This is a genomic window from Candidatus Dependentiae bacterium (genome assembly GCA_016871815.1).
In the GTDB taxonomy this organism is placed as follows: domain Bacteria; phylum Babelota; class Babeliae; order Babelales.
In genome coordinates this window covers 1-57,671 of sequence record VHBT01000003.1, presented here as the reverse complement: position 1 = coordinate 57,671, position 57,671 = coordinate 1, and the positions used below count along the sequence as shown (strand labels likewise).

Below are 57,671 nucleotides of genomic sequence, written 5' to 3'. Positions count from 1 at the left end.
GCGTAGTTGCCAAAAATGAGGCCCGATTTGTTCGATTGCTGATCGCACGCCGTTGTGGCCGCGAGCGCTTCCGGCAAAGCGAATCATGCTTTTGCCAAAGGGTTTTTCCATCTCATCGTAACACAAGGCAATTTGTTCAGGCTTTATACCGTTTTTTAAAAAAGGTTTAATGTGAATGCCAGAAACATTCATGCCAGAAAGGGGTTTTAAAAGAGTAATTGTGTGTAGTTGCCCGCTGGGGAGCGAGAGGGTGATTTGGCACGAGCTTGCTTTGTCGGCTTCTTTCCAGGCGGTTGCATGATATTTATGTGCAAGCTCATCTAACACCATAAACCCAACGTTGTGTCTGGTATCTTTGTATCGTGGGCCTGGATTTCCAAGGCCCACGATAAGTTTTAGATCAGCAATGTTTGAAAATTTGTGATCCACAAAAAATTACGCTTTCAAAAGAGCGGTGGTTTTTTCTTGTGAGTCGGATCTTAAAACTTCTTTTGCTGCAGCAAGTTTGCTGTCTTTGTTGAATGCTTCAAGAACAGTTGCAGTTGCATCAAGTTTTGGCGAATAGAAGAGAGCTGTTGCTTCTGATTTATTTACAACTTCGAGCCATCCCTTTTCTGTCGCAAGATTGCTGATTGTTTTTTTGATGTCCGCTTCTGCTGTTTTCATCTTGTTTGAAAGTTCAACTTCGAGTTGTGTTTTCATTCGCTCAATATCCAAGGTTGCTTGGCGTTGCAAATGTTCTAGTTCAAGTTTTTTAAGTGGAACTTGATCAGGTGTGATATTTGAAGCCATTATTTCTTGTTCTCTTTTTTTGAGTTCAGCTTGCTTTTTGTTTGCAAATTCGTTCAGTTCTTTGTTTTTTGCATCTGACCATTGCGCAAGGGTGTTTCCTGCTGTAGAAAGTTGGAATACGCTTTGAGCATCAACATATACGCGAGATGCATTTGGTAAAATATCATCGAGTGCGTTTTTTTTAACTTCGATAGCGGCATTAAGTGAGAATACGGATACCATTCCAAGTAATAAAGACATTCTTTTCATCATACACAATACTCCTGTTTTTTGTGGCTTTAGCTGGTAATGTATCGCGATGTTTTGTGAAGGTCAACTTGGATTGTTATGCGGTTACTTCTGGTAGTATTTCAGTTGCTGCTGATTTTTCGTCTTCCCATGTTTCTTCTGACGATTCTGAAGGATCTGTGATATCAATGTGGCCCTTATGAAGTAAGTCGTTAACGATTTTTTCGGCGATATTATTTTCTGCGCGACCTCTTTGGAGCATAAATCGTCCTTCGATTGATCCGTCAGGTAGTAGTCTTTTTCCTACACAATAGTTAAGGATTCTTCCTTTTGATATTCTTTCAAGTTCAGTCAGAATTCGTAGATGTGTTGTGACAATACATGCAACGTGAGGGGTTGATACTGCGATTTCGATTAATTGAGCGACAGATGCGATAGATGCATGATCAGCTGTTCCACTTCCAAGTTCATCACCGATAAATAGAATTTTTTCGTATCCTTGTCGAGGTGATTGCATTGTGTGAATTGCCTGTCCCATGGCTTTAGCTTCAGCTATCCAGCATGATTCGCCTTCAGCTGCGTTGTCTGTGCTACTTAGATGAACAATCATTTTATCAATAAATGTCATGACGCCGTTTGTTAATGGCGCATACCCAAATGTTTTAGCCATCATAATTGCCCAGATGATTCCTTTAAGAACAATCGACTTACCACTTCCGTTAATTCCTGTAATCAAAGCGCTTGGTGGTAGCATTTCAGTAAGTTGATAGTATTCTGCAAGGCTTGCATCTTCAAGGGTTCCAAGGGTGAGAGAATTTGATTTTTGAAGATATGGATTGAGTAGTGGAAACCAAAAATTTTCAAGGTGAACAAAAGGTTTCTCTTGATCAACAAATCTTACTGGTGCGTAAGGATTTTGAATGTCTTTGTGTTCAACAACAAGGCGCGCCATTCCCGTATAACTATCAAGTTCTGCAATAATTGTTGCGCATGTTGCAACCCATTCTTTTACGTCAGGTCTTTTGAGGAGTTGGTATGCACGTCTCACAGAGCCAACGTCGCCAAATGTTCCCGGGTGAGTGTCTTTGAAGAAAAGGCTATTTTGGGCGATAAGGGAAAATTCTTGGCATTCTTTTGAGCTGGTATGAGCAATATGAGCAAATTTTTCTCTTAAAGAAGTTGGAAGAGGCAGGTCGTGTGAGTTGTTTTTGAAGATTCCACTGATTTGTCTGGTAAGTTCTGCAAACATAATCGACGGCTTTACGGATTCGAACATGTATTTATCAAGAACGTCGTACATTTCAACTTTCGTCTTTGCTCCAAAAACAAACGTTGACCAAAATTTACTACCGACAAAGATGGTGACTAATGCAAGAACTTCAAGTCCAAGGATGAATTTTTTCCAATTTAATTTTTTGTTTAGAATTGACTGATTATGTTTGAGAGCTTGCGCTAATTCATCTCCCGTAAGGCCTTGCGTATTACGAGTTTGGAATAATTGTTGAAGTTTTCCGGTATTTATTGCTTCAAGAAGGATTTCTGATGCTTGTTGTTTGCTAATATCTTCAGTTGAAATAGAGCCATCGGCGTTAACTGATTCGACGGTGAACAATTTAAAGGCATTTAAATCGCATCCATCAAAAAGAGAATCGCTCTTGTTCGCATCTTCAGCTATTCTCGCTTGAATAATTCTTTCCGCGTTATATGTATTTGACAGCCTGCTAGCAGGAGTCTCTGTTATATATGATTTATAGTATAGCCATCTTGCCCAATAAAAAGCGGGTCTGAGTAAGGACGCTAAATTAAATAAATTTGGCGCAAACGTTATTTTATAGGTATTTCCACCGTGTTCATGAGTCCTAGAAGTTTTTTCTTTGAATGCTGCTTGTACAAATGGATTTGAAAGAGCATACAAAAGTTCTCGCGTTCGTAGGCCAAGAAAACCCCAATTCCAGTGAGTTCTGCCTCCATATCCAAAAAGCAGTTTAAATAAGTTGGCACCTGGAGATATCATGATTGATCTAATCATGGTGAATGGATTAGAAAAAAGAGCAGGAACGCTTATTTGTCCCAGGTCTCCGGTTAAAAGGTTGTTTATGCCTGGTAAATTATTTAGCACAGTATTTAGCATTTTAAATGGATTTTTTTCTTCATCGGGAGCGCCTGTAAGTTTTTTTGCAGCATTGGTGATGCCATCAGCAGGAGTTGCGCTGTCTTGAAGCGCATCGGAATATCTGTAAAAACCAAAAGGATCTACCCATTTGAATAGTTGGTGGGCGATTGTTTGCTCTGAATTTGTTTGATCTGTTTTATCAATAATAAAAAGCTCTGCAAGATCTTTGTTTTCATTAATTTCTTTTAAGATGTACTCCTGGGTCATTTTTGGCAGACTATCAAGACCATTCATACGCCAAGACATGAAGCTTGATTCTCCAAAATTTTCACAAAATCTTTTTTTAAAATCCGCAACAGCACTTTTGTATGGAAGTGAGGTTAAGCTGCTTAACGGAGCATCTTTCCATTGAGCAGATGAAATTGGTCCTTTTAATGGATCTATAAGCGTTTTTGCAGCACTTGATGTAGCAGCGCCAAGACCGCTAAATAGTCCTGTAAGTGGACCAAACATAAAATCTGCAAGCATGCGAAGACCAGAGGTATCTGAGCACCCATCTTTGAGTCTTTCTAAACTGGCGGCTCGCTTGCTTGGAGACTCAAGTGTTCGGTTGTAGAATTTTTCAGAGATCCATAACATTCCGCTTGGGTTTCTTTCGAAATATTGTTGAACCATTACTCGAGGGAATGAGCGAATTTGTTGTGTGAAGGTATGTGGAGGGACTTGCGGCTGATCTTGGGGTGTTGTGGTTCCTGTTGACACAGAAGAGCTTGCAACTCCGGTTCCGGTTTGTGGAGATGTGTTTGTTCTTTTGATAAAATTTTTTAATGCTGAATAAAAATCATATACAAATGTTTGACTTTGTTTGCTTAAAACGAGCGATACAATCGTAAGGAATGCGCTAAAAAGATACATTGCTTTCTGGTGTTCGTATCCAAAAAACCAATTGGCTGTTTTTTGAGTAAAAAAGGCATGCCATCGCATGAAGCTTGCGTTTTCGCGATATTTCCCAAACCATTTAGATGGCGCAAGTTTTTCTATTTTATTTTCAAGATTGTGATTAAAAGAGGCTTTTGATTGACGTAAAAATTGTGCTTCAATCTTTTGAAGAGCTTTTATTCTCAGGCAAACTGCTTTTGTTAAGTCAGGATTTTTTAAAAAAGATGAAATAAGGTCTCTGCGTTCTGTTGCTTCTAGTTCTGAGCGTGCGCCTTGGTAAATTTGTGTAATTTGTAATGCTTGGCCAAGCGCTAATGATGTTCGATTAATATTTTTATAAAAGCCTTTTTCTCCAAAAACTTGTAAGTCTGTAACCGCTCGAGGGGTAGAGTTTAAAAGGTCAAATGCACTTGCAGGGCTTGCAAGATCAGAAAGATATTCAAGAGCTTCTGCAATTGGTTTTACTTCACTGTGTTTTTTTAGCGAGCCTTGTTGGGCAGAGATGAACGAAATCGCTTGTTCAGGCGTATCAAGATTACCAATTTTTTTACTTTTATTTTTTATATATGCAGCTGGTTGTAGTCCTTCCCAGCAACTTGCAATTTCTTGAAATGCTTTTCTTGATGGTAAATGCATGTTTGTTTTTTTAAAAACGTGTACAGCTCTTGGTTTTGAAAAAAGAAGCGCCGTTGGAGAAAGGGTGTGAACTACAAGAAGGACGCAGAGAAATATCTTTTTCGATTGTTTTTTATAGGTATTTTTCATTACTTCACCTTCATGTGCTTATAAGAGAAAAAGAGTTTTGATCTTGCTCTTCTTGCGCGGCAATTTCTTTTGCCAAAAGGGCTGCAAAACCATTTTCATCTGTACGGGTGTTACTAAATTTTTCAAAAATTGCTAATGCGATATTTGTCTTATTGATTCCGTCTTCAAGTTTTCGCTGTTGATTGATTCGACAATTTTTTAGTCGAGTGATTGTTTTTTCGAGTTCTGTTAATGGTTGGAGGTGAGATGAAATGATAGAAAGAACGTGTTTTTGACTAGAAAAAGCTTTTAATAATTTTGTCATAACATTAATAGATGCTTGTGCAGCGGTTCCGTCTCCGAGCTCATCGCCCGAGGCAAAGATAAAATATTGTGCAGATCGTTGAGTTAGAGCTGCTTTGATCATGTCTACGATTGCTTCAGCTTCTGCAACCCAACGAGATTTTCCTTCTGCTGCATTATCAAGAGAATTTAAGTGAAGAATAAGTTGAGAAAAAGGAGTGATCGTGCATGAAGTTGCAAATGCCCAGCCAAACGCATGAGCAAACATTAAATTGAAGACAATGTTTTTGAGTAGAATAGATTTTCCGCCACCATTAAGACCGGTGAGAAGAATGTTTTCTGAGTGCCCATTTCCCATAAGTAAATCGGTTCCGATTGACTTGGTTCCAAACAGAGGAAACCATCCATTTTTTATGTTGATAAATGGTGATTGAGCATTAATGAATTCAACTGGTGAAACTTTGTTTTCTGTTGAGCTAAATTCTTCTGATAATTTTTCAACACTGAGATAGCAATCAACTTCTGCGATAATATGAATACACAGAGCCAGTAGTTTTTTTGCATCCGGTGTTTGGATTAAGTCGTATGCTGTGCGAACTTTTCCAATATGATCAAAAATGGTATGACCTGTTTTTTGAGTAAATGTTTTATCTTTTGAGTAGGAGATAAGATCTGCATGTTGAGATGAGGTTGTTTTGAAGAGAGCGAGCTTAGAAGCTAAGCTTGGTGGAAAAATAAAATGATGTGCGTTTGTTGTAAGTGCATCAAAAATTTCTGAAGTTGCAGATAATAAAACCATCGCAGGTTTTGTTGCGCTAAAAATAATTTTGTCGATTGCATCAACACGTTCTTTAGGATTTAAGTGTCTATCGAGCCAACGCCCAAATAAAATACTGATGACAAACCATGCAGTCATTTGGGTGATTGCATGACCACGGCTGGGACTGGTTCTTTCTGGCGGAGAGTTTTTATAATGAGAAAGAATCCCAAGAAGTGAGCTTGAAATTTCCTTTAAATCATCTTTGCGTGGAATTAATTGAGCATATTCATCGATTGTTGAGAGTTGATTTGGCGCAATAAAGGTATTCCATAGGCTTTTAATTGTTTGTGTTCCAACGTTTTTCCACCAAGAAAGATAGTCAATATAGGTATCAGTTGGTTTTGTAATGAGGCTGAGTCTGTCCAATAGGTTTTGAGCTGTTGTATTCCCAGGATTTTCCTTTTTGACTTTTTCGATATGGTTAATCGCAATTTGTTTTAGTTTTTCTTTTGTAGATTGATCGGTTACAAAGTCGGCTTTTGATGTTGGATCTTCATGAAAAAAAGATTTGTGTGTAAGTCTGAGTAATGAGTGAGCAGCGTATATAAATGGGCTTGTGTGAGTGTGTTCGTTTAAAGACCATGATAAATAAGGCCCATCAAATACTCCGGGATTTTCCCAGGAGCGTTTTTCTGCTGCGCTTGCGCTTGTTGATGGCGGAGTAGGCTTACTGTCACAGATAGCTTGTCTGAGCTCATTTGTGTTCCAAAAGAATAAATCGTTTACAAGGCAAAGAAGAGACTTGAAACCTTTTAACGGAGAGAGGGGAAAAACATTTGTGTTGGTAAAATTTCCAAGCCACATTTTTTTTGCAATGTACCACGCTATGGTAAAAATTGGTTTTGTTATGATCATTCCTTGTTTAGCGCGATATGGAATTGAATGAATAAATTGTGCCACTGGATCGTTTGCGGGCCCAGTGTATGGTGGGATTTGGTTTTCGGGAGAGTTTAATTGTAACGGAATGTTTTTAAACATTGTGCTTACAAGGGTTTGCGTGTCTTTATCTTTGTCAAAAGATACAATAGCGTTTCTGAAGTTATTCCTGAGTAGGGCGAATGCAATTCCGTTATTCATTCGTAATGGATTTATAATAAAATAACAGCCAACTAATAATTGATTTATTAGTGGGTTCCAAAAATAGTGAGCTGTTTTTTGGGTGATAATTGCATGCCATCGTATGAATTCTGGATTATTAATAATTTTATCCATTGAGCCTGTTTTTTTAAAAAGATATTCAAGGCCGCAGAGCTCTAAGGCCGCAACGGGTTGTCCTAAAAATAATAAAAATTTTAAGAGGCCAGGAATTTCTAGTTTTGGTTTTAGATCGTCGATTGAAGCCCGAATGACAGGATCTTCGGGTTGCATTGTGAGGCTAAAAAAGGTTTCTTCAACTAATGAGAAGCGGTTAACTTGTTTTCGGAGAATATCTCTGGTGTCTTGTTTTGCGCTGAGAGCAGAAATAAAATCGCGTCTATCTAGACTTGTTTGAATCGATGGGCGATGCGTGATAAGTCCTGCCATGAGAACTTCACCAGAGGTTGTCGCTGTTCTGCAGCACGAATCTAGTAACGTTGTTTTTGCATTAAAAAGCTGAAGATCTTCCCAGTCTCGTTCCTTGGAAAAATGTACTAATGATTTGTTTTTAGAGCTTGTTTCTATGAAAAAATTGAGTACGTTATTGCGGTGTTTTGGAAGAGAGCTTTTACCGCCGGAAATAACTTTTTCAATATCAGTTGGCGCTGAATCAAATGAAACGACTTTCTTTTTTGAGGAGACATCTACCCTGATCCATTGTCGTTGAATTTGTTTGAATTTGTTTGCGCTTGGGAGATCTGTTTCCATGATTTCTGGGGCATCAACAATAACTTCACCCCCACAGAAGAGACCCCCTGTGAGTTGTAAAAATTGTAAAACGAGTAAAAAATAAGCGATTTTGTGCGTTTTTACCATTTATTGATTCCAAAAATCTTGTACATATCTTTTAATGTGTGAGCAAACCTTATTCTTTGAGGATACAGATTCTGCGGAGGAATGGTTTTTTTTAGAAGAGAGCTAAAAAAAAGCTCTTTTTTTGATAAAAATGGTTATTCGATTTGGATTATTGGTTAAAAAATTGTATCGATTTTTTCCTTGGTTGAGAGAATGGTTCCCCCCGGAAGGCTTATCTCAGAGACATCTTTGTAAAAAGTTTCATCAAATTTTCGCGTTTTTAAGACTATCGGCATGGTAAGAGCGTGTCCGAGAGCTAATATTTGTTGTTTTGAGTCAAGGGTTGCCAGCACGGATTTTAAGCTTACGCTGTCGGGTGCTCCGGTAAGAACAGCTTGGATATCTCGTTCATCATTAAGTTGTGCAATAAGTTTTGTTCCCACCTGGGATAAGACTTCAGAATCAATGCTAGATGGTCGCTGATCAACGATTAAGAGCGATACGTAGTATTTTCGCAATTCTCGGGCGATTGTGCCAAAAATAGTTTGTTTTGCTGCCTGAGGATTTAAAAATTTGTGTGCTTCTTCGATGGTTATCATTAATTTATGGGGTTCTGGTTGGTTTGCAGGGTCTGCTAAGTATTGTTCTGTTTTTTTTACATAATGATGGTGAATATGCCTGGTAATTACCCCGGTTACCAACAGATAACTGAGCATAGATGTTTGGTGTCCGAATTCTAAAATAACACTGATGCCGCGATCCAGATATGAAAGAAGGCTTTTAATAACCGATTTTTCGGTAGTTTCTTGAGTTAGAAAGGGCAGGTATTCAAGTCGTTTAAGTTTTCTTAAAAGAGCAGCCATCGATTCAGGATGGGCTCCTAGGTCGTTAGAAAGTTCTTTGATCGAAGATTCGTTTTTTAAAAGCATAGAGAGCCAGTTTTTTTTGAATCGAGTATGCAAAAGGTATGCTGCTTCTAGAGCGGTAGTATGAAGGGAGAGCTCTTCAGAGAGAAGCATGATGTCATCGACCGTGATTTCATCAAAACCGATAACAACTTCTTGGTCTGGAGCGCATCCACGTCGTCTTGTGGAGGCTGGGTCTAGAGAAAAAATAGCAACTTGTGATGGGAAAAGGGTTTTAAGACCTTTCACAAATTTTTTGTTATTGCCCTCTTGGCGAGCTTGTAGTCCATATTCAGAATGCATGTCAAAAATAAGGTTTACGCCAGCTTTTTTCGCTAAAATTCCTGCGAGCAAAATGCGGGTGATAAATGTTTTACCCGTTCCTGTTTTTCCAAAAACAGCATTACTTCGTTCGGTTAGTTTGTTGAGATCCAGGCAAACTGGGGTGTTCATATCAAGAGGAGTGCCAATATTGAAAAAAAGATTATCCGGGCGCTCGGTGCCAAAAATAAGTGCAATTTCCGAGTCATGCGCTTCATAGACCGGTGCGCAGTGAGGAGGAATGGTTTTTACCGGCATTAAATTGTTTTTTGCATCAAGCATGATAAGTGGTTTAATGAACAAGGTCGCAAAAAAATTGTTTTTTCGCAGAATTTGTGCGGTAAATGAGTTTTCTGTGGCTAATGTTGTTTTTGTAAAATTATCACCGATTGAGTCGAGGGCAATATTGGAAATAAGCGAAAAAAAACGATACGTTCCGCCATCAATGCAGACAAATCGGCCCGCTTTGGCATTTTCGATGTCTGCGCCAGACGTCATACGCATGAGTAGTCCGTCAATCAAGGATCCGCCAATAATGTGGCCAAGTTTTTTTCTGTCCATGGTTAATTCCGTGATATTGGTTTTTTGCTGATTTTTAATTTTTTAAAAAAAAGCTGGTTTTTACAGTTAATTTTTTAAAAATGCTATTTATTGATAGAATTAACACTTATTTAATTTTACTTGAAGAGGTTTGTTTGTGAATCAAAAAGCGTTATTTATTTGGGTTTTTATTTGTCTTGCTGGAATGGCGTATGGCGTAGATGATGTTGTTTGTATATCGGCAGGAAAAGACGTTTCGCAGACAACTGTTCGGGATTTGCTTGGTTCTGACCCTGAAAAAATTGCTCAAAGAGGCGAATTTGATCCGAATGGATTGTTGTTGGTAACAGATTCATTTGAAAAAATGAAAATTTGTTTAATGTCATCAGATGAGCAAGTTAAAAAAAAATTTGAGAGCCTTTTTGGACAATTTATTTTAGGCATTTCAGTTTTGAAAGAAAAATATCCTGAGAAGGTTGAATTCATTAATGATTTGCAGGAGATTATACGTTTATTCTGTGATGAAATCATGGTTAGTTATCATAAGTTGACTTTATTTTTTTTGATTGGTCTTAATCCTTTTGAGGTTTGTGCAAATCAAAAAGCGCTTAGGGCTTTTTCTTTAATTTCTTTGAACGAACTTGAAGCTTTTTCTTTGGGGATTAAAAAAGTATGGTTTGCCGCAGAGACTTTTTTGAGTAAATATTTACCAAATTCTGGAAAAAAGTGGGTCGCTATTTATAAATGGAAGATGTTTTTAATGACTGTTGCAGCTAGCGATGGATTAGATTTGCCAAAGGAAAGGTTTTCTTATATTCACCTTCTTGGGCTTAATGATCGTGATAGGAATGAAGATGAGTTGGGAAATCTTTTTGGAAAAGGAAATCTTCTTGAGGAATCTTTTTTTAAAGACTTATCTGACTGTTTCACTCTTTTCTTAGCAGATAATTTTGTTGATGTGTCTATTCTTGGAGGCGATCCATATTTGAATTATTGGTTTGAATGTGACCAGGGGATAGTTAAAACCCGACTTTCGACTGTTGTTCGAAAAAAAGAATTGGATTTTCCTTCAGGGTTTATAGCAAATTTTTTATTTGATGGCAGCGGAGAAATAATTGGTGTTGAGTTGGGTGAATCTGCGGTGATATCTGAAGAAGAGCCTAGGTGTAAAAAACAATTTGGCAAATGTTCCTTACAGAATGGATGTTCAAAAAAGATGATTTATTGGCATGAAAAAAATCAGAGGATTTCTATAGAGCAGTGGTTATATGCGGTAAAAAACTTTTTTGGGTGTGACGAACTTGATTTTCGGTTGGAAGATTCAGTTGGAGGTCGTTCTCAGATTCCTCCTCGTCAAAGAATGGTTTTAATTCCTAAACGCGCTTAATTTTAAGAATTGATTTGCTTGCTTCAGGGTTGCCTCGGGTGGTTTTTTCTTTAAAAACATATCATTTTTGCTATTGAGGCCTTCCTGTTGCTTTTTTGGGCAACTGAATTACTGTGATAGTAGAGAGTTGCAGGGTGTGTTTTTTGAGGAAAAATATGAAAAATTTAAAAAACCTTCTTTTGTTATCCGCGGTATTTGTTGGTGGGTTACCTTTGTTGGCATCTTTGGATGTTGACACGCAGGTTGTTGCTGTTGTTTCGGGTGAAGAACAGGTAGCTGCAAAATCTCCGCTTGATAGGTTATTGGTTGTTCGTTCAGGAATGAGCCTTTTTTTTGAAAATTGGCTTTCTTCATCCGCGACTAATGATGGTGTTGAAAAAATAACTGCTTACATGGACCAAGAATTTGAGAGATTATCTCAAGAAATGGCAGAAGATGCCGGCCTTGTACTTGATATCGGTCATGTAGCAAAAAAATACGTGCCGTTGTTATTTAAGTATTCTAGCTTGATTGAGTTCTCGGGAATCAAAGATCGATTTGTTATGGGCAATCAAAAGCTTATGGATTTGATGAAAAATCAATCCGAGTTTAGTGAAATAAACACTGATCTTGTAGAGCTTTCTGCTCAAATTAAGCAAATTTCTTCAGACATTGTGTCTCTTATAAAAAAACACAAAGCTGATTATGATACGGCAAATCTTGAAGGGGTTTTAGATATTCTCTTGAATAACGTATTGGCAAATTTTTCTGGTGCCCAAAATGCCGATTTGACTGATGAAAATAGAATGCAAATTATGCAAGTGCTTATGGACGTGAAACAAGAAGTATTTTCGTCGTTTTCGGATGAAGATTTGATGGGGATTATGAATGTTGTGCAAGAAGTTGGTGCGGTTATAGACCCTAGCTTGATTGCACGTATTGATAGAGAGTCAACTTCATCGACATCTTTTTTTGTTACATCAAATTCACAGTATGACTTTGCATCAAATACCCTTGTAACAGCACTTCCAATCGTGAGAGATGATTCTTTGGTGATTGATGGTGGCTTTAAAGTCTTAGTTTCAAAAAATGCAGAAGGCTCTGTTTTGTTACATGTTCCTTCAAGTGTTCTTGTTGAAGAAAAAGAGGTTTCAAGAGAGGTGTGGGGAAGACCTCAGGATCCATCGATGGTGCTTGTTTATAATTCATTTTCCGTAGAAGATTTTTCTGAAAAGGAAGAAATTCTAGATGATTCTTGTGGCGCAGAGTGCGTTGAAGAAGATTGTATCGAGTGCGTTGAATAATACTTTTTTGTTCATACATTTTTTCGGGGACGGTGGTTTTCACTGTCCCCTTTTTTTATAAAAATTTTTTTTAATGTTTTTTAACAATACCCCTTGACCTTCCAGTAACGTCATGCCTTATCGTTAAAAAGTGAGTAGATTTTTTGAGGTAAAAAAATGAAATATACGATTAAAAAACTAGCAGATTTAACAGGGGTTACTGTTAGAACTATTCGTTTTTATGATCAAATTGGATTGCTTAAACCGGCTGTAGTTGCGGATAACGGCTATCGATATTACTCGACGACAGAACTTATACGGCTTCAGCAAATCATTTTTTTTAAGGATTTGGGCTACGATCTTAAAAAAATTCAACAAATGTTTTCTGATCCTGGGTTTGATTTTAAGACAGATCTTTTACGTCAAAAAGAGATTGTTTTGACTGAACTTAAGCGGAAGCAGGCACTTGTTGATGCGATTGATGTTTTTATCAAAAATCTAGAAATGGCGAAAGGCAAAACAACAGAGCAGTATGTTGCAGAAAAAAAGCAACAGTTAACAGATCAAACGTTGTCAGTTTTGGGTGAAGAGTATGCCTCTTGTTTGCAGCAGGCAGAGCAAGAAGTGGTTGCTCTTACTAAAAATTGGACCTGGGATAATGAATGGACAGCGTATGTCAGAAAATCTAATGAGATTTTAAGTACATTTGCTGCTTTTTATGAAAAAAATACTCCGATCGATGACGAGTGTGTGCAGGCTTTAGCGCGTGAAAATTTTGAACATAGCAAAATACTTGTCCCGAATTTAGATAAAAATCAACGTATTCAGTCGTTTGAAGCGCTTAAAAATGTTGAATTTGTAAAAAATCTAGGAAGTACTATGTTGCATTATGAGTTGGCCTGCTATTTGGCCGATGCAATGATATTTTTTGTTAATAAAAATTTGTAGAAATTTTAAAAATTATAAAGAGGGTGAATTAAAGGTGTTTTTTACATACAAGAAAAAAATTGCACAAGTGTTGTTGGGAATATTGGTTATGCAGCCAGCGATGCTGTTAGTTGCTCCAAGCGGTTTGGGAGAAGATATGATTGAGCAAAATCATTTAAGTTTACAAAAAAAAGAATTGGCTCTGGTGTCGCAGTTTTTAACATTACCGTTAATTAATAATGATAAAACGACTCTGTTTCAAGGGATTTTACCTGTCAGCACAAATGCTAAGCTGATTAGTTTGTTGAATGATAGAATGGTTATTTCGTGGGACGATCTTACTACTCAAAAATATTTTTCTACCGCAGAATTTGAAGCCCGAAAATCTCGCATAAAATTGTTGGCCGATTTGCAGCTCACCAATAAAGATGGACAAAATTCAGTTGTAAGATCATTAGGAAAAACAATTACTCGAGCAGGTCAAGCATGTTTTGTTGGTTTGGCATCGCAAGTTGACGTTAATCTTCCTGTGGTAAAAAGAAGACAGGCCTTTATCAAGGCTCTTGTTGATTCTCCTGCATTATTAAAAAATGTCCAAAGTTCACTACGTTCAATCGCTGCGCACGAAGATACTTTGGCAAATCAAATTCCGTTGGCTCCAAATCCCTTTGAAGCGATGTCTCAAGCTAAAAAAATGATGGTGATTGTTGGTCTTGAGGTAGCTCTTTTTTATGCCGTTTATTTGTTTAATCCTGCTGGATATGCGTGGCTTAAAAATATGGCGATCGGAAATGGATTATTTGGAGCACTTTATTTGATTGGCAAGATTGCACAGACGGAAGCAGCAGGAAGCCTTGGTGTAATTCTGCAGAATTTGATGTATCTCGGTTATTTTACCCTTTCGGCTGTTGCTGGGTTGGCATGTTTGACCAATTATCGTGGCGCTGGGCAGGCTGTATTGAGTTGGATAACCAAAGGAGCTAAAACCGATTACACGATTATTGATAGAGTTGCTTTGCCTGCTCTTTGTGCTGTTCTTTGTTATGGTATTTTTAATCTTGTTAAATGGATGAAAAAGTATCAAGAAGAAGCTTTTGCTACAGCTCAAAAACTGTCTACATATGTTAAAGGAATTGATGGATTGCTCGCTTATTTGAATGCAAGTGCAGTGCCTGTTGTTAATTCTGAGTATTTGCAATCGTATGAAACGAGCTTGTCTGCAAAGTGGCAAGAGCTTGTAAGTAAGGCTTCAAGTTCGTCATTTAAAGAAGATCAACAATATAGCATGCTTTCGGCTAGTCATCCCAAAGTATTGAATATGACCAAGTTACTTGGCGAGACAGTTTCCGATTTTTCGAGTGCGGTTCAATTTTATGGTGAAGTTGATGCGTATGCAGCAATAGCGCAGTTAATTGTTGATACGCAAAATGCAACCAATGATATCGGAGCTCCGATTAGAACATGTTTTGCAGAGTTTGATGAAGAATCGTCAGAAGCGCGTATTATTGCAGAAGACATGTGGCATCCAATTTTGCCTCAAGCTGTTGTCAGGTCAAACTCAATTATTTTGGGTAGAACTTCTGATGATGCGCAAAATATGATTATTACAGGGCCAAATGCTGCCGGTAAATCTGTTACGATGAAGTCGCTCTTGGTTAACGTTCTTTTTGCACAAAATTTTGGTGTTGCTTGTGCGTCAAAATTTGTTTTAACTCCGTACAAAAAAATTATTGCACGATTTTCTAGTGTTGATGACACCGCAAATAATCAGTCAAAGTTTATGGCGGAAGCATTTGATGTGGTTTCTGTTCTTAAGCAAGCAGACGAATTGCAAGACGGAGAAAAGATGCTTGTGGTAACCGATGAATTGTTTAGTGGTACAGAATTTGATCCTGCGGTTTTATTGTCAGCTGAGTTGTGTGCAGAAATTGCTTTGAATAAAAAAGTAAATTATGTACTTGCAACGCACTACAAAGATTTGACTGCATTAAAGACTATGACCAATGGAGCTTTTGAAAATTATAAAGTAACAGCATCTGTTGATGATGATTTTGTTGTTTCATATCCGTATACGTTGACTCCAGGTGTGGGTGATGTAAATGTAGCGTTTGATATTTTCTTGGATCAGATGCGTAAGCAAAAATTATCAAACCCGCGATTGGAACAAATTATCAAAAATGCTCGAAATCGTTCGTTGAGATAAAAAGATCTTTTTAAAAAGAGAAGGGCCCGAAAATGGGCCCTTTGTTAATTCCTGCTCTTGCAAGAGCCGCAGAAACCTCTGCATTTGCTGCAACCGACACATTTACTACTGCATTTTATATTTATATCCGATGTGTTGTCATGATTGAGAATGCATTCTCTAAAATTTTGAATTGATTCTTCTTGTGCAGAGCATCTTTCTTCGATGTTAGATTGAGCAAGTGGAGCAAGAGTAAGTGCTATTAAAAGTAGTTTTTTGTTCATACATATCCTTGAGATAAAAAGATCTTTTTAAAAAGGAAAGTGCCCGACAAGGGCCCTTTGTTAATCTCTGCAATCTGCACAATCTGAGCTGCAATCATTTGCAGCAAGCTTATTATCATTGTTGAGAATCATTTTTCTAAAATTTTGAATTGATTCTTTTTGGGCAGAGCATCTTTCTTCGATGTTAGATTGAGCAAGTGGAGCAAGAGTAAGTGCTATTAACAGTAGTTTTTTATTCATATATATCCTTATTGTTGTTTTTCGATCATATCAATAAACCAAACGGGGTGAATTTTTTCATTAAATGTTGCTTCATAGTTTCTTATAAAAAGAGCAAAATCAGTAGAATCTTTTTTTTGCGGTTCGTTTGGACGTTTTGGAATATGATGAATATAAGAACCTTTTGTTAGGTTTGAAAAGTCAACATACTCTGGGGTATGCAAGATGAAAGCGTGCCAAAGATTGTCTACGTCTTTCGAGTACATACCTGTACCGCCGTTTTTGTTTTGTAAGCAAAGGTATAAAAAACGACGTAGTTCTTTTTCTAAAATTTGCATGTCTTGATCTGTGTAGTTGTGATCAAGCTTGCAACGATCAATCATATCTTGCAGTGGAAATTGCATGACTTTTTCATAAAGAGAAGCGGTAGACATTTTTTTGCAAAAAGTTTCTGTGATCAAAGAGGATTTATTGATTTCTTTGGCGGATTCATTATGCGTCACATTTTCAGTCGGTTGATCAATCGGAGGGCATTTTGCTTCTTGAGTTACGTACAGCACAAGAAAAGCAATGAGAATTATTTTCATAATTTAAAAGTCTAAGAGGGTATAATTTTTCATATTTATAGCATTTATTTTTTAAAAAAATAGATTTTTTCGATCAAATTTTTTTTTGAGTATGCTTAAAAAGGAAAAATAAGGACTTTTTTATTCTTTTTTGTTTAACGAAAGATCATAAAGTATAATAAGAACCCACTGTTTTTATCTTTTTTTGGATTGTATGTATTTTTTAAAATTAAATAAAATTCGTTTTTTTTTCATGCTCCCGTTATTTTTGGGCGGCTTTTTTCTTGATTTATCAGCTGGAAGAGTTGTTTTTTCTCAAGAAAGGCTTTTCGTGCCTTCTGGCTATGCAAATAATGTTAAAGTCTCTGTGCAAGATTTTTCTTCTGAACAGGAGCGTTTTTTCGAGTTCGAGTGTGATTTGTCAAAAAAACTGGACTATACAATGTTTTTGGAGCTTTCAAAGGCTCATAAAAATCAATTTGCTCGCTTGAGTTCCCTTGAAGCAACGCTTGCTTTTGTTGCTCGACGCATTGAGGCATTACGTCTTTCAAGTGCTGTAAAAAATACCTTTTCGATAAAATTCATTTTTCCAGATGGCGTTGAGTGCGTACGAGTTACTGTCGATCTGCTGAAGGTTGATGATGTTATTTCGGCGCAGGTGGTTATTCCTGAATGTCCTCAGTTTCAGGTTCTTTGTCGGTTTTTTGAGGTTGGATTGAGTTTTTCTGGTGGATGGGCTTTAAAGGGTACTTTGGGTTTAGGGTTTTTAGCTGTATTGTATAGTTGCAGGCAGGCTGCGTCGGAAAAAACTTTGGACTTGTGGGCGAGATTAAAGGTTTTTTCTCAATCAGAAGAAGCTTTTTTTGAACAAGTTAAACAAAGAATACCCATCCTTTTTAAAAAAGATTTTAACGAGTGGAAGGGTTTGATTCCTGGCGTTTTGTACGCTCGAGGTGCTTGCTTTTTTCCCGACAGTGTGATTGTGGTGGTTTCAAAAAAAGCTCAACATGATTCGTTGAACAATTTTTTTGAACAAAATGCGAAAGCATACACCTGGTTTTCTGGTATTAAGCGTATATTTTTTATTGCTCAAGATGAGGCGCGCGCAGCAAGCTTAAAAACCACTATGTTGGAATTATTGAATAGTAAGCATGTCTCGTTTCCGTATGTTGTTTTGGGACAGGCTATTGATCCACAAAAAATGGTATTATCGGCATTTGATTTTGAGCAAAAACAGGTTTCGAGCCTTTTTAATGCTGTTAGGGATGGGTTAGGGCGACAGAAACTCTCTTATGATGATTTGAGTTTGTATGGATTTGGTTTGAATCTTTTTCAGGTAGGCCAAAAGAAGGTTGTTTTCGATGTTAAATTTTGTGAAGGGCAGGCGACATTGTCGCCACATAGAGTTTGCTTAAAGCAAGCCTTGCCTTATTCGTTATTGACCATTCAATTTGTTCGTGGGCAATTTGATAAAAGTTTAGTTTCATCTAAAACTCACAGTGATCTTGTGAGCACTCAAACAACCCAAACAACCGTTAGGGGTGTTGAGAAAAATATTGTTGTTTTGCAAGATCCAGAAACGTTTGCACTGAGTTTGCATGATGGCGAAAAATGTATTGCGTGTGATTCGCAAGATGTTCTAGGGAATGAATTAGTTACATGTATCAGAGCTACTCGAGATATGATAACAATAACATCGCAACCCGTTGTGGTTGTTCCATTATCAGTTGCAGCGTCACAGCCAGTGCCTGTTTTTGAAAGACGTCCAAGCCGTGTAGTTTTGACAGAAAAAGTTGCTGATGCGCATGTGATTCTTCCTACATCAAGGGTTCCGCGACGCGTGCGATTTGCGGACGAGCAAAAATCTCTTTTGGAGCGATTGCAAGGTGCGCTTTCTGCTGAGCGGTTTGGAGTAGAAAAAAAAGAGTTGGTTGTTGAGGTTGTGGATAAAACGACAGGCCTGTGTGTTGAATATGCAGATGAATCTGGTGTTCAAGCTTTGTTGGGTCAGCTCTTAGCAGATCAGGAAAATAGAGATCCGCAAATTCATGTAGCTGCTGGTGTGATAAAAAAACCAAAGTTGATTGTTATTGCAAAAAAACTTTCCAGGCACGCGACAAAAAAATTACAAGAATTGTATGGTAAGATCGAGTTGCGTGACCCAATATGTTTGGACTCTGAGCTTGTAGCGAGTGCGGAATAAAGCATGTATTACGGTAATTGTTTTTAGGGCGTAATTTTAAAATACGAATTGCATCTGAGGGGTAGGTTTTTAGTTAATAAAAATATTAATTCAGATGCTATTGATTTAGGAAAAGAGCTGTAATTTTTTTTAAATTTCGCTATGGTTTGAAGCAGTTGGCTACTGAGTTTTATACCGTTCAGGGAATGCATGTATAAATATAAACGATTTTTATTTGGTGGTTTGTTTTGTGCGTATCTTGTATTTCTTGCTCAACAAGTTGGCGTTTTGGTGGGGTTGTATCTTTCCCTCTTGGTGTTGAGTTTTTTTGTTCTTGGCACACCGATTATTTCTTTTTATATGTTGTTTATGGCTCTTTTTGGCGATGAGGTTGCATTCAAAAAACGAGCATTGCGATTGACAGTAACATGGTTGTTTGTGTTGTTTTTTGATGTCATGTCGTTTTTGTTTTTTCCAATTATTTTTACAAAGACGCCGTACACAACATTAATGTATCATTTGATGCTTGTTCCGCGATCGGGAATGATACCTGTAGTTATAACAGGTATCAGTTTACTTTATTATTGGGCAGTTAGTTTTGTTCGTTCGTCCTGGTATCGTTTGCTTTTGTGCTTGATTGGTTCTGCGTTGTGTTCGTTTGGGATTTATTTGTTCCTGAAGAGCAGTTTTTTTGTTGAGTTTGTAGCATCGCTCAACTCAAATGCACACAATTATTAATTGTAGGTAATGTGCTCGGTTCCCTTGATATCATCGGCTTTGGTTGAGCCAGCCAAAAAGATTATTTTAGTTTCAGGGTCTGCACAAACAATTCGCTTTATGTAGTTATTGGGTTTTGATTTGTTCGAGTGAGCAATTTTGATAACGGTAGGATCTTTAATTGATTTTGATGAATCATTTTTTTCAACATACAAGACGTTGCAATTACACGAATCGAACGTTGCGTCTTGACACGTGAGTGTGATTTCTTTGATTTCGCAATCATCTACAAGTGAGTTTCCTGTGATTTCTGCATCATGAGCAGAACAGTGAGAGATGGTTGTTTTGCCGGTTATTTTTAAAGATCCAAAAGATGATGATCTAAGGTTGGTTTGTCCTGTTAGAATGAGTTTTTTGGTATACTTTGAGTCACTGATTTTTGTTGTTCCTGTTATTTCGCCTCCTTCAAATGAATTGTGTTCACATTCGCATGGGCCGGTTATTTTTAGTTCAGTTCCACTCGAGTGTACGATTGTTGATGGACCTGTGTTTTTTAGAGAGCCGTCAATTGTTACATGTTTAAAATCAAGAGGTCCTGTGTTTGAGCAAGAACCAAATTCAGTGTGACTTGCTGTGAGCGATCCTGTGCCAGAAAAATGTCGAGAAATTTTTGAACGTTTGAGCTTGCAGGGACCAGTGACTGAAAGGCTTTCGGCTGTTGATTCATCAAGGTCACAATTTCCGGTGACTGTAAGCGCTCCAAGTTTTGCGTGTTCCGCATTAAATGGTCCAAGGATTGTTTGTGATCCTGATACAGCACAATGTGAATAGCGAGTGTTGCCAACTCTCAGGTTCGCTTTAAGTACATAATGAAGTGCAGTAAACGCAAAAAGAATGAGAATAACTTTTTTCATATATTTAATAACAGATAAGAAGATGAATTTTTAAAAAACTATCAAACAAAAAATAAAAAAGGGAAGTTTTTTAACTTCCCTTTAAAATTATTTAGAAGAATCGTCGCGACGTTTTTCCTTAATTTTTGCTGCTTTACCAACAGCGTCTCGAAGGTAGAAAAGCTTAGCTCTTCGTACGATACCTTCTTTGAGGACTTTGATTGCAGAGATTATTGGTGAGTAAAAAGGAAAAATTTTTTCTACTCCGATGTTCCCGGCTGCAATTTTTCTAACGATAAAGGTTGAACCCGCACCGTTGCGTCTCATTGCAATAACATTGCCAGCAAATTTTTGGATACGTTCTTTTTTATCTTCTTGGATGATTTGATCGACTTCAATGGTGTCACCAACGTTGAAGGTCGGAAAATCTCTCTGAGGAAGATCTACTTGCAGAACGGTTTCTTTTGTAAGATTTGATGCTTTCATAACAAGTATCTTTGGTCTTAAGATTTACGGGCCGAATTAAATCGGCGACAAGTGGATAACTAACGACTTCAGTATACTGGTCATAAAAAAAGCTGCAATAGTAACCTTGGGTTGGATTTGGTCTTTGGTTTTGAAAAGAGGTCATTTTTAATGCTTTTTAAAGTTTTTTAATGGTATTTTTCAAAAAATAGGGATTATTTGGGGGTTTGATATGTTTGCGATAACGCGATTTTTTTCAATAAGGCTTTTTGTCCTGGGTGCTTTTATGAGCACTTGTTTTGCGGCTAGTGCTAAGTCTGCAGCTATTTTTGATGCCACCCTGGATGATATTTCATCGGTAAAGCGATCTAGTGAGTTTTTAGAAAAATTGGGTTGGAGTATTTCTCATTACTCGCTTTTTGGCGGCAAAGAAAATGGACCAAAGGCTTTTATGGCGGGGAATTATTCGCTTACGGTTTTTGTTCTTCCCCATGAATTTTTTATGGCAAAAAAGAGTCATGTTGTTGCAAATATGCTTTTGGATGCCATTTGTTATGCCGCTTCAATCCCAGGAGGCGCTACGATATTTTGCTTGCCGGCTTTGCCGCAAAATAAAGATGAATCTTTTTGGGCGGCTTTTTTTACGGATTTGTTTGTGGGTGCAGGGCTTGAAGAGTTTTCTTCTGGGTGGAAGTCTGGTGGGGGCTTTTTAGGTAAAATGGCGCAGGATTTCCTCTCTTTTTTTAGGGGGAATGCTTTGAGTGATGAATCGTGGTACCACACAATGTTGAGGCTCCCAACGAGGAATTCTGTAGCGAGTAACGGTGTTTTTTCGATTAAAAAGCAGAATTATTCATTAATTTCTTTGCCGATAATGAATGATGCGAGAAATCAACGGCTTTCTGCTGTTGAGAATATTTTGCCGCTAGGAGTTTGGTTGTTTGATGAAAAAAAAGATCGATCATTTGGTTTTGTTCGAGGTGAGGTTCTATTTGCTGGGGACTTGAAGGAGTCTTTTTTGAAATACCCGCTTGAAAGGAGTATTCAGAAGACATTTGATTTGGCGCTTTCTTCGTTTTGGTTAGATGTTGATTTATTAGTTGATTTACGCGGCGAGCATGATGCAGAAAAAATAGCCCGAGGGATTGAGAAAAATAACAAATCAACACTTAAGTTTGATGAAAAAGTTGTAAGTGAAAAAAAATGTAAAGTAAAAACAGCCTGGATGGAGATTGTGGCGTTTGAAGAATCAGAAGATTTGACCTATCTGGATTTGCAGATAAAGCGACAGTCGCAGCAGGAAATCACTGATTCTTTGTTGTTATCGGGAATCAATCGATTGTGGATAAGCCTTTCACCCCAGATGATTTATGGAAAACATGCAAAAAACCCAGAAAAAAAAGAGGTTGTTGAAGCAAGAGTTCAACGCTTTATAACTTCTCTCAAGCGACGATCGGCCGAGCTTGGAAAGAAAATACCTAAAATTTTTATTGGTTTTGAGATTGCTAATAATTTGTATGCCGATCATCTTCCTGCTCAATATGCGATAGATGTTTTTGGGAATGTTTTTTACGATGTGCCCTCCCCTGTTTCACTTAATTTTTGGAGAGAGGAAGTTTGCGAGCCGCTACATTCATTTATGGCGTTTTATCGCAAGCAAAAGCTTGATAAGGAAATTGCTCTTTCGGGGATTGTTATAGATCTTGAGTTGTATGGACGAAAAAACGCCAGTGAGTTTAGTCCGTTTATGTTGTGTGATGATGAATTTTTGCGTCCATATGCTTTATCGAAAAAGATACAATATGCCTCTGGGCATGAATGTTTAAAAAAAATTATGCATGCGCACTTGTTTCCAGATTTTGTTGGATATGCAAAAAAACGAACAAAAGAGTGTGGGGAATTAATTTTAAAAGCAGTTAAGGATGTTGGCTTAAGTGATGGAATTATGTGTTATTTGCCTTCTTTGTCTGTAAATTGGTTTACCAGTTCATTGTGTCGAGAGCTGTCTAATGGTCAGCCATTCCATTTGTTTACTTTTGCATCTGCCTTTGACAAGAGTCGTGCGGTGGTCGAAAAAGCCTTTAATTCAAAAATTATTCATAGCAGTGTGGTTATGCTTTCAAAAATAACCGGGGATACGTACCCATGGTTTTTTAATGAAATTTTAGCGGGAAATGATGGGTGTTGGTTTAATCGGTGGTCTCGACTGGGAGAACCTGCAGATAAAACCGCATGGCATTTTGTAGAACAGCCGCAACTTTTTGGATCTTTGGAACGACGAACATTTTATGATTTTTTAGCTAGACAATAAACGTTGAGGATGATTTTATCTTTTTGTGTGCTATTATTTTGCAAAAAAAGAGGAGATTGTTGTCATGGTTAGAGTATTGACGTCTCAAGAATTTGAAAAAGAAGTTTTGCAATCGAAATTGCCGGTGATAGTTGATTTTTTTGCGCCTTGGTGTGGCCCGTGTCGTATGGTTGCGCCAGTTTTTGATGATTTAGCTAAAAAATGGGGCGTTTCTCATAGTTTTTTTAAAGTAAACATAGATGAATCGCAAGATGTTGCCAGGGCTTTGGGTGTTTCTTCTATTCCAGCCTTTTTCTTTTTTGATGAGGGCAAGATTGTTGGCAAGTCTCTTGGGTATAAAAATCAAGCGGCCTTGGAATCTTTAATGACACAGTTTTTTTCTGAATAACAAAATCTGAGAAAAAAGAGATTTAAAGACGATTTTTGCTGTTGACATGAGCGAGGTTGTAAAGTAGGATTTCACATGTGTCTATGGAAGTCCTTTCCATTTATCGTGCGGGAATAGCTCAGCGGTAGAGCACTGCCTTGCCATGGCAGGGGTCGCGGGTTCGAATCCCGTTTCCCGCTCCATTTTAATTTAAAATTTCTCTTAAATATTTTTCTTAAAATGGAGCTTCATTTAGATAAGTGGCTTGGATGATGATTTTTTGACAGAGAGTGGGCATTGCGTTTACGATGTGTTGCGTACCGAATGCGAGCTGGACGAGAGTGGTTTTTTTTGAATCGTCCCTGCAAAAGGTCGTTTACTCATCAGTAGTTTATTCAATAGGGATTTGATAGTCCTTGGAAGGTTTTTATATGAAGTCATTGCTTCAAGAAGCGAATTCAATTGAGCGTGCAATTTATCAAGCGTGGGAAGCAGCTGGTTCTCCCCAAGAATTTTCTATTAAAATTCATGATATTGGAAAAAAAGGTTTTTTTGGTTTTTCTTCAAAGCCTGCTGTTGTTTCGATTACGTATAAACCACAAAATGGTTCAGGTTCAAGCGTAGCCTCTCAGCATCATGCAGGATCAGCTGTAAATCAAAAGCAAAATACTCGTGGCGAATCGGCGCGAGGTGATTCGGGTGAATTTAAAAGAGAACGAGATGATCGTAGACCAGCTCAGCGCAACTCAGTTCATTCAAAAGATGCTCGTGAACCTAGAGATCGTGATTCTCGCGACTCCAGAGAGCCTCGTGAATATAAAGGTTTGCTCGCTGGTGTTGAATCTGAAAAAACAGAATCTGCATCTCGTGGTGAACGTCGTCAGCCTCGCAGAGAAAAAAGTGATTTTCCGAGAAAGAATGAGCGAAAGTCAGATGAGCCTCGTGGTTTATTGAGTTATGCATCTGAAAATGGTTCTTATGATTCGGCAGGCCCTGTTGCGCCAAAAAACTTTTCGACAGAAGAAGTTGTTTCTGATTTTGTAGATTCATCAAGCAATATTTCTGGTGATGATGCTGTAGTTGCAGACGTTTGGGAAGCAGCGTACGTTGAGAGTGTTCGTGCGTGGCTGAAAGAGATTATTGATACGATCGGCTACGATGTTACATTTCAGGTTACTGTTGCATCAAAAACATTGCACGTTGATTTTAGTAAAGATTTTGTTATGGATACCGATTTGAGCCGTTCGCTCTATGCTTCGCTATCGTTTGTTTTGTTGCAGTTTTTGAAGCGAGAACATAAACGTCGATTTAGAGGATTGAGAATTACGCTTTCTCATCCAGGGCAAGATCCATTTAGATTTGATTCGGCTTCATGATTGATCTGAAGCAAAAATCTATCGTGGCCTGTTGTACGGCAAAAGGCGCTGCGGCTGCGGCGTTGATCCGTATCTCAGGCCACGATGCATTTGAAGTAGTAAAAAAAATTTCTCGGTTTCCTGCTAAAAAAACAATTTTTGATTTTGAAAGTCATGTTGTCAGATACGGAAGAGTTGTTGATTCGCAGACAACGTTGGTAATCGATGAAGTTTTATTTTTGATAATGCGTGGTCCAAAGACGTTTACAGGTTTTGATACGGTTGAAATAACCTGTCACGGAAATCCGATTATCGTTCAAAAAATTATAGATGCTGCAGTTGTTGCTGGGGCGCGCATTGCTGATCGAGGTGAATTTACTCGACAAGCAGTTGAAAATGAAAAAATTGATCTTGTTCAAGCAGAAGCAATTCACGAACTTGTTGTTGCGCAAAATGAAGTTGCTGTAGATCGTGCATTAGCGCAGGTTGATGGTTCGTTATCAAAAAAAATATCGGAAATCGAAGAGCAGATTGTTCGCTTGCTAGCGTTTGTTGAGGCGAGTTTTGAATTTGTTGAAGAAGAACATGAAGACTTGGGGTATGCGCATCTGGTAAAAAAAGAATATGATGCCGTTTGTGATTCTGTTTCTACGTTGGTTGTAAATTGCGATAGACAAAATCATTTGAAGAATGGTTTTAGAGTTGTTTGTGTCGGTTCAGTAAATGCCGGGAAGTCAACTTTGTTTAATCGGTTGGTTGGAGCAAACCGTTCAATTGTGACAAATGTTGCAGGGACAACTCGCGATGTTGTTGATGCAACTGTTGTTAAAGATGGAGCTTTGGTGACGTTTGTTGATACTGCTGGAATCAGAGAGTCGTTTGATGTTGTTGAGCAAATTGGAATCGAGCGTTCTTTGAGTGAAATAGCTCGAGCAGACCTTGTTGTTTTGGTTGTTGATGTTACTCGTAAAATCTCAGCAGAAGAAGATGAATTGTACGCTCGATTGAGTCGTGAGAGTTGTAATAAATTATTAGTGGTTAAGAATAAAATAGATAGCGCGATAGATTATGACGTGCTTGCACGATTAAATATTCTTTTTCCGGTTGTTCATGTTTCTGTGAGTGCGCTTTCCGGTCAAGGAGTAAATGAGCTTTGGAAGCAGATTCAAGACGTGGTGCAATTGTGCATGATCGAAGAATCGCCATTTTTGTTAAATGAGCGCCACAAAAATATTTTGCTGTCAGTTCAGCAGTCACTAACGGTGGTTGGAGATTATTTGTATCCTCATCAGCAATTTGAGCTCGCAGCAGCGCAATTACATGAATTGTTAGAAATTTTCTCTCGCATGACCGGAAGAAATGTCGCTGAAAAGGTTTTAGACCAAGTTTTTTCTTCGTTTTGTCTTGGCAAATAAATTGTTATTCTTCGGATTCAAAAAGAATTTGTGCGGCATGATAGGCACCTTCCCAGAATTCATTCATCGCAAAATGTTTTTTATATACAGCGCTTAATTTCTCGGCGCTTTCAAGAAAATGATTGTGATGTGCGCAAGCTTCTCTGCAGGTTTTTAATAGTTTTTCATGCCACAGGTAGTGGTGAGTTGTGTTTGTAATTCTGATACCAGCTTCTTTGTAGGAGAAGGATTGTTTTGTTGGGCTGTTTTCAAAAAATGCGTGTTCAAAGAAAAAAGCACAGCTGCACCAAAAAACAAGTTCTTGTTTCAGAGGGTGTTTGTATGTTGCACAAAATGTTTCGCTAGCTCTTTTTTCGCTTTCATCAATATCGGCAACAATTTTTTTGAGTTCTTCAATTTTTGCAAGATTGTGTTTTTGAAATTCAAGAAGCATTCGAGGATTTTTTTTTGATCTTAGTACATGAAATGCATTTGTTGCATGTTCTTTTCCTCGTTCAAATGGTGCTAAAAAAACCAGTATTCGTTTGTTATAGTTAATGAGATTTTTTATTCGTGTCGTAGTTCTTTCAGGATCAGTTGTTTCGGCTTCGTCAGAAAGAGCTGTTTTAAGGGCTGTTATCTCATATTCTATTTTTCTGTATTTTCCAATCAAAATGTCTGGCCAGCCACGGTGTCTTTCGTAATATGCATCTGCTTCTGGATAATAAATATCGCAAAATTCATCAAGAGTGCTTGATCTTTCAAGAGTTTCTTCGAGTGATTGTTGTGAGGCTTGTAGCTCTAGAAACTCAGGAGGTGTTTCTTGGTGATAGATCCCATGGCGGCGAGCGCGAGTGGGCTTGGGATGAAGTGGTGGGCGTGGTGGCAGTGGAGGGCGATCATATCGGTCTACAGTGTCATCATCATCGAGTTTTGACTCTGTGGTATGAGTTCGTAGTTTTCTTAGGCTTTCTTCTTGGGGTGTTGGTTCTGCTGATGATCCTGCCCCGTGGGTTGAAACGCTGCTTTGGGATGGTGATGGATGGTAATCTGCAGGAAGCGGTTTTAGGATTGGGGGTTCGGGTCTTTCGGAGGAGTCTTCGGTTGAGGTTGTGGGTGGAGGGGTTTTTGGTGCATCAAGAATGGTAATAGTTGTTGCTGCAAGGATAAAAAGAAGGTTAGTCGCTTTAAACATGAAAAACTCCTTTGGTGGAGGCGTTGCTGGCGATTGAATTCTAGCAGATTTTTAATTAAACAAAGTTTTTTTTCAATAAATAAGAATGGAAAATGCATTCTGCGATTAAATGCTCTTGTCAGGCGTTGTGATACGGAGTAGAATAAAACCCATACTTCTTGGGCGGCATAGCCAAGAGGCAAGGCAGTGGTCTGCAAAACCGTGATCCCCGGTTCGAATCCGGGTGCCGCCTCCAAAGTTTCAAGATATGGTTGCCGGGGTGGCGGAATAGGTAGACGCAAAGGACTTAAAATCCTTCGAGTTAATACTCGTACCGGTTCGAGTCCGGTCCTCGGCACCAATGTATGTTTGGGCTTAATTCCATTTTTATTTCTTTATAATCTTTTCTGACAGTGCGAGTTTATTTGGTTGCTTGACAAATTCGTCTGGATCAACAATTCTCAGGTGCGTAAGACGTGCCGCAATCGGTTGTGGCAGTATATTTCAGTTTTATGTAGTTGCGGAGGATGTTGTATGAACAAGGCAGAACTTGTTGAGCTTATGGCTAAACAAACAGATCTTACAAAGGCTGCTTGCAAAAATGCATTAGAAGCTTTTGTTGGTATCGTTGAAACATCACTTAAAAAAGGTAAATCAGTAGTCCTTACAGGATTTGGTACTTTTGAAGTGATTAAACGTAAAGAACGTGTTGGTGTTAACCCAGCAACAAGAGCAAAGATGAAAATCCCTGCTAAAAAAGTTCCTAAGTTTAAACCAGGCAAACAACTTAAAGATCTTGTAGCGTAAATTCGCTTTTGATCATTTGGTTTGGGCGTGTAAAAAGCTAAGAAAAAGCCTTTTGCACGCCTCTTTTGTTTGGTATCATGGATCTTGGACTATCGTTTGTGGTAAGATAACAATACGGATGGCGGCAGTTTGTTTTTTTGCCCTGGGGTTCTCGGTTATATGTTTAATTTTTGGACAAAATCAGTTGATTGGTTGCGTGGTTTTTTGACGGATATTGGCTTATCTGGGCCATTAAAATCAATTGGTACTAATGTTGCAGATGTTTCTCAAGCAATTTCTTTGCTTGTTGTTGGCTTTCTTGTTGGTTTTTTTGCGCGTAAGACTTTTAAGATTTTACTGATCAGTGTTTTGGTCTTGATTGGTGGTATAAAATTTTTTGAGATGCGTGGTTTTTTGACCGTTGATTGGGTTTCTTTGTATGCGCAAATTGGCTTTTCTAATGGATTGCCGATCGATTCAGTGCAGGCGCTTTTACTTGGATATCTTGATTGGGTAAAGGCGAACTTGGTTCCAGCGTTTGGCTTAATCACTGGCTTGTATTTTGGCTTGATTGGCTAAATTTAAATTTTTTATTTATAAAGGCTGTGTTTTTTAATTCACAGCCTTTTTTTATTGAATTATCTTTATATTAGATGATTGAGATTTTTTAGTTTTTTTTATGAAATTTAAATGGTTTTTTGATGCGTTGGCGTGGGCAAGGAGTGGTTGGGTTCTTGAAAGTGAACATGATTCTGCTTTTGGGAGTACTCGTTATTGGAGGAAGGATCTTTCTTGGGCTGAAATAAAACAAAATCGGTTGGGTTTTGTCTTTTTAATTATGCCATTTATTCTTATTTTGAGTTTGGTTTTGGGGTTTGTTTTTTATTCTAAGGACTTGAAGATAAAATCTGCAGAAGCCGGTGATGTTAATGCTCAAGTTGAGCTTGCGTTGGAATATTATCAAAAAAAAGATTTTAATAAATCTGTTGCTTGGGCAGAAAAGGCTGCTGAGGGTGGTAATGCATTTGCTCAGTATATGTTGTCTTATGCATATCGTTGTGGACAGGGTGTTGTGCAAGACTTTGATAAGGCTTTTTATTGGTGTGAAAAATCTGCTAATCAGGGAGAATCTTGCGCACAATTAGATTTGGGAGTCATGTGCACGGATGGTCTTGGCTCTGTCCATCCTGATTATAATAAAGCTTTATATTGGCTGTCTTTGGCGGAAAAAAGCCGGCAAAATGATGATGCGTGCGCATATAATTTGGGACAGATTTATTTAAAGTTAGAACAATTTGAAAAGGCTGCAGGGTATTATAAAAAGACGTTGTCTATTAATTCGCGGCATGATGATGCGGCTCTTAATTTGGCTTGTTTGTATTTTAACGGTACTGGTGTTCCGCAAGATTATGTCGAATCACGTAGGTTTCTTTTGATTGCAGCAGAAAATGGTTCGGGTCTGGCGATGGCAAATTTGGGGTTGGTTTACTCGAATGGATTTGGGGTTCCGGTTGATTTGAATAAAGCTCAAGGGTGGTTAGAAAAAGCAGTTGCTGTGGGATGCGAAGATGCACAGGGCTTATTGTCTAAGGTTATAGCGGCTCAAAAATAATTTTTTTTATTCGTTGTGTATTCGTTTAAGGGCTCAATAACTTGAGCCCTTAACTATTTGTTTAAGATATTATGCGATTTTGAAGCTTTTTTTTGTATTCAACAAGGATTTGGTGAAAGGTTTTTAGATCGTTTTGAAGGATTTCCCTTTTTCCTGTTATGAAATCTGGCTGAGTCATAAAACCGTGATTCATTAATTCTTTGTAGGTGCTTTCTGCTTCTGAGCAAAGGTTTTTTATTGTTTCTGAGGGATATGCTTTTAAATTGTTAATTATTCCTAAGAAATAATGGTCTGTGATTTCGGCAAGCTCTAGAAGTAATTTTTCGTCCCAGTATTTTTTTGGTCTTGTTATTGGAGATGTGTATTCTTTGTGCCAGAGGTAGGCGACAAGTCCTAATAAAACTATACTTTCGCCGATCAATAAAGTTTTTGATGGTTGAGTGAATGCTAAGACAAAAGATGCCATGAGCCAGACTGCAAAGGTTCCTTCGGCTAGATACTCGAATATGTGGATGCTTTTGTCTTTGTAAAAGCTATATTCATCAAGGGAGTCTTTTATTTCCGCAATTCTAGAAAGGGTTAGGGATTTGTTGTCTTGAGTGTATTTAAAGTAAGCGATTGATAGGTATTTGAGTAGTAATAAATTTAGAAGAGATTGTTTTTCTTTGTTAGAGATATTTGAGCTTGAGATTTCGGTAATTATGTTGTTCATGTCGCAGGAAAGTTCTTCGCTGTTTATATTGACTTTATTAAGGGTTTCTTGGGGAAGCTGCGCTAAGTAGAGTTGCTCGGAGAGAATTTTTGATTGTATGTCTTTGTGTGGGGCGCTTGTTTCTGTGGAGTGAATTGAATTTATGATTAGTGAGAATGTAAGTAATAGTATTTTTTTGTAATGGTTCATTTTTTTATCCTAAAAATTTTTTAAAAAATCCGGTTATTCCGTCATTTGAATTTGAGTTTTGCGTATCAATATGAGATGAAAACTCGAGTAATGTTTTTTTTGCTTCAGCGGTAAGTTTTGTTGGAATGTGACATTGTGTGATTATCACAAGGTTGCCGCGTGCATTTTTACCAAGAACGGGAAAACCCTTTCCAGGCATTACAATCTCTTTGCCAACTTGGCAGCCTGATGGAATTTTTAATGTTTCTTTTGTTCCGTCAATTGATTCGATTTCGATTTGGCATCCCAAGACAAGTTGTGGATATGTCAGTGTGAGTTTTGTAACTAAATCGTTTTCGCGTCTTGTAAATGTTGAGTGAGCTGCAATATGTGTTCTGATGTACAAATCGCCAGAGCGTCCGCCAAAGACTCCGGCATCGCCTTTTTCTGCAAGTCTGAGTTGTGCGCCATCAAAGATGCCAGCTGGAATGGTAACGGTGAGTTTTTCGTGTTTTTGTACGCGTGATTGCCCTGAACAGGTTTTGCATGGATTTGTAATGATAATTCCCTGTCCTTTACATGTTGTGCATGGTTTTGCAAAAGAAAAGAATCCTTGTTGATGCATAACTTGACCATGTCCTCTGCAGCTTGAACAAGTCGTTGCTTTTGCGCCGTCAGCTCCGCCCGTTGCGTTACAATCGGTACATGTTTGGTAGCGATACACGCCGACTACTTTTTTTGTTCCAAGAAATGCTTCTTGAAGTGAGATGCTTACGTCTTGGCTAAGGTCGCTTCCGTTTTGTGCTGTTGGGGAAGTTTTTTTTGCGCGGGATCGAGATTGGTGGCCTCCGCCAAAGAACGAACCAAAGATGTCTCCAAACTGTTCAAAGACTTCGTCTGCGTTTGAATAATGATGTCCGCCAGTAAAATCTGCCCCAGAATGACCAAATTGATCATATTGTTGGCGCTTTTGAGGGTCTGAAAGTGTTTCGTATGCTTCTGCTGCTTCTTTAAATTTGTCTTCAGCTTCTTTGTTGTTTGGGTTTTTGTCTGGGTGATATTGAAGGGCGAGCTTTCTGTAGGCTTTTTTTATTTCTTCGGGGGTTGATGTTTTTGATACTCCAAGAATATCGTAGTAATCGCGTTTTGCCATTGGTGTCTTTTCGTTTTTTTATAAAAAATATGAGTATTGGTTTGATAGATAATTATTTTTTATCTTAGCGTACGGGTTGTTTGGTGGCAAGGTGCACGAGTCTCGCTTTGTTGTGTGGTGGTTTTTTAATAATTAGTAGAAGTCTTAAGAAATTGTTGTGAGAAGGTTTTTTGGTGCCCAAGAGGGGACTCGAACCCCTACCTCTGTAACAAGACTAGGACCTGAACCTAGCGCGTCTGCCAATTCCGCCACCTGGGCATTTAAGATTAGTCAGAGTTTATAGCGGTTTATTTATTGGGTCAATTTTAGTTAAATCCGCGAGTTTTTATTTTATTTGCCAGTTTGGGTGTTTGGCAGTCTTCGCTTTTGTTGATTTTTTATTTCGCCGACTCATATTCTCTCATTCAGCTCGTCTTGTTGGCGTTATCTTATTTTGAGAGGTGCTCGGTTTTTGTTTGAAGCGATTTAAGTTAACGTTTGCTTTTTGATTTTGATAGGTACAGATCCTTAAGGAGAAGGGGGAGAGTATGAGTAGTCAGCGTAAGGGGCTTGGGCTTCTTGTAAGATTTTTTTTAACAGCTGTTTTGTTGGCTGTTGGGGCTGAAAAGGTCTATGCGCCGTTTGTTTTTTCCAGTCGAGAATCCAGATTGCGTTTGGCAGATACGACCAGCCGCTTTTTTGTTGATACTGCAATAACTGGATTTAATGGAACTCTTGAGCTTTCAAATGCGGCCTCAACAAGAATTCAGGGTGACGTTGCTGATGCGATTACTTTTTCTAGTGGAATGTTGGAGCAAGGAACTGCGCGTGCTTTGTTTACTGGTGTTTATAATGGATCATCCACAGATACTATTAAATTAACAGGTTCTCACAGGCTATGTGCTCTTCCTGGAACTTTTTTGCCGGCGGTGACGGTTTCTGGCACTGGAAATTCTATCGAGGGCGCTCCTTTATTTAGCTCTGCGATCGTCTTGGCTGATTCAAGTACCTCGGTTACTTTGGCTCTTCAGGGTAAGCTTAATGCGAGTGTGACCATGAATGGTGGAACAATTGTGCTTGGGGATCATTTGGCGCTTGCGGAGAATGTTGAGTTTTCTGGTCGCGGAAATATTGATTTTGGACTAAGAAGCTTGGTTCTTCCTGGTCGAGATCTTACCTGGACTGGTACATTGTCTATGATTAACGCCGGTGCTCTTGAGCTTGCCGCTCCATTTAAGTTGAGTGGTTCCTGGTGGTTTGGTTCGGCAGGTTTTGGAACAGCGCAAACAAGAAGTCGTTCGGTTATTGATGGTCATGGTATGGTTCTTGATATGTCTACCTGTGGAACGATTGTTGTTCGTGCGGGACATACTCTTGAAATTAATAATTGTGTCATTAAAGGACTTGGAACAATATCCGGTCCTCTTGGTGGTTCTACAAATGGATTAGGCTTCTTCTTAATGGAAGATTCGTATTCAACGGTTTCCTTTAATGGTTGTACATTTATTTTAGGTGCTAACTATACGCTTACTCAGGGAACGTTCTATTTCTACGGAGCGCCTTGCGCGGTAGAAACAGGTTCGTATACCTTTAGTGCAAGAGCAAATACTGGTGGTGTGTTTAGAATTGATAATACGGTTCTTGAGTACAGCACATTATCTTCGCCTGATGCGTCTAATATTATTCAGCCTGATGGCGTGAGTGTTATTTCTGTTAATGGTGGGGTTGTTGAGAGTCAAGAAGCTCTGCGTGCTATCTTTGTTGATGCTGCATTTTATCAACAGATTAGAGATGAAAGTGTTAGTGGGCTTAACAGGGTTCTTAATTTCCGCGGAACTAGTGCAAGTAATATTACCTGGAATGGTGGTGGGCGTTCTATTCAGTTTGCTCGTGGAACGGGTCAGAGTGGAGCCCTTGTGGTTGCTGCCAATAAGACCGTGACCTTGGAAAACGTTGTGCTTAAAGACTTTAGCTCGGCGTGCTGTTCTCTCGGTTCTGGTGCTTCATTGGTCTTTGGTAATGGTGTTACTATTGAGTTGAGTGCGAAAGAAGACTTGAGTATGACATGGTCGTTTACTGGTCAATCTACAGCATCAACAATTCGGGGTTGTGGTCATGTGCTTAACTTGGGTAGCTTGAGTTCTAACTTTGTTGGTATTTCTGTTGGAGCTGGAGAGGGTGCTGGTTCGCCGGTTAACTTGTGGCTGGATGATGTTGTTGTTGAGGGTTTGACTGGGGCTGTTAACGTTGGGACTAGTGGAGCTTTGAGTGCGAAAACAACTTATAGTGTTGCCGAGGCTTACATTGCATCGCGTAATTTGATTCGATGTGTTGACTATACTGGTGTTATTAATCTTAGAAATACGGATCTTAACTTGGCGGGAAATTATACTCTCTCTGCTGGTAATATTAATATTTATAATGATGTTAATATTAAGGGTAAGGGATATACGTTTGCTTTCTCTTCAAATGGAACATTGGCTATTCAGTCGGCGTCGACTTTGTATGTTGATAGAAACGTTACCTTTAGCTATGACTCCTCAGGGCTTGGGGCTCGTGGTGGTTCTGCTTCGAAAAATCAACTTACAATGGCAAGTCAAACTTCTCGCTTGTATTTGAATGGATGTACGTTCTATGGAACATCAACTTCGCCAAGACTTCAAACCGGTGTGCTTGTTATTGATGACAAGGTTGTGTTTACGTCAGAGGGTACTGTTGATGCAAATGCTATTTGCTTGAGTGATTCTGGAAGCTTGAGAGTTGAGGTGTTGGCTGGAGCGGTCTTTGATATTTATGGAGCGATTTCCTATATTTAGAAATATTCCTTTATATATATAGTGTCAAAAGGGGCGTGCTTTTAGGGTGCGCCCCTTTTGTTTGGTTAAGACTATGCAGCTTAATCGTATTTTTTGCCCTGGGTCTAGGGTTTATTTGCGCAAAAAAAAGTTTTTTGAAAAAAAAGTAAAAAAAAGCTTGCAACTCAAATTAAAATCCCTATAATTGTTTTTGTTGATGGCTGATGCGAAACGAAGTTGAAAAACGACGACCAGTAGCTTGTTTTTCTGAGTAAGTTTGTGTAAAAAAAATTTGCAATATTAAAAAATATCACGTAATTTAAAAACACGAATTGTTTTTGGGTTTGTTAATTCATGCGGTAATTTTTTTTGCCTTGAATTGATGATAAAAAAATAAAAAATAAAACTTGCAAAATGAAAAAAATGATGTATAGTTTTGTTATCGATCGAACGAAGCGAAAGCGCGATTGAGTCGAGAGAAAAAAAGATTTTTGATCTTTGAGATTATTGAAACCATAGATTGAATGAAAATTCGTCTGAACATGGACCTCTAAGTTTTTGATATGGAGAGTTTGATTCTGGCTCAGAATGAACGCTGGCGGCGCGCCTAACACATGCAAGTTGAACGAGAAAGCCTTTTGGGGTAAGTACAGTAGCAAACGGGTGAGGAACGCGTAAGAATCTACCTAACAGTGGGGAATACCTTCGAGAAATTGAAGTTAATACCGCATGGTCTCGAAAGAGTAAAGGCGGCCTCATGCTGTCGCTGTTAGATGAGCTTGCGTCCTATTAGCTAGTTGGTTAGGTAATGGCTGACCAAGGCGATGATGGGTAGCCGGCCTGAGAGGGTGATCGGCCACACTGGGACTGAGATACGGCCCAGACTCCTACGGGAGGCAGCAGTGGGGAATATTGCGCAATGGGCGAAAGCCTGACGCAGCGACGCCGCGTGGAGGATGAAGGTCTTTGGATTGTAAACTTCTGTTAAGCGGAAAGAAAGACCGTGGGTTAATACCCCGCGGGGATGACGGTACCGCTAGAGAAAGCACCGGCTAACTTCGTGCCAGCAGCCGCGGTAATACGAAGGGTGCGAGCGTTATTCGGAATGATTGGGCGTAAAGAGCGTGTAGGCGGCTTCATAAGTTGTTTGTTAAATCCGGTGGCTTAACCATCGATATGCAGACAATACTGTGTTGCTTGAGTGCGAGAGAGAGGGGTGGAATTCTAGGAGTAGCGGTAAAATGCGTAGATCTCTAGAGGAATACCGATGGCGAAGGCAGCCCCTTGGTTCGTAACTGACGCTGGAGCGCGAAAGCGTGGGGAGCAAACAGGATTAGATACCCTGGTAGTCCACGCCGTAAACGATGATCACTAGATGTGGGTTTTCTTTGGAAGATCTGTGTCGAAGCTAACGCGTTAAGTGATCCGCCTGAGTATTACGATCGCAAGATTAAAACTCAAAGAAATTGACGGGGGTCCGCACAAGCGGTGGAACATGTGGTTTAATTCGACACTACGCGAGTAACCTTACCCAGGCTTGACATTTTTGTGACCGCGCTAGAGATAGCGTTTCTTGGGGTAACTCAAGCACATTAACAGGTGCTGCATGGCTGTCGTCAGCTCGTGTCGTGAGATGTTGGGTTAAGTCCTTTAACGAGCGCAACCCTTGCCGCTAGTTGCTACATTTAGTTGGGCACTTTAGCGGGACTGCCTTGGAAACAAGGAGGAAGGTGGGGATGACGTCAAGTCCTCATGGCCCTTATGTCTGGGGCTACACACGTGTTACAATGGCGAGAAACAAAGGGGCGCGAAACCGCGAGGTGGAGCAAATCCCAGCAAAACTCGTCTAAGTTCGGATTGCAGTCTGCAACTCGACTGCATGAAGTTGAAATCGCTAGTAATCGCATATCAGAACGATGCGGTGAATACGTTCACGGACCTTGTACACACCGCCCGTCAAACCATGGGAGCTGTTTGCGCCCGAAGTCGTTTTTGTCAACCGTAAGGAGACGAGCGCCGAAGGTGCGGGGAGTGACTGGGGTTAAGTCGTAACAAGGTAGCTGTAGGAGAACCTGCGGCTGGATCACCTCCTTTCGAGGGAGTAAAATAGACAAGTTAAACTTGTCTGCGATGTAAAAATCGTAAAAGATGTGTAAAGAGTCCATGTTCAGACGTTAAAATTTTGTTAATTCGTTCGAGTTAACAATGCCTGTTGCTGGGCCTATAGCTCAGCAGGTGAGAGCGCCTCGCTTATAACGGGGAGGTCGGTTGTTCGAGTCAACCTAGGCCTACCAAGGTTTTGGTAGTTTAAGGCTTTGTTTTGATAAGGGCCCGTAGCTCAGCTGGTTAGAGCACCCCGCTGATAACGGGGAGGTCGGTTGTTCGAGTCAACTCGGGCCCACCAGTAAAATATAATGGTTTGTGATCTTTGAAATATTTGAGAAAAGTGCTAAGTAAGCAGAAAAATTTTCATTACTTCTTTAATTAGGGGTAATACTACAAATTTGGATAATTGAAAAGGGCGTATAGGGGATGCCTTGGCATTAAGAGGCGATGAAAGACGTTGAAGGCTACGATAAGCCTCGGGGAGCTGCCAATTAAGCGATGATCCGGGGGTTTCTGAATGGGGGAACCCGCTGATTTGATTTATAAAGTCAGTATTCTAATTTGAATATATAGGATTAGAAGGCAAACGATCTGAACTGAAACATCTAAGTAGGATCAGGAAAAGAAAACAAAGTGATTTCCTGAGTAGTGGTGAGCGAAACGGAAGAAGCAAAAAACGATTGTCATGTGATAGCCTGCATGCGTTGTGGCAATCGGGAAGTGGGGCTTATTTGTCGGAAATGCAGTTTTCGAGACAGCAATCCTTAGTTATAAGAATGACATTGAATGGTCAACCACAGAGGGTGACAGTCCCGTATTTTAAAACTAAGGTTAGTTAGTTTGAGTGAGTACCCAAGTACCATGGAGCACGTGAAATTCTGTGGGAATCTGCCCAGACCATTGGGTAATGCTAAATACTACTTAATGACCGATAGCGAACAAGTACCGTGAGGGAAAGGTGAAAAGAACCCCGGGAGGGGAGTGAAATAGACCCTGAAACTATACGTCTACAATCGGTGGAAGTGCGATATACGTATGCACGACCATGTACCTTTTGCATAATGAGCCAACGAGTTACTTCTACATTGCGAGGTTAAGTTTTGAAAGAACGGAGCCGTAGCGAAAGCGAGTCTGAATAGGGCGTTAGTAGTGTGGAGTAGACCCGAAACCTAGCGAGCTAGCCATGAGCAGGATGAAGTTGCTGTAAATAGCAATGGAGGTCCGAACCGGTGAGTGTTGAAAAATTCTCGGATGACTTGTGGTTAGGAGTGAAAGGCTAATCAAGCTGGGAGATAGCTGGTTCTCTTCGAAATATATTTAAGTATAGGCTCGTATGCTTACCCGCGGGGGTAAAGCACAGTTTAGGCTAGGGGGCGAAAGTCTACCAACCCTTTACTAACTCTGAATACCGCGGGGTGGAATACGGGACTCGGACTATGTGGGATAAGCCGTATGGTCGAGAGGGAAAAAGCCCAGACCGCCAGCTAAGGTCCTCAAGTGCACGCTTAGTGGGAAAAGAGGTGGAAATACTTAGACAGCCAGGAGGTTGGCTTAGAAGCAGCCATCCTTTAAAGAAAGCGTAATAGCTCACTGGTCAAGTGTTTCTGCGCTGAAGTATAAACGGGGCTCAAGCGTGCCACCGAAGCTGCGGGTTTTATGTTTTGACATAGAGCGGTAGAAGAGCGTTCTTAGAAAGATACAAGTTCGACTGGAAAGACGAATGTGGTTCTAAGAAGTGAGAATGTTGGTATAAGTAACGAAAAAACGGGTGAAATTCCTGTTCGCCGTAAGCTCAAGGTTTCCATGGGAAAGGTTCATCCGCCCAGGGTTAGTCGATGCCTAAGCCGAGGCCGAGAGGCGTAGGTGATGGAAAACAGGTTAAATATTCCTGTACCACTGGACTGCGTTTGAGTGATGGGGTGGCGCAGAAGGCAGAGTTCACAAGATTTTTGGATTGTCTTGCGAAGTGTTCGAGGAAGAGCGTGTAGGTAAATCCGCCGCTCATAGATTCTGAGACATTATAGGTGCGCTAATTTATATAAGAAGCGTATTGAGCTCGAGTCATGCTGACTAGAAAAACCTCTAGCGAGTAGAAGAGTGATCGTACCGTAATCCGACACAGGTGAGCGAGCTGAGTATGCTCAGGCGTTGAGATAACTCTCTCTAAGGAACTCGGCAAATTGACCTCGTAACTTCGGGATAAGAGGTGCCAGGCTTGTTAGTTGCGACAGCAATGAAGCAGGTTCTGGTCGCAGATAAGAGTCCCAATCGACTGTTTAACAAAAACACAGGGCCATGCAAAATCGTAAGATGAAGTATATGGTCTGACGCCTGCCCAGTGCTGGAAGGTTAACAGGAGATGTCAAGGTGAAAGCCTGAAGCATTGAATCGAAGCCCCAGTAAACGGCGGCCGTAACTATAACGGTCCTAAGGTAGCGAAATCCCTTGTCAGGTAAGTTCTGACCCGCATGAATGGCGTAACGAGTTGGGAGCTGTCTTGGAGAGAGACTCAGTGAATTTGTAGTAACAGTGAAAATGCTGTTTACCCGCAGAAGGACGGAAAGACCCTGTGCACCTTTACTATACGTTGACATTGATGTTTGGATTTGTTTGTGTAGGATAGGCGGGAGACGTTGAGATTTAGGCGCTAGCTTAAGTGGAGTCGTTGTTGAAATACCGCCCTGATACATTTGAATATCTAACCCTTTTCCCGTGAATCCGGGAAGGAGACAGTGTCTGCTGGGTAGTTTGACTGGGGTGGTCGCCTCCTAAAATGTAACGGAGGCGTTCAAAGATTGTTTCATGGCGAATAGAAATCGCCAGTGTGAGCGCAAAAGTAGAAAACAATTTGACTGCGAGACAAACGAGTCGAGCAGGTGCGAAAGCAGGATTTAGTGATCCAGTGGTTTCGAATGGAAGAGCCATTGCTAAACGGATAAAAGGTACGCCGGGGATAACAGGCTTATTTTCTCTGAGAGTCCATATCGACGAGAAAGTTTGGCACCTCGATGTCGGTTCATCACATCCTGGGGCCGGAGAAGGTCCCAAGGGTCTGGCTGTTCGCCAGTTAAAGTGGTACGCGAACTGGGTTCAGAACGTCGTAAGACAGTTCGGTCCTTATCCTCTGTGGGCGCAGGGTATTTGAGAGGAGTTGTTCCTAGTACGAGAGGACCGGAATGAACAAACCTCTAGTGTTTCGGTTGTCCTTCCATGGGCAACGCCGAGTAGCTAGGTTTGGAGTGGATAACCGCTGAAAGCATCTAAGTGGGAAGCCAACCTCAAGATAAGATACCCCTCCGATTTATTCGGGTAAGATTCCTGGAAGACTACCAGGTTGATAGGCTGGGCGTGTACGTGATGTGAGTCATTCAGCGTACCAGTACTAATAGATCGAGCGTTTTATCCATTAATTTATTATAAGTTTATTTAATTTTTCTCAAATATTTCAAAGATTTCAATTAGTTTGAAAAATTTGTTGGTGACTATAGTATTGTGGAAACACCTGTTCCCATTTCGAATACAGAAGTGAAATACAATACGCTGAAGATACTTTACTGGTGACGGTACGGGAAAATAAGTATTGCCAACATTAATTATGACGTCCAGAGTTTTTACACTCTGGACGTTTTTTTATAGAGAGACTTTCGAGTTTTATGGTCTCGGTAGAAAACTGTAGCGAGACGTTAGAGATTTTTTTTTCTTGAGATTGTTTCAAAACAGTGGGGGTTTTTTGTGTTGTCTGTTTCTCTTCATTCACCGCTTGCAAAGAATGTTTTTATGGCTTATTCAACACTTACCAATCAGGTTTAACGATGTTCCTCTGAGCTGCGTAATAGTAGGTGTGTTTTGTTTACTGGTCGTTATGTAAGTCCTGCAGAGCTCATTGCATATCAAATGGGATGGGTGCGTAGACTTATTAAGTGGTATGAATGTGGTAAGCGTGGTGAGCGCATGTCCATGCCTGGTGATGGATTTTCCTCGTGGCGTTACACGGAAATGGCAATCTATTTTTATGAAAAATACTGGTTTGATGGTGGTAAACAACAAGATGCTGAATTTGAGCGCATGTATTATTCGTGTGCTGGAAATTGTTGAGCAGGCGCATCAAGAAGGAACACTTGATACCGTTGGCGTTTGGTCATGGCAGCAATTGCCATCCGGAGTGTGGTGGCTATTGTCAAAGTGGGTGCGCGTTAATACTGTGGCGCCTTTTACCAGGGCAGCAAAACTTATTTCAAAGTGCAGTTAGCTTTTTTTGTGAAATTCTTGTTAGCGAACTTTTTGTTTTATACTACAAACGGTTTTCTTTTTGTGGTTTAGTAGATTGCAGTGTGTTTTTGTGGAGCATTAAATGATAAAGCAAAAACATTTTGATGTTGAGTTGTTTTTAATTTTTGTATGTAATTTTCATATTTCAAAGTTTTCTTTTTCTGAAGATAATCGTTTGTATAATTCATGTTTATTTATTTTAAATGATAAAAACCGAATTGAATTTCGAGTTGGTAAACGAACACCTGCAAAAGATGGGCATTTTGTTGTTTTTTGGAAGCGTGATGAACAATTAGAGTCGATTCCCTTTGATATTGATGATGAGGTTGATTTTTTTATGGTCTATGTACGAGATGATAGTTCGTCTCGACATGGATATTTTTTGATTCCAAAGAGTGTTTTAGCAGAAAAAGAGATTATTTCTATTTCTAAAAAAGGTGGAAAAAGAGGGTTTAGATTGTATGCGCCATGGGTTTTGGTTGGTAATAGTCAAGCGCGTTGTTCGCAGTTGTGGCAGATTAACTATTTTTTTGAGTTAAGTTATCCAGTTTTGAATATTTAGTATTTGTTTTGCCTTATTGCACTTTAAATAGATTGTTTTTAATTGTCTTTTCTTTAATTGCGTATTGTTTATACCCTGAGCGACGAAATTTTTTTGGGGGGGGGCTGAATATGTTTATTAAGTCGTTTTTATTTAAAAATTTTTATTTTTTGGCTGTGAATTTTATTTATTCTTCAAATTAATTTTTTAGGTAAGATTTTCTTACTATTTTAAAATCTCAAGATAACGGTGATGTGTTTGAAGATATTTCATTTGAGTTGTGTGAAATAGCTCAGCCAGATATATGTGATTCTTTAGAGTTATATCAAGTTGGTATTATGTATTTGCAGGGAGATGGGTAAGAGAAGTCAATTGGAAAAGGCATTTATTTATTTTTTGTAAGCTGCCAACCAGGTTATGCAAGAGTACAGCATAGTCTTGGGAGATATTATTAACTTGGTTTTGGATGCAAAAAAAGTATGCAAAATGCTGTTGAGTGGTATACCAAGTCTGCAAGTCAGGGAAATAGTATTGCTATTTATTGCTTGGTCATGATTTATAAAGAAGATCACTGAGTTGAAGAAGAGTCGTTCAGGTTCATATAGTTTATTTCGACATGGGTATTTTTTGATTTCTAAAAAAGATCTTGTTAAATTTGGAATTATTTCAGTTAATCGGATTGGTCGTAAATGTGCTTTTCGGGTTTATGCTCCATGGGTTGAACTAGATAATTTGGAAGCTTCTCGTTCGCAAAAATGGCAACAGACTTATTTTTGTGAGCTTTAAAAATTGTATTTGATAGTTATATCAAGAGTATATGGAGATTTTTGAGTGTCGCATGGCGTTTTTGGTCCAGTAACAAATCATCGGACGTGCCCAGGCTGTCAGTCTTCTTTTACTAAAGATGTTAAAAATAACACGTGGGATTCTATGGGAGTTGCGTCTCCAGAGTGTTATGAAGTGTTTTTAAAAATAATATCATATAATGATGTACGCTTTAGTTTTTTACCGTTAAAAAAACTTATTATTAGTGCGTATGCAGTTCAACATTTGTCTTGTTTGGAAGTACAAATTGCGCTGGGAATTGATCGTGATGCGCGAGCAAGTTCAGTTCAAGATATTCCGTTGCATTTATTGCGGTTGTTTCTGACTGTTGAAAAGGGTTTTTCGACTGAAAAAGTAGAAAAAGAGTTTGATGATGTTAGGCAAAAGATTTTAGAAAAAAGAATTATTTTCTTAGAGCCCAAGCGAACAAAAGGGTTGATTGAGTTGCGAGCAACTGATGTTTGGGATTCTATTAATTACGCTAAATTGACTCAAGAAGAATATGTTGATTTGATGCGCCGATTTGCAGAAACAACGTGGGATGCATGGTTTGAGTATCATGATTTTGTAAGAAATATATATAAAACACATCGATGATAATTTTTATACCTTTTTTGTAAAAGGTTAGTTTTTTGAGTTTGATGATGAGTGTTGATATCAATTCTGAAGCACGAGTATGATACGAGCTGCTTTGTACGTTTATAAATAGCTATAAAAATATATGGTTTTTAGATCTTTTTTTTTCGTTTGTTTTTTTAATTTTATACATTTTACTGCTTTTTTAGGTGCTGAAAATAATTATGACCATGTTCAAGACAGGGAAGATGCGTCTTTTGTCGAAAATGATTCTGAGGAAGTTTTATCTGAAGAAGTTGAAGTTAAAGATGTTGATCTACTGTATTCTTTGGGGATGCAATTTTTTACTGGATCAGGATGTGATAAATCCTTAGAGCAAGCATATGAATATTTTATGAAAGCTGCGCAAGAAGGGCATTTGTTGGCACAATTGCAGGTTGCCCGAATGTTGGAACGAGGATTGGGCGTGCAAAGAGATGCAAAAGAAGCGTTTTCATGGACGTTGCAAGCTGCAGAAAAAGGTCTTCGTATTGCGCAAGAAAACGTTGCAACATCTTATTTAACCGGAATTGGCGTGACAAAAGATGAAAAAGCAGCAGCTTATTGGTATGAACAAGCAGCCCAAAACGGTAGTATTATCGCCTTAAAAAATCTTGGATATGCCTATGGAAAAGGTTTTTCGGTTGAACATGATGAAGTTAAGGCGACATTCTTTTTTAGACGGGCAGCAGAGCTTGGAGATGTTCAATCACAAGAAGAATATGCAAAGCGATTGGTGTGGGGTATTGGTTGCAAGGCGGATGTGATAGAAGCGTTGTGTTGGTTTTCTCGAGCGGCCGCAGCGGGATCTGCGGTAGCACAATGTTATATGGGAAAGTTCGCATTACATGGCTGCGAAGGCGTTTTGCCAAACGAAGAGTTTGCTGTTTATTGGTTTGAACTGGCAGCAGCACAAGAAAATCCTGAAGCTTGCTATTTGCTTGGGATAATAAGTTGTGAGGGGCAATATGGTCTTGAGAAAAAAAGAAAATACGGAATAGATTTAATAAAAAAATCAGCGAAAGCTGGTAACATAAACGCGCAACGTTATTTAGTTACTTTTTATAGTTCGGGAGATAGGCCTGCGTACAAAAAAGCATTTGAATGGCGAAAAAAAGCAGCAGCACAAGGTGATTTTAAAGCGCAACATGGATTAGGTCGTGCGTACGAGGTTGGGCTTGGGTGTGATAAGGATATACATCTTGCAATTGAATGGTATAAAAAAGCTGCAAATCAGGGGTATGTTGTTTCTATGTACTGTCTTGCAAAAATATACCAGACAGGATCAATTGTTGATAAAAATCTAAATGAAGCTTTGTTTTGGTTTAAAAAGGCCACAGCCTGTGGAGATCTTGATGCCAAAGAAGAGATTGAAGAAACGTTAAAACTTCTCTCGCTTGAATAATCTACTGCTCAAGAGTGGGCTGTTTTTTTGACTATATATTTTTTGTTAACCCCTAAAATGTTGTTTTAGGGGTTTTTGATTATCAAGAATAAAAAGAACGCCAATTGATTGTAGGGGGTCATGAAATGAAGCGTTTCTTATTGGGTATGGGACTGATGGTTTGTTTTTTTGTTCAATCATCTCATGCTCGTCGAATTGTTCAAACGGCCGAAAAAGCATTTTTTGATTTTAAAGTTCGTCAGATTGGCGTATTAAATTTAGCTTTTTTGCATATGTTTGGGCCGAGCGAAATGTGCTGGAGAACGCGTCAAAAAATAAAATATGATGGAGATTTAATTGTTGCTGCTGCGCTGCCAGAAGAAAGTGAATTTGTATCTAATTTACTGTATGGTGATGGCTTGGAAAGCGAAGAAGAGCTCAGTTAATACGAGTGTTTATTGTTCTTGAAGCGCTTCTACTGGTCGTAGTTGGGATGCTCGGTGGGCCGGATAAATACCAAAAAAAATACCAACCAGCATCGTCACCAGGCTGGCAATAATCACAGAAATAGGTGTTATTGCAATAGGCCATTTTGCAAACGTTCCAATAAGTAAGGGAGTGATAGTTCCTACACAAACGCCAATTAGTCCCCCAATGCTACAGATCACAATCGATTCGATAATAAATTGAGTTAAAATCATCGTTGTGGTGGCGCCAAGAGCCATGCGAACGCCAATTTCTTTTGTTCGTTCAGAAACCGAAACCAGCATGATATTCATAACGCCAATACCGCCAACAAGAAGGGAGATTGAGGCGATAATTAACAATAAAATACTTAAAATATCTGATGAGCGCGCTTTTGCTTTGCCGTACGATTGTTGGTCAAAAACGGTAAAATCATTTGCATCAGTTGGTTTTAAATGATGTCTGACGCGCATGATATTTGTAACTTGTCTGACAACCGTTTGAATTGTTTCTTGATTGATGCAACTAATGAAAAAATAGTGCGGAAACTCTACCGATTCTTTATAAATCTTTTTTTGGGCAGTGGTGTAGGGAATAAGACAAGTCAAATTTGGTGTTGCTATTGGGTCATGGTCTTCTATTTTTTCAAAAACGCCAATAACTAAGAACATTTTTTTTCCGATTAAAATACCTTTTCCGATCGGATCTGTGTTCTTAAAAAGAAGATCTGCAGCTTCGCTACCAAGAATTAAAACTCTACGAGCAAGGGTGTAGTCTTCTGCGGTCATGTTGCGTCCGCGTTTAAGCTTTCGATTTGCGATATGAAAATAGTGTTCATTCCCTCCGCGCAAGCTTACTTCGATGTGCGTTGTTTGATGCGAGATTGTTGTTTTGCGTGAATCAACGATTGGAGAAATATATTTGATGAGCGGAATTTGTTTTTTGAGTGCGGTCATGTCGCGCAGTTTCATGGAGGTGATTTGAGTATTTTTTGAAACGTTTTTATTTTTTATTGGAGAGCCTGCGTGCAAAACGATTGCATTGCTTCCCATTGCAGCAATTTCCGCTTCTATTTTTTTTTGTGCACCGTGACCGATCGCCATGGTTGTTATGAGCGCTGCAATTCCAATAATAATCCCAAGCATGGTTAAAAGGGTTCTTATTTTATGGTATTGCAAGGCGCGCCATGCGGTAGAAAAAAGCATTAAAAGATTCATGAAGTTACCTTTGAGATATTTGTTTGTAAAATTCATCCAGAGCATTTACTTCATCAACATCAATAATCACTTTATCTTTTTCAGAAAGTCCCGAATGAACTGCATAGTACGTGTCATCGGTGATACCGATTTCAACTTCTTTTTCGACAAAAGAATTGTTCTCAAATAACCACAGATTTTTAGTTTGTTTTTCATCTACGTTCGAGTCAGCAGTGGTTTTTTTTGTTGGTATTGGCTTGAAGGAATAGTTAAGTTTTTTTGATACTTCTTCAAGAGCTTTCTTGTTTACAAAAAATGCTTGTGAAAGAACTCCAAGTGTGTCTTCCTCTCGTGCAACAACAACAGATGCGTGTGCGGTCATGCCAGGACGCAATAATTCTTGTCCATCAAGAATGTCTACAATGCCTTCGTATTTGATATTGGCAGATTTGCCCTTGGGCGAGTAACTGACCGATTGCATTTTTCCATTAAAAATTCTGCTTGGCTGACTATCAACAGAAATTTCAATTTTTTGACCTGGTTTTGCCAGCGTTATATCGCTTTCATCAATATCTAAATATGCTCGCATATTGGATATGCTTGGTGCTACTTCAAATAAAACGGTTGCTTGCAAGTCAGTTGTAATTGGTTCGCCCTTAGTAACATTTATTGCAACAACAACCCCATCAATAGGAGATTTTAAAATGCGCTGTTCATATAATGCTTTTTCTTGTTCAACAATCATATTTTGAACACTTAATGTGGCCTCCAGATCTTGCAATTTTGCAAGTTCTGATTCCATAGCATCTGAAGATATTCCCTGTGTTTCGAATAATTTTTTCATACGAGCGGTGTGTGATTTTTGGTATTCATATGATGCAAGACTTTGCTTTGCGCGCTCAAGAGCAACTTTATATGAAAAATCTTTGTCTTTAAGGTTAATCGTGGCAAGAGGTTGGCCTGCTTTGACGCAAGTATTTTCTTCGACCATGATTTCATCAACTGTTCCTGAAACCAAGCTTCCTAATCGAGCGGTATCTTTGAGTTTTATTAATCCAGAAGCGTCAATAATCCTTGTGATAGTTCGTTTTTCTGGTTGAGTTGTTTTGAACAACAAAATAGAATCTTTTTTGTTGTGTTTATTGTAAAGCCACCATGAACCAAGAGTTATGATTGGAAGACCGATGATACAAAAAAAAACGATGTGTGCAAGTTTCATAAAAAAAAGAGTGGAGTGGGCAAGTATGTTCGTTGCGAGTATAAGAAAAATGTTAAAAACGATCAACGAAACATTCCGATCATTTCTTGTATTGTTGTTTTTGTTGGTTTTTTATTCATCTCAGCCATCGGTAATCTGGTCCAAAAATAATGATCTTACCTGTGATGATTTATTGGCTACTGCGCGATTGCTCTTGGAGGATGAGCGTAGACAATTTTGTTTTTATTCAAAAAAAATTAAAAGCGAATTTTTTTTAGGAGAAATTCCCTTGGGTGGTGTAGCCCTTCGGCGCCAAGTCGAAACAGTTATTCAGGCCTTAGAAAAAAGCTTTATATCAAAAAAAAGTCTTGAAAAAAAAGCACTCTATTTTTGGATTTCTTATTACAAACAGCTGTTGATACTTAATTTTTTGGCGATGACTTACGATCCTGTCTTGGGTGTAAATACCAAAATGATGAAATTGGTGAGTATTTTTGGACAGTTGTTTGAAAATCATGGCGATCAAAAAATATTTACCAGGCAGCATAAAATTAATTTTTTAAAGGCGGCGATCTTATTTGTTGTTGAGGTTGAACGATTGAGCAAAGAAGAATTTGTCGTAGAGCGATTAGAGCCGTTTATCAATGATATACAAGATTCATTACCTTTGTGTGAGCTCGATCACGACAGCCTGTGGTGTTCTGTGTGCGCAAGTCGCAAAATAGTGGAAGGCATTGTACTTAATTTGTGTCAGAAAAAAAAATGGGAAGATCCTGAGGTTGCAAAAGAGACAAAAAAAGCACTTTTTATGTTCGTAGGAATCGGAGCGTTAGGGCTTGTTTTTTGGAAAATTGGCCCTTTTTTGATAAAAAAATTGCAAAAATAGCACAAAAGGCCTCATTTCAATATGAAAACAGGGGTCAGTTGTTTTTAGTCATGTCTTCATTAATCTGAGGAGGATAGTTTCAGGGAGAAAGCCTTGAGTGCCTTTTTAGTATTAGTTGGGATTAAGTATGACTTTTTTAGCATATATGCGTGCGTGGTTATTCTTTTTAGTTTTCGGTTCAGTTCTTTGTGCTGAATCAAAATTGTATGTCGCATGGACAGAATTTGATGCTTTTGCGGCAGTGTACCTTGAAAAAGGGATGAAGCGAGATCAAATTTTGGAAGATGCGTTAATTTTATCAGCAAATGATGAGTTGGGAGCAAAAGCGGCAAACGTGTTCTTGGAGCTTTTTGATAGTGCTCTTGGGTACATGAGACGTAATTCAGAATTTAAAGTTTCAGAGCAAATCGTAGAGATAAGAGATTTTATCTTTAAAGTCGTGAATAAACATGGTGTGATTAAACAGAAGTTGGCGCTAGAGATTTTTAAAGAATATAAAAAATGGGACCTGGTGATCTCCGATCATGGAACTGTTGCATCGCTTAACGTGTACACCTTGATGCATTTTATTAAGAGTTTAGAGTTATTTTTTGCAGAAGTTACTGCAAAAGGAACTCGCTTTGCAAAACCAGATCATTTGGTTGGCTTTGCAAAAAGAATTGCTGAAATTACGCCAGTTTTCACTATGAGCAAGACTCAGTTTATGGCTAAAAAAGTATATTCTTCTGTTGAAGCTTCTGCGCAAGTTGCAAAGTCGATGGTTCTTGCAGGGTGTGATGCAGGTCTTGCTGTTGGTCACAAAAGCTTAGTTTTCGGAAAAAATACTCTTGACAGAGGTATGGATAGGGTTTCATCAATTGGACAACGTTTTTCGGTTGATAAAGCAATTACCTATGCTGGATCATTGAGTGCAGTGGGTCTTTTTGTTGGGTTGATGTATGTTGTGCACAATCGCAAAGAAGTTGCACGTAATTTGTTTATGCACGCTGGTGGTAGAGTAGAATCTATAAAAAAGATTATTTCGTTGTATTCAGAGCCAAAAGCTCGTTGGGACAAGTTAAAAACGTGGTTGCGTGCATGGTCATATGATGATGCTTCATTCCGATCAAATAGGGCGCAAGAACTTACAGGGTTTGTAAAGCCTAAAACTTTATCCACTTCTGGAATGACAGATCCGTTATCGGCTGTGTTACTCCATTTTGCAAGAAATCCAGAACTAGTTGATCCAGAAAAAGCAGAAGAACTTTCACAAGAAATGGCAAATGAAATCGCGTATCGTCAGTACGAAAAAGATAAAGCAAATGGCAAACGATTGATGTATTCAGAGATTGCAGATGTCTTTAGAAAAGCAGCTAATAAATATCGATCAGCAGTTGGTGACAAACGATTCTGCGGCTCAACGCCAAAGCTTGCAGTTGATAGTCAAGATGAGTTCGATCGAGTTCAACTTGAAGTAACGGTTAAAGCGCTTTGGAAATCTATTTTTGGAAAACTAGATACAATCCAAAAAAGATTAAAACTCAAAGAGTCTGAATATAAGTTTAAAGCATACAAAACTACTGTGATGGCAACGTATGTGCAAAGTCCTGCGGTAAAAGAACCAAGTCAATTTCTAAGCTATATTAATCATCTACAATCCCTAGACTCAGAACTTTCAACGGTTTTGAAAACACCTGTGGACAATATGAAAAATATTTTTAATCAATTTGCGATTGCTAATATGAACTATCATGGATCAAAAGTTTCACAAGTGACTGCTACAGTTCCGATGGGTGTACTTGTTCCAACGGCGCCTTCTGCGGTTGGACAACCTGTTCAGGGTGCTACGGCACCAGCGTTAGCAGCTCCAGTACAAATTCCAGTTGGTCTCGCAGTAGCTCCAGAATCTTGGGGTTCATGGTTAGTGCGTAAAGCGACTTTTGGCAGGTTAAAAGTTGCGTAAATAAAAAATGATTTTGTGAAAAATAAGCACCTACACATAGGTGCTTATTTTTTTATTTTTCGCCGAATGTATTGCCTGAAAGATCCAATGCATATCCACATCCAGCATTAAGTGCAAAAAATTGACGTTGAAATTGTACAAGGTGAGTAAGGTGTTCAAATTGTGCTTTGAGTTGGTGTGTTGCTGATCCTAACAGTGTTGTTGTGGTCATCGATCCAACGGTACAAGCATCCTGAGACGATTGAAGCGTGCTGGTTGAAGCTCTGAGTTGAGCTAGAGAAACAGCGGCTTGCTGGTGAGAGACTTTCAGGCTGTTGTAGAGTTGTTTTATTTCTTTTTCTATTTTTTTTTGAGTTATTTCTTTGTCGGTGGTTGATTTGAGGGCTTTTATTCGAGCTGTTTCTGCTTCTATTTTGCTCAACGTTCCATCAAACAGATTCCAGGAAAGTTGTAGTCCTCCAAAAAAGTTTGTTTTTGTGTACGACGAGTACGATCGATAATCGGGATTTCCGGGTTGATAGTCGTATGAATATTGGCCGACAGCGCTCAGAGAGGGAAATGTTTTTCCTAGCGCAAACCGTTCGTCGATGCGAGTTCGTTTGTAATTGAGTTTGTGTATTTCAAGTTCAAGTCGATTTTTGAGAGCCAACGAAATGTAGGTATCAACCGAGTCTAGTTGGAATGTAAGATTTGGATTCCATTCAAGGTGCATCTTTGCATCTGATCCATCGGTGAGGAAAATACCTGTCATTTCTTCAAGTTCCGCAAGCAGCGAAATAAGTTGATTATTGTGGATTGTGCATTTCATTTCTGTAGCGCACGCATCGGCGATCGTTTTTTGATACTCAGGTAAAGAAAGCAATCCGGCTTCATATTTTTCTTGGTTTATTTTTTGATTTTCCTGAGAAAAAGCCAATTCTTTTTTCAACACAGCATATTCTTCTTGCTTGAGCCAGGTATTCAAAAAAAGTGCTTCAACCGCAGCTCTTTTTTCTTGCTGTGCAGCACTTATCTGAGTCTGTGCGATTTTTGTGTCTATTCCTGCTTGCTTTGCGCGTGTTTTTGGACCTGCAAGGTTGATTAAATTTTGTGAGGCGCTTAGTGTTGTTGCAAATTGACCGGTTGGAGTAGCTTTGCTCGCAACAGCAGAACTGGTCAGACCAATTGTGGGCAAAAAGCCAGCCCAGGCAGATTTTTCTGCAAGTTGAGCAATTTCATGAGTTAATTTTGCTGCTTTTATCGTGGGATGTTCGGTTGTTGCGGCAATAATTGCTTGAGAGAGGGTAAGAGATTGAGCCTCTTTTTCCATTTGTTGAACAAGGAGTGCCGAATCTGCCTCAAGAGGTGAAAGTGTGATGATTGTTACCGGCTCATTTTTAAGAGAGCTGCAACAGATGATCGAAAGAGCGCAGAGAAAAAGCGATTTGCGCATAAAAATAAATCCATCTAAAGGGATAAAATATCGCTGATAATTGTACTCAAAAAAAATGATGCAAACAATTTTTGAATATTTTTTGATTTTATTTCTGAAGACTTAAAAACAAGTCCAACTGTACACAAAGAAAAAATCGCGATATCGTCTCCGGCGAAACTAAAGGTTTCTTCCGAACAAAAAAAATAATTCAACGCTTGCTGAGAAAATTAATGAAAACTTTAAGTTGGCCTAAAAATAAAGAATTTAAGCTTACTAAAACCACAGGCTGGTTTATTCCATACAACAAAATTTGAAAAAATAATCTCGATCTATGAGGGTAAAACGCCTCTTGATGAATTTAATGTTGAAATGTTTTATTGGTTGCTCAAAGTTTGTGTTTACAACTCATATCATGATTAAAAAGATACAACCGGAAATGACTATTTTTTGAATCTGACTCGTTACAGAGCGATTTTTTTATGGCACGCTGAACGATATGCTTTTTTTGTGGCGTTTTTGATTCTGGGGAATTTGTATGAGTAAAGCGGTACATTTTGTAAAATATCATTCATTACAGAATGGGATGCGTTTGGTTGTTGTCCCTTCAACCATGCAGCAACGGGTAAAAGTTCAAATGCTCTATGATGTTGGTGGTGCGCATGAAGAGCCTTCAGAAAGAGGCTTGGCGCATTTACTTGAACATATGATTTTTAAAGGAACGGTTGAGCTGCCCGAGGGTGCGGTTTCTGTTTTGGCAAAGCGATATGGCGCTGTTTTTAATGCGTTTACCGGCAATGACATGACATCATACTTTTTCGAGGTCGATTCTAACAATTGGCGTCCGTTTATTCCATTGCTTGCCGATTGCATGGAAAATGTTTTGCTTGATGAGCAGCATTTGGCTTCAGAAATAAAGGCTGTAATCCAAGAACTTCGCATGCGCAATGACAACCCGTTTGTTGTGATGTTTGAAGAACTTTTTTCCAAAATGCTCCCAGAAGATCATCCGTACCATGCCCCACTGATTGGGTACAAAAAAGATCTGGCTGGCTTAAATGCAGATCGGTTAAAAGCTTTTTATAAAAAATATTATTCTCCAGAAAGAGCAACATTGTTTGTTGTGGGGGATGTCCAGGTCGAAGAAGTTATTTCGCTTGTTGAAAAGTATTTTTCTCATATTCCTGCTTCAAATAGAACGTTTGAGCCGATTTTTACTAAAAAATATTCAAAAACGTTGAGCTTTCATTCCGTGTTGCCAAAACCATGGGTAAAAGAACATTGCTTGTTGGTTTGGCCTATTTCTGCAGAGTGGAATGACGAGGTTGACTTGTCGGAGATGACGGCAAAAGTTCTTGGTGAAGGCGCCTCATCGTTATTGCATAAACGACTGATTGATGTTGAACAGATTGCCGACATTGTAAATGCCGGTGTTCAGCGGTTGTGTCATGAGGCAGTATTTTTGGTGTACGTGCAGCCTCGCGATGGTAAAATGCAAGCGTGCGTTGATGCGATAAAAGATGAATTGGATAATTTGGCCAAAAAACCAGTAGAAAAAGCTGTTTTAGATCGCTTTGTTGTTGCTGAAAAAATTAGACATGAATTTGTTAAGCAAGTTCCAGCGCAAGCATTATTAGGTTTTGATGTTTTAAATGCATATATTTTGACGGGTTCTATCGATTATGCGTTTACTTCCGGAGAGCGGCTTTCTCGAGTAACTTCACAGAAAATTTCAACTTTTGTCACAAATTATTTAACGCCAGAAAAAATGGTTCGAATCGATACGGTTCTTCAAGATGAAGCTCAAAAAAATGAGTGGTTGTTAGGTCAAAAAAACGATCAAGAACTTGAGGCACAGATTTTGTCTGTACATGTTCGTACTGCGCCATATCCAGATCTTGTTGAGGTTCCTGTATCTGAAAAATATCCCGATGCTCAATCGATTGCGATTGCCGTTCCGCGATCAACACGTAAAGTAACACTTGAAAATGGTATTCAGGTTGTTATTCATGAACAAAAAGAAGCCGATTTGTGCGCGGTTGCGTTTGGCGACATGCGGCAATATCAATATCCTGGCACCATTGATTCGTGTTACAAATCAATTATTGATGGCATGATCGAAGAAGGCTCTCTGGGCTTGAATAAGCAGCAGATACTTGATTGGTTTGCAGATCGTGGAGTTGCGTTCAGTGTAAGTTATGGAAGAATTATTTGTTTGCAAGAAGATGCACAAGCGGTTATTGCAAAATATTTAGAAATACTTTTAGCGCCACATTTTTTAAAGAAAAGTTCGTTTTGGGATTCTTTGCTTGGCAAAGAGCGCGAGCTTAAACAATTGTTCGAGAAGATAAAAGAACAAGAAATTCAACGATTAAGAGCTTTGTTTGATGATCCTGCGGCTCGCGCAACAAATGCCCAATCAACGATGCGATATCCGCATCATTCGTATGGTATTTCGTTGGAAGAAATGATAACAAAAGTTCGATTATTAACCTTTGAAGAATTACCAAATTTGTATCATAGATTTTTTAATCCAAATCAGTTTGTAGTTTCGGTGGTTGGTAATGTTGATTCAGAAGAAATAATCGCAACAATTAAATCTGCAACCGCAGTGTGGCAGGGGGCTGTGGTTAATTCATCGCAAGATGTTGTATTTGCGCGCGATGTTGAAAATATTCATGTTCAAATGAATCGCGATCAAGTGTATTTGTCATTTGTGCGAGAGTCTTCTTTACCTGCGTTTCAAATTTCAAAAGAACGCGTTGCTGTTGATCTTTTGTCGACGATTTATTTTGCCTCTCTTGGTTCTCGTATTTTTAAGCTCAGAGATTCGACCGGTATTTTTTATACAGCGGGAGGGGTTTTTGCAAGCTTGTTACCAACCGGTTTTGCTCGCACAGAAGACAGGGTTTTTGCATTGGTGAGCCCTGAAAAATTAGATCAGGCTATTATTTTATTTGAATCTTTTCTTAAAAATGTGTTTGAATCCGTAATTACGCAGAGTGAGTTAGAAAGCGCTCGATCGTCCATGCAGAGTAAGGTTGCAGCATCTACACAGGGAACAATGGCGTTAGCTAATTATTTTCAGTCGTTGGTTGTTACAAATAAATCAGAAATGTATCGATCCGAGTATTTGCAGTTGCTTAATTCACTTACGGTTGATGATTTGATGCACGTTGCTCATGAGTACGCTCAGCAGGGGCGTTTTGTGCGAATAACCGTTGGAAATGTTGTTCAGTAATAAGGAAATTTGTTGTGAAAAAATTTACATTTTTTTTAATTAATTTGTTTTTGATTGCGTCAATAGTAAGTCCTTCTAGTGATGCTGCTGCAATTCTTTCAGAAGATATTAGCAGAGGGACGCTTGCGGGTTTTGCGTATGCAGAAAAAACGCTTTCAAATGGGATGCGTATTGTGGCTGTTTCTCAGCCGTCGGCGCCAAATGTTATTCTGGAGGTTGTCCTTTCTGGCGTTGGTTCTGTTGTTGAACGAGGGCAAGAACGCGGATGGGCTCACTTGCTTGAGCACATGGTGTTTAAAGGAACAGCTGAAATGTCAGAAACAACATACGGAGCATTGGAAAGTCGCTATGGAGCGCGATCGAATGCGTTTACTTCGCACGATTTAACTAGTTACTACCTTATTGCGCCCAAAAATAACTGGAAGCCTTTGGTGAAGCTTCATGCTCAGTGCTTGAGTAATGCGGCTATTGATGAACAGCATCTTGCATCTGAGGTGAAAGTGGTTATTAAGGAGCTGCGTAGAAACAAAGATAATGCAATGTGGGAGTCGTACGTTCAGTTATTTCGAGAATGCTATCCGGAAGGACACCCTACAAACAGTGCTGTTATTGGGTACAAAAAAGATTTGGCTGGTGTTTGCGCAGACGCATTAAGAGATTTTTTTAAAAAATACTATCAACCGCAATTCATGACATTTTTTATCTGGGGTGATATTGATTTGGACGAAGCGCTTGAAGTTGGTACCAAAGAAATGTCTTTGATGCAAAAGGGGTCAACCGTTTTACCTACTTTTGATTCAGCATCATGTGAGATAACTGATAATTTTTATAAAAAAGTTGAATCAGATTTTGAGCAAGAAACCGTTATGCTTGCATGGCGTTTGCCCGGAGGCATACATGATGCGTATCGGTCCGCAGAGCTGCTCAAAGAATTACTTGTTGGTGGAGATTCTCGAATTCTGGAAAAACGACTAATTCATGACGAAAAATGTGCCGTTTCTGTTGGGGTTGATATTGATTGTGCATCATTGAGTAATCATTTTTTTATTAACATTCAACCAATGTCGGGAAAAAAAGAGCAGTGTGTTTCTTTGATTCGTCAAGAGTTGGATCGTTTGGTAAAAAATGGTATTAAAGAAGATTTCTTACGGGCAGTTAAAAATAAAATTTCATTAGCTCAGGCAAGTATGCTTGATAAATTAACTGCTGAAATGAGAGGAATTCCTTTTGCATGGATGCATGTGTATGCGTTGAATCAAGATTTGCAGGATTGTTTTGATTTTGCATCCACGCTTGAATTGGTAACTGCTGAGCAGATCGCAAATCTTATTTCAAGTTTCATGATTCCTGAAAAAATGATGCGCGTTGACTTGGTTCCTAGAGATCCCGAAAATGTTGCAGCTCAGCAAGAATCTTTAAAAGCTGAACAAGTCTTAGAAGAAGAAATTTTACGAATTCATAATCGAACAAGGCCGCTTGAAGAGGTTATTATTCCTGCGGGATATGCTGATGCAAATGGTCTTGAGTTTACTTCTGTGGAAGCATCGTCTAAAAAAACATTTTCTAACGGGTTTACCGTTTTGGTTAAGGAAGAATCATCTGATTTAGCTGTTGCGCTCTTGGAGCTCAAAAAAGCTGATTTAAAAGAAGACACCAAAACAGCAATCGCATTTTCTATGCTTGGTGAATGGTTGTTTTCTGGTTCTGCGGGTATGACCAAAAAAGAAATTCATGATTGCTTTGACGATTTAGGGGTTGATCTTTTAGTTGACGGCCTTTCGATTCGGTTGCTTGGTACGCATAAAAATATTAAGCAAGCGATTTTAAAGGTTATTGAAGTGTTAAAGACTGCAAATTGTGATGAATTATCATTTGATGCCATTAAATCAAGAACCATAGAATCTTTAAAATTAAATAAAAATGATGCGTTAACGGTTGCGATGCGAATGCTTAAAAGTTCTGCGTGTTCAGAAAGTTTGTACGACTGGACTATCGATGATGCAATTGATTTTGTACGTCAGCTAACACCGCGAGATTTGCGTAATTATTTTTGTGGCTATTTTAATCCATCAAAAATGGCTCTTGTTGTTGTTGGAAATGTTGAGGCGCAAGAAATTTTTGATCTTGTGGGTGCAGAAATGTCCGTGTGGCAATCCCATATGATTTTAGAAAATTATGATGCAGGAAGTTGCAGGGCTGGTATTTTTGAACATCAAATGGTAAAAGACCAGGTATGGATGTGGTGGGGAAGGCGATCAGATATTGATTTGTATCATCCCAAAAAAGCGATAATTGATGTGCTTAGTTGCGTGTTTAAAGATCGCATTTTCCAGCTGCGAGAACAAACTGGTTTGTATTATGTGATTGGTGGAAGACTTGGATCAGGATTTTCTCGATCTCCTGCGATTGACAAAATGTGGTTACAGACCGGTCCTGAGCATGTCAAAATTTCAGCACAGCTGATCGCAAGTTTTCTTGCCGATGCAGCAATTGCACCAGTAACCGCGCAAGAGCTTGCTGCAGCCAAAAACAGTTTGAAATCGAGTTTAATCGGTCTGGTTTCGGGTGTGGAGAGTCAAGCTTCATGGATTTTAGCAAATGAATGTCTTGGTCTTGATGCTAACTATTTTGAAAAATATTGCGCAGCAATCGACGCCTTGACTCCAGAAGATGCAACGCAGGAATTGAAAGCATATCTGCAGTCAGGTCAATTTATGCAGGTGCGTGTCGGTTTGGTAGAATAAATTGAAATTGGGGTGCTAATCGATCGGAAAAGCATCTCTACGTTTATCGATTAGCATTACGATTGTGCAAAACAACAACAAGACTTTGTGTTTTGCACAATCTTGTGAGAGTTTTGTTACGTGTAAGCGTTAAAACCATCTCTGAGTTGAATCCCTAAAGCGATTTCTTCGTTAGTGTTGACGTGTGATTGGTTTCTTGCGCCTTTATCGTACTCTGAATCTGCTCGGTAGATAAGTAAATTGCTGGATGTATCTTTTTGGTACACGGTGCACACGTAGTGCCCTGGAGTATCGCGTCCTGCGCCGTCGATTTTTCCTTTG

40 protein-coding genes, 6 tRNA genes and 3 rRNA genes (1 of these 49 running past the window's edge) are annotated in these 57,671 nt (G+C 39.0%); 33 read left to right on the top strand and 16 right to left on the bottom strand.

The annotated features are described in order from the left end of the window. From FJ366_01260 to FJ366_01240, 5 genes are all read right to left on the bottom strand, one after another. Positions 1-429 carry the 5' portion of an aminoacyl-tRNA hydrolase gene (locus tag FJ366_01260; protein MBM3894206.1) on the bottom strand. 126 nt of this gene lie to the left of the window's left edge, so only the first 429 of its 555 coding nucleotides appear in the window; the start codon lies at positions 427-429; its stop codon lies off the left edge, out of view. Positions 430-435: 6 nt separating this feature from the next. Next, entirely contained in the window at positions 436-1,044 is a 609-nt protein-coding gene (locus tag FJ366_01255) for a hypothetical protein (GenBank protein ID MBM3894205.1), read from the bottom strand. A gap of 73 nt (positions 1,045-1,117) precedes the next feature. Continuing rightward, complete coding sequence (locus tag FJ366_01250; GenBank protein ID MBM3894204.1) at positions 1,118-4,837, bottom strand: hypothetical protein; 3,720 nt, start codon at positions 4,835-4,837, stop codon at positions 1,118-1,120. 10 nt (positions 4,838-4,847) lie between these two features. Then, complete coding sequence (locus FJ366_01245) at positions 4,848-7,892, bottom strand: hypothetical protein (GenBank protein MBM3894203.1); 3,045 nt, start codon at positions 7,890-7,892, stop codon at positions 4,848-4,850. 155 nt (positions 7,893-8,047) lie between these two features. Then, entirely contained in the window at positions 8,048-9,658 is a 1,611-nt protein-coding gene (locus FJ366_01240; protein MBM3894202.1) for a DUF87 domain-containing protein, read from the bottom strand. Positions 9,659-9,794: 136 nt separating this feature from the next. Here FJ366_01240 and FJ366_01235 point away from each other — a divergent pair, with 136 nt between their 5' ends. The 4 genes from FJ366_01235 (at position 9,795) to FJ366_01220 (ending at position 15,416) form a co-directional block, all read left to right on the top strand. Further along, positions 9,795-11,024, top strand: coding sequence for a hypothetical protein (locus FJ366_01235; GenBank protein ID MBM3894201.1), 1,230 nt, complete (start codon positions 9,795-9,797; stop codon positions 11,022-11,024). A 155-nt stretch (positions 11,025-11,179) separates the two neighbouring features. Continuing rightward, the gene (locus FJ366_01230; GenBank protein ID MBM3894200.1) at positions 11,180-12,307 is read left to right on the top strand and encodes a hypothetical protein; all 1,128 of its coding nucleotides are present in this window, start codon (positions 11,180-11,182) and stop codon (positions 12,305-12,307) included. Positions 12,308-12,463: 156 nt separating this feature from the next. After that, positions 12,464-13,234, top strand: a complete 771-nt coding sequence (locus FJ366_01225; protein MBM3894199.1) for a MerR family transcriptional regulator — start codon at positions 12,464-12,466, stop codon at positions 13,232-13,234. Between the two features lie 34 nt (positions 13,235-13,268). Then, a complete protein-coding gene (locus FJ366_01220; protein MBM3894198.1) occupies positions 13,269-15,416 on the top strand; it encodes a hypothetical protein in 2,148 nt (715 codons plus the stop codon). A 323-nt stretch (positions 15,417-15,739) separates the two neighbouring features. On the opposite strand, the gene FJ366_01215 is transcribed toward FJ366_01220, so the two are convergent. Then, positions 15,740-15,919 carry a hypothetical protein gene (locus tag FJ366_01215; GenBank protein ID MBM3894197.1) on the bottom strand — a complete coding sequence of 60 codons (180 nt, stop codon included), beginning with the start codon at positions 15,917-15,919 and terminating at the stop codon, positions 15,740-15,742. Between the two features lie 8 nt (positions 15,920-15,927). Further along, positions 15,928-16,485, bottom strand: a complete 558-nt coding sequence (locus FJ366_01210; protein ID MBM3894196.1) for a hypothetical protein — start codon at positions 16,483-16,485, stop codon at positions 15,928-15,930. Between the two features lie 310 nt (positions 16,486-16,795). On the opposite strand from FJ366_01210, the gene FJ366_01205 reads away from it, so the two are divergent. Beyond that, on the top strand, positions 16,796-18,667 hold the full coding sequence (locus tag FJ366_01205; GenBank protein MBM3894195.1) for a hypothetical protein: 1,872 nt from the start codon (positions 16,796-16,798) through the stop codon (positions 18,665-18,667). 189 nt (positions 18,668-18,856) lie between these two features. Continuing rightward, a complete protein-coding gene (locus FJ366_01200) occupies positions 18,857-19,384 on the top strand; it encodes a hypothetical protein (GenBank protein MBM3894194.1) in 528 nt (175 codons plus the stop codon). On the opposite strand, the gene FJ366_01195 is transcribed toward FJ366_01200, so the two are convergent. Continuing rightward, entirely contained in the window at positions 19,381-20,277 is an 897-nt protein-coding gene (locus FJ366_01195) for a hypothetical protein (GenBank protein ID MBM3894193.1), read from the bottom strand. The two genes, FJ366_01200 and FJ366_01195, sit on opposite strands and share 4 nt — an antisense overlap. An 87-nt stretch (positions 20,278-20,364) precedes the next feature. Further along, positions 20,365-20,742 (bottom strand): 50S ribosomal protein L19, encoded by a 378-nt coding sequence (gene rplS / locus FJ366_01190; GenBank protein MBM3894192.1) that lies wholly within the window; start codon positions 20,740-20,742, stop codon positions 20,365-20,367. Between the two features lie 265 nt (positions 20,743-21,007). Here rplS and FJ366_01185 point away from each other — a divergent pair, with 265 nt between their 5' ends. The 5 genes from FJ366_01185 to mnmE all read left to right on the top strand — a co-directional run bounded on the left by FJ366_01185 (position 21,008) and on the right by mnmE (position 26,169). Next, positions 21,008-23,032: a hypothetical protein gene (locus FJ366_01185; GenBank protein ID MBM3894191.1), complete on the top strand. Its 2,025-nt coding sequence runs from the start codon at positions 21,008-21,010 to the stop codon at positions 23,030-23,032. A 64-nt stretch (positions 23,033-23,096) separates the two neighbouring features. Beyond that, positions 23,097-23,420: a thioredoxin gene (gene trxA, locus FJ366_01180; GenBank protein MBM3894190.1), complete on the top strand. Its 324-nt coding sequence runs from the start codon at positions 23,097-23,099 to the stop codon at positions 23,418-23,420. 107 nt (positions 23,421-23,527) lie between these two features. Further along, positions 23,528-23,602, top strand: a tRNA-Gly gene (locus FJ366_01175). Positions 23,603-23,830: 228 nt separating this feature from the next. Then, a complete protein-coding gene (locus FJ366_01170) occupies positions 23,831-24,775 on the top strand; it encodes a hypothetical protein (protein MBM3894189.1) in 945 nt (314 codons plus the stop codon). Continuing rightward, positions 24,772-26,169 (top strand): tRNA uridine-5-carboxymethylaminomethyl(34) synthesis GTPase MnmE, encoded by a 1,398-nt coding sequence (mnmE, locus tag FJ366_01165; GenBank protein MBM3894188.1) that lies wholly within the window; start codon positions 24,772-24,774, stop codon positions 26,167-26,169. The genes FJ366_01170 and mnmE overlap by 4 nt, the downstream gene beginning before the upstream one ends. Before the next feature lie 4 nt (positions 26,170-26,173). Here mnmE and FJ366_01160 read toward each other — a convergent pair whose 3' ends face one another. Then, positions 26,174-27,343, bottom strand: coding sequence for a hypothetical protein (locus FJ366_01160; protein MBM3894187.1), 1,170 nt, complete (start codon positions 27,341-27,343; stop codon positions 26,174-26,176). Positions 27,344-27,504: 161 nt separating this feature from the next. Here FJ366_01160 and FJ366_01155 point away from each other — a divergent pair. The 5 genes from FJ366_01155 (at position 27,505) to FJ366_01135 (ending at position 29,720) form a co-directional block, all read left to right on the top strand. Continuing rightward, positions 27,505-27,578 (top strand) — tRNA-Cys (locus FJ366_01155). 18 nt (positions 27,579-27,596) lie between these two features. Further along, positions 27,597-27,683: transfer RNA gene (locus FJ366_01150), tRNA-Leu, on the top strand. Positions 27,684-27,856: 173 nt separating this feature from the next. Further along, on the top strand, positions 27,857-28,129 hold the full coding sequence (locus FJ366_01145) for an HU family DNA-binding protein (protein MBM3894186.1): 273 nt from the start codon (positions 27,857-27,859) through the stop codon (positions 28,127-28,129). Positions 28,130-28,288: 159 nt separating this feature from the next. Next, entirely contained in the window at positions 28,289-28,687 is a 399-nt protein-coding gene (locus tag FJ366_01140) for a hypothetical protein (GenBank protein MBM3894185.1), read from the top strand. A gap of 100 nt (positions 28,688-28,787) precedes the next feature. Then, a complete protein-coding gene (locus tag FJ366_01135) occupies positions 28,788-29,720 on the top strand; it encodes a sel1 repeat family protein (protein ID MBM3894184.1) in 933 nt (310 codons plus the stop codon). Positions 29,721-29,781: 61 nt separating this feature from the next. Here the strand turns inward: FJ366_01135 and FJ366_01130 are convergent, their stop codons facing one another. From FJ366_01130 to FJ366_01120, 3 genes are all read right to left on the bottom strand, one after another. Continuing rightward, the gene (locus tag FJ366_01130; protein ID MBM3894183.1) at positions 29,782-30,621 is read right to left on the bottom strand and encodes a hypothetical protein; all 840 of its coding nucleotides are present in this window, start codon (positions 30,619-30,621) and stop codon (positions 29,782-29,784) included. 4 nt (positions 30,622-30,625) lie between these two features. After that, a complete protein-coding gene (gene dnaJ, locus FJ366_01125; GenBank protein ID MBM3894182.1) occupies positions 30,626-31,753 on the bottom strand; it encodes a molecular chaperone DnaJ in 1,128 nt (375 codons plus the stop codon). 171 nt (positions 31,754-31,924) lie between these two features. Further along, positions 31,925-32,011 (bottom strand) — tRNA-Leu (locus FJ366_01120). Positions 32,012-32,280: 269 nt separating this feature from the next. Between FJ366_01120 and FJ366_01115 the strand changes: the two genes are divergently transcribed. From FJ366_01115 to FJ366_01055, 13 genes are all read left to right on the top strand, one after another. Beyond that, on the top strand, positions 32,281-34,548 hold the full coding sequence (locus FJ366_01115; protein ID MBM3894181.1) for a hypothetical protein: 2,268 nt from the start codon (positions 32,281-32,283) through the stop codon (positions 34,546-34,548). 543 nt (positions 34,549-35,091) lie between these two features. Continuing rightward, a 16S ribosomal RNA gene (locus FJ366_01110) occupies positions 35,092-36,622 on the top strand. 122 nt (positions 36,623-36,744) lie between these two features. Beyond that, positions 36,745-36,821: transfer RNA gene (locus FJ366_01105), tRNA-Ile, on the top strand. 33 nt (positions 36,822-36,854) lie between these two features. Then, positions 36,855-36,931: transfer RNA gene (locus tag FJ366_01100), tRNA-Ile, on the top strand. A 98-nt stretch (positions 36,932-37,029) separates the two neighbouring features. Then, positions 37,030-40,057: ribosomal RNA gene (locus FJ366_01095) — 23S ribosomal RNA — on the top strand. A 50-nt stretch (positions 40,058-40,107) separates the two neighbouring features. Further along, positions 40,108-40,222 (top strand): 5S ribosomal RNA (gene rrf / locus FJ366_01090). Together the 16S, 23S and 5S rRNA genes with 2 tRNA genes alongside form the textbook arrangement of a ribosomal RNA operon. A 257-nt stretch (positions 40,223-40,479) precedes the next feature. Then, positions 40,480-40,728 carry a ClbS/DfsB family four-helix bundle protein gene (locus FJ366_01085; GenBank protein ID MBM3894180.1) on the top strand — a complete coding sequence of 83 codons (249 nt, stop codon included), beginning with the start codon at positions 40,480-40,482 and terminating at the stop codon, positions 40,726-40,728. Beyond that, entirely contained in the window at positions 40,691-40,882 is a 192-nt protein-coding gene (locus FJ366_01080; GenBank protein MBM3894179.1) for a hypothetical protein, read from the top strand. The genes FJ366_01085 and FJ366_01080 overlap by 38 nt, the downstream gene beginning before the upstream one ends. A gap of 102 nt (positions 40,883-40,984) precedes the next feature. Beyond that, positions 40,985-41,464 carry a hypothetical protein gene (locus FJ366_01075; GenBank protein ID MBM3894178.1) on the top strand — a complete coding sequence of 160 codons (480 nt, stop codon included), beginning with the start codon at positions 40,985-40,987 and terminating at the stop codon, positions 41,462-41,464. Between the two features lie 537 nt (positions 41,465-42,001). After that, entirely contained in the window at positions 42,002-42,229 is a 228-nt protein-coding gene (locus FJ366_01070; GenBank protein ID MBM3894177.1) for a hypothetical protein, read from the top strand. A gap of 45 nt (positions 42,230-42,274) precedes the next feature. Next, entirely contained in the window at positions 42,275-42,865 is a 591-nt protein-coding gene (locus FJ366_01065; GenBank protein ID MBM3894176.1) for a hypothetical protein, read from the top strand. Positions 42,866-42,989: 124 nt separating this feature from the next. Continuing rightward, the gene (locus FJ366_01060) at positions 42,990-44,288 is read left to right on the top strand and encodes a sel1 repeat family protein (protein MBM3894175.1); all 1,299 of its coding nucleotides are present in this window, start codon (positions 42,990-42,992) and stop codon (positions 44,286-44,288) included. 125 nt (positions 44,289-44,413) lie between these two features. Then, positions 44,414-44,713, top strand: a complete 300-nt coding sequence (locus FJ366_01055; protein ID MBM3894174.1) for a hypothetical protein — start codon at positions 44,414-44,416, stop codon at positions 44,711-44,713. Between the two features lie 9 nt (positions 44,714-44,722). Here FJ366_01055 and FJ366_01050 read toward each other — a convergent pair whose 3' ends face one another. Beyond that, entirely contained in the window at positions 44,723-45,994 is a 1,272-nt protein-coding gene (locus FJ366_01050; GenBank protein ID MBM3894173.1) for an FtsX-like permease family protein, read from the bottom strand. Then, positions 45,954-47,147 (bottom strand): efflux RND transporter periplasmic adaptor subunit, encoded by a 1,194-nt coding sequence (locus FJ366_01045; protein ID MBM3894172.1) that lies wholly within the window; start codon positions 47,145-47,147, stop codon positions 45,954-45,956. Before FJ366_01045 ends, FJ366_01050 begins: the two co-directional genes overlap by 41 nt. Before the next feature lie 25 nt (positions 47,148-47,172). On the opposite strand from FJ366_01045, the gene FJ366_01040 reads away from it, so the two are divergent. Beyond that, positions 47,173-48,012, top strand: coding sequence for a hypothetical protein (locus tag FJ366_01040; GenBank protein MBM3894171.1), 840 nt, complete (start codon positions 47,173-47,175; stop codon positions 48,010-48,012). Positions 48,013-48,139: 127 nt separating this feature from the next. Next, entirely contained in the window at positions 48,140-49,954 is a 1,815-nt protein-coding gene (locus FJ366_01035) for a hypothetical protein (protein MBM3894170.1), read from the top strand. 52 nt (positions 49,955-50,006) lie between these two features. On the opposite strand, the gene FJ366_01030 is transcribed toward FJ366_01035, so the two are convergent. Next, positions 50,007-51,386 (bottom strand): TolC family protein, encoded by a 1,380-nt coding sequence (locus tag FJ366_01030; protein MBM3894169.1) that lies wholly within the window; start codon positions 51,384-51,386, stop codon positions 50,007-50,009. 517 nt (positions 51,387-51,903) lie between these two features. Between FJ366_01030 and FJ366_01025 the strand changes: the two genes are divergently transcribed. Then, positions 51,904-54,606 carry an insulinase family protein gene (locus FJ366_01025; protein MBM3894168.1) on the top strand — a complete coding sequence of 901 codons (2,703 nt, stop codon included), beginning with the start codon at positions 51,904-51,906 and terminating at the stop codon, positions 54,604-54,606. A gap of 14 nt (positions 54,607-54,620) precedes the next feature. Continuing rightward, a complete protein-coding gene (locus FJ366_01020; GenBank protein ID MBM3894167.1) occupies positions 54,621-57,350 on the top strand; it encodes an insulinase family protein in 2,730 nt (909 codons plus the stop codon). Positions 57,351-57,671: the final 321 nt, after the last annotated feature.

Coding starts and splice junctions, on each gene's coding strand:
- FJ366_01255 (MBM3894205.1), bottom strand. CDS start 1,044: ATGATGAAAAGAATGTCTTTATTACTTGGAATGGTATCCGTATTCTCA.
- FJ366_01250 (MBM3894204.1), bottom strand. CDS start 4,837: ATGAAAAATACCTATAAAAAACAATCGAAAAAGATATTTCTCTGCGTC.
- FJ366_01245 (MBM3894203.1), bottom strand. CDS start 7,892: ATGGTAAAAACGCACAAAATCGCTTATTTTTTACTCGTTTTACAATTT.
- FJ366_01240 (MBM3894202.1), bottom strand. CDS start 9,658: ATGGACAGAAAAAAACTTGGCCACATTATTGGCGGATCCTTGATTGAC.
- FJ366_01230 (MBM3894200.1), top strand. CDS start 11,180: ATGAAAAATTTAAAAAACCTTCTTTTGTTATCCGCGGTATTTGTTGGT.
- FJ366_01225 (MBM3894199.1), top strand. CDS start 12,464: ATGAAATATACGATTAAAAAACTAGCAGATTTAACAGGGGTTACTGTT.
- FJ366_01215 (MBM3894197.1), bottom strand. CDS start 15,919: ATGAATAAAAAACTACTGTTAATAGCACTTACTCTTGCTCCACTTGCT.
- FJ366_01210 (MBM3894196.1), bottom strand. CDS start 16,485: ATGAAAATAATTCTCATTGCTTTTCTTGTGCTGTACGTAACTCAAGAA.
- FJ366_01200 (MBM3894194.1), top strand. CDS start 18,857: ATGTATAAATATAAACGATTTTTATTTGGTGGTTTGTTTTGTGCGTAT.
- FJ366_01195 (MBM3894193.1), bottom strand. CDS start 20,277: ATGAAAAAAGTTATTCTCATTCTTTTTGCGTTTACTGCACTTCATTAT.
- rplS (MBM3894192.1), bottom strand. CDS start 20,742: ATGAAAGCATCAAATCTTACAAAAGAAACCGTTCTGCAAGTAGATCTT.
- FJ366_01185 (MBM3894191.1), top strand. CDS start 21,008: ATGAGCACTTGTTTTGCGGCTAGTGCTAAGTCTGCAGCTATTTTTGAT.
- trxA (MBM3894190.1), top strand. CDS start 23,097: ATGGTTAGAGTATTGACGTCTCAAGAATTTGAAAAAGAAGTTTTGCAA.
- FJ366_01170 (MBM3894189.1), top strand. CDS start 23,831: ATGAAGTCATTGCTTCAAGAAGCGAATTCAATTGAGCGTGCAATTTAT.
- mnmE (MBM3894188.1), top strand. CDS start 24,772: ATGATTGATCTGAAGCAAAAATCTATCGTGGCCTGTTGTACGGCAAAA.
- FJ366_01160 (MBM3894187.1), bottom strand. CDS start 27,343: ATGTTTAAAGCGACTAACCTTCTTTTTATCCTTGCAGCAACAACTATT.
- FJ366_01145 (MBM3894186.1), top strand. CDS start 27,857: ATGAACAAGGCAGAACTTGTTGAGCTTATGGCTAAACAAACAGATCTT.
- FJ366_01140 (MBM3894185.1), top strand. CDS start 28,289: ATGTTTAATTTTTGGACAAAATCAGTTGATTGGTTGCGTGGTTTTTTG.
- FJ366_01135 (MBM3894184.1), top strand. CDS start 28,788: ATGAAATTTAAATGGTTTTTTGATGCGTTGGCGTGGGCAAGGAGTGGT.
- FJ366_01130 (MBM3894183.1), bottom strand. CDS start 30,621: ATGAACCATTACAAAAAAATACTATTACTTACATTCTCACTAATCATA.
- dnaJ (MBM3894182.1), bottom strand. CDS start 31,753: ATGGCAAAACGCGATTACTACGATATTCTTGGAGTATCAAAAACATCA.
- FJ366_01115 (MBM3894181.1), top strand. CDS start 32,281: ATGAGTAGTCAGCGTAAGGGGCTTGGGCTTCTTGTAAGATTTTTTTTA.
- FJ366_01075 (MBM3894178.1), top strand. CDS start 40,985: ATGATAAAGCAAAAACATTTTGATGTTGAGTTGTTTTTAATTTTTGTA.
- FJ366_01060 (MBM3894175.1), top strand. CDS start 42,990: ATGGTTTTTAGATCTTTTTTTTTCGTTTGTTTTTTTAATTTTATACAT.
- FJ366_01055 (MBM3894174.1), top strand. CDS start 44,414: ATGAAGCGTTTCTTATTGGGTATGGGACTGATGGTTTGTTTTTTTGTT.
- FJ366_01050 (MBM3894173.1), bottom strand. CDS start 45,994: ATGCTCTGGATGAATTTTACAAACAAATATCTCAAAGGTAACTTCATG.
- FJ366_01045 (MBM3894172.1), bottom strand. CDS start 47,147: ATGAAACTTGCACACATCGTTTTTTTTTGTATCATCGGTCTTCCAATC.
- FJ366_01040 (MBM3894171.1), top strand. CDS start 47,173: ATGTTCGTTGCGAGTATAAGAAAAATGTTAAAAACGATCAACGAAACA.
- FJ366_01035 (MBM3894170.1), top strand. CDS start 48,140: ATGACTTTTTTAGCATATATGCGTGCGTGGTTATTCTTTTTAGTTTTC.
- FJ366_01030 (MBM3894169.1), bottom strand. CDS start 51,386: ATGCGCAAATCGCTTTTTCTCTGCGCTCTTTCGATCATCTGTTGCAGC.
- FJ366_01025 (MBM3894168.1), top strand. CDS start 51,904: ATGAGTAAAGCGGTACATTTTGTAAAATATCATTCATTACAGAATGGG.